The organism is Arthrobacter sp. C152 (genome assembly GCF_054890965.1).
Genome location: NZ_JBTZSU010000018.1, coordinates 1 through 57671, shown reverse-complemented (window position 1 = coordinate 57671; position 57671 = coordinate 1). Strand labels below are relative to the sequence as shown.

At 67.4% G+C, this 57671-nt stretch carries 50 protein-coding genes and 1 tRNA gene (1 of these 51 running past the window's edge); 36 read left to right on the top strand and 15 right to left on the bottom strand.

Features of this window, described 5'->3' with window-relative positions; translation table 11 throughout:
- The 3 genes from ACYSM9_RS13530 to ACYSM9_RS13520 form a co-directional block, all read left to right on the top strand.
- Positions 1-872 carry the 3' portion of a LuxR C-terminal-related transcriptional regulator gene (locus ACYSM9_RS13530; RefSeq protein WP_461857476.1) on the top strand. Its footprint begins 763 nt before the window's first position, so 872 of the gene's 1635 nt are visible here — the last part of the coding sequence; its start codon lies off the left edge, out of view; the stop codon is at positions 870-872.
- A gap of 93 nt (positions 873-965) precedes the next feature.
- Positions 966-1313, top strand: a complete 348-nt coding sequence (locus ACYSM9_RS13525; RefSeq protein WP_461857475.1) for a hypothetical protein — start codon at positions 966-968, stop codon at positions 1311-1313.
- A complete protein-coding gene (locus tag ACYSM9_RS13520; RefSeq protein WP_461857474.1) occupies positions 1310-2437 on the top strand; it encodes a flavin-containing monooxygenase in 1128 nt (375 codons plus the stop codon). The genes ACYSM9_RS13525 and ACYSM9_RS13520 overlap by 4 nt, the downstream gene beginning before the upstream one ends.
- Here the strand turns inward: ACYSM9_RS13520 and ACYSM9_RS13515 are convergent.
- Positions 2406-3374 carry a DUF389 domain-containing protein gene (locus ACYSM9_RS13515; protein ID WP_461857473.1) on the bottom strand — a complete coding sequence of 323 codons (969 nt, stop codon included), beginning with the start codon at positions 3372-3374 and terminating at the stop codon, positions 2406-2408. The two genes, ACYSM9_RS13520 and ACYSM9_RS13515, sit on opposite strands and share 32 nt — an antisense overlap.
- 113 nt (positions 3375-3487) lie before the next feature.
- On the opposite strand from ACYSM9_RS13515, the gene ACYSM9_RS13510 reads away from it, so the two are divergent.
- The 4 genes from ACYSM9_RS13510 (at position 3488) to ACYSM9_RS13495 (ending at position 10778) form a co-directional block, all read left to right on the top strand.
- Complete coding sequence (locus tag ACYSM9_RS13510) at positions 3488-5557, top strand: acyltransferase family protein (RefSeq protein ID WP_461857496.1); 2070 nt, start codon at positions 3488-3490, stop codon at positions 5555-5557.
- A 233-nt stretch (positions 5558-5790) separates the two neighbouring features.
- Positions 5791-7302, top strand: coding sequence for an IMP dehydrogenase (gene guaB / locus ACYSM9_RS13505; protein WP_461857472.1), 1512 nt, complete (start codon positions 5791-5793; stop codon positions 7300-7302).
- 104 nt (positions 7303-7406) lie between these two features.
- Positions 7407-8900 carry an HNH endonuclease signature motif containing protein gene (locus tag ACYSM9_RS13500; RefSeq protein ID WP_461857471.1) on the top strand — a complete coding sequence of 498 codons (1494 nt, stop codon included), beginning with the start codon at positions 7407-7409 and terminating at the stop codon, positions 8898-8900.
- Positions 8901-8918: 18 nt separating this feature from the next.
- Entirely contained in the window at positions 8919-10778 is a 1860-nt protein-coding gene (locus ACYSM9_RS13495) for an ABC transporter ATP-binding protein (RefSeq protein WP_461857470.1), read from the top strand.
- Here ACYSM9_RS13495 and ACYSM9_RS13490 read toward each other — a convergent pair.
- A complete protein-coding gene (locus ACYSM9_RS13490; protein WP_461857469.1) occupies positions 10775-11380 on the bottom strand; it encodes a hypothetical protein in 606 nt (201 codons plus the stop codon). The two genes, ACYSM9_RS13495 and ACYSM9_RS13490, sit on opposite strands and share 4 nt — an antisense overlap.
- Positions 11381-11432: 52 nt before the next feature.
- Here ACYSM9_RS13490 and ACYSM9_RS13485 point away from each other — a divergent pair, with 52 nt between their 5' ends.
- The 7 genes from ACYSM9_RS13485 to ACYSM9_RS13455 all read left to right on the top strand — a co-directional run bounded on the left by ACYSM9_RS13485 (position 11433) and on the right by ACYSM9_RS13455 (position 22458).
- Positions 11433-12569: a GuaB3 family IMP dehydrogenase-related protein gene (locus ACYSM9_RS13485; protein WP_461857468.1), complete on the top strand. Its 1137-nt coding sequence runs from the start codon at positions 11433-11435 to the stop codon at positions 12567-12569.
- Positions 12570-12679: 110 nt separating this feature from the next.
- Positions 12680-14419, top strand: a complete 1740-nt coding sequence (locus ACYSM9_RS13480) for a glycerol-3-phosphate dehydrogenase/oxidase (protein ID WP_461857467.1) — start codon at positions 12680-12682, stop codon at positions 14417-14419.
- A gap of 40 nt (positions 14420-14459) precedes the next feature.
- Complete coding sequence (locus ACYSM9_RS13475) at positions 14460-14948, top strand: PTS sugar transporter subunit IIA (RefSeq protein ID WP_461857466.1); 489 nt, start codon at positions 14460-14462, stop codon at positions 14946-14948.
- Between the two features lie 85 nt (positions 14949-15033).
- The gene (locus ACYSM9_RS13470) at positions 15034-15867 is read left to right on the top strand and encodes an SURF1 family protein (protein ID WP_461857465.1); all 834 of its coding nucleotides are present in this window, start codon (positions 15034-15036) and stop codon (positions 15865-15867) included.
- Positions 15864-16373, top strand: a complete 510-nt coding sequence (locus tag ACYSM9_RS13465; RefSeq protein ID WP_461857464.1) for a DUF3817 domain-containing protein — start codon at positions 15864-15866, stop codon at positions 16371-16373. Before ACYSM9_RS13470 ends, ACYSM9_RS13465 begins: the two co-directional genes overlap by 4 nt.
- 103 nt (positions 16374-16476) lie before the next feature.
- The gene (gene guaA, locus ACYSM9_RS13460; RefSeq protein WP_461857463.1) at positions 16477-18066 is read left to right on the top strand and encodes a glutamine-hydrolyzing GMP synthase; all 1590 of its coding nucleotides are present in this window, start codon (positions 16477-16479) and stop codon (positions 18064-18066) included.
- Positions 18067-18195: 129 nt separating this feature from the next.
- The gene (locus tag ACYSM9_RS13455) at positions 18196-22458 is read left to right on the top strand and encodes an AAA family ATPase (RefSeq protein WP_461857495.1); all 4263 of its coding nucleotides are present in this window, start codon (positions 18196-18198) and stop codon (positions 22456-22458) included.
- A gap of 275 nt (positions 22459-22733) precedes the next feature.
- On the opposite strand, the gene cpaB is transcribed toward ACYSM9_RS13455, so the two are convergent.
- The 3 genes from cpaB to ACYSM9_RS13440 form a co-directional block, all read right to left on the bottom strand.
- Complete coding sequence (cpaB, locus tag ACYSM9_RS13450; protein ID WP_461857462.1) at positions 22734-23468, bottom strand: Flp pilus assembly protein CpaB; 735 nt, start codon at positions 23466-23468, stop codon at positions 22734-22736.
- A 169-nt stretch (positions 23469-23637) separates the two neighbouring features.
- Positions 23638-23907 (bottom strand): FmdB family zinc ribbon protein, encoded by a 270-nt coding sequence (locus ACYSM9_RS13445; protein WP_461857461.1) that lies wholly within the window; start codon positions 23905-23907, stop codon positions 23638-23640.
- Between the two features lie 126 nt (positions 23908-24033).
- On the bottom strand, positions 24034-24654 hold the full coding sequence (locus tag ACYSM9_RS13440) for a 5-formyltetrahydrofolate cyclo-ligase (protein WP_461857460.1): 621 nt from the start codon (positions 24652-24654) through the stop codon (positions 24034-24036).
- Between the two features lie 111 nt (positions 24655-24765).
- Here ACYSM9_RS13440 and galU point away from each other — a divergent pair, with 111 nt between their 5' ends.
- The 5 genes from galU (at position 24766) to ACYSM9_RS13415 (ending at position 27724) form a co-directional block, all read left to right on the top strand.
- On the top strand, positions 24766-25671 hold the full coding sequence (gene galU, locus ACYSM9_RS13435) for a UTP--glucose-1-phosphate uridylyltransferase GalU (RefSeq protein ID WP_461857459.1): 906 nt from the start codon (positions 24766-24768) through the stop codon (positions 25669-25671).
- A gap of 5 nt (positions 25672-25676) precedes the next feature.
- Positions 25677-26297 carry a GNAT family N-acetyltransferase gene (locus ACYSM9_RS13430; RefSeq protein WP_461857458.1) on the top strand — a complete coding sequence of 207 codons (621 nt, stop codon included), beginning with the start codon at positions 25677-25679 and terminating at the stop codon, positions 26295-26297.
- A 105-nt stretch (positions 26298-26402) separates the two neighbouring features.
- Positions 26403-27317 carry a hypothetical protein gene (locus tag ACYSM9_RS13425; protein WP_461857494.1) on the top strand — a complete coding sequence of 305 codons (915 nt, stop codon included), beginning with the start codon at positions 26403-26405 and terminating at the stop codon, positions 27315-27317.
- Between the two features lie 121 nt (positions 27318-27438).
- Positions 27439-27511: transfer RNA gene (locus tag ACYSM9_RS13420), tRNA-Ala, on the top strand.
- A gap of 60 nt (positions 27512-27571) precedes the next feature.
- Entirely contained in the window at positions 27572-27724 is a 153-nt protein-coding gene (locus ACYSM9_RS13415; RefSeq protein WP_018760353.1) for a hypothetical protein, read from the top strand.
- Between the two features lie 341 nt (positions 27725-28065).
- On the opposite strand, the gene corA is transcribed toward ACYSM9_RS13415, so the two are convergent.
- Together corA and ACYSM9_RS13405 are read right to left on the bottom strand one after the other, a co-directional pair.
- On the bottom strand, positions 28066-29061 hold the full coding sequence (gene corA, locus ACYSM9_RS13410) for a magnesium/cobalt transporter CorA (protein WP_461857457.1): 996 nt from the start codon (positions 29059-29061) through the stop codon (positions 28066-28068).
- Positions 29062-29556, bottom strand: a complete 495-nt coding sequence (locus ACYSM9_RS13405; RefSeq protein WP_461857493.1) for an Lrp/AsnC family transcriptional regulator — start codon at positions 29554-29556, stop codon at positions 29062-29064.
- Positions 29557-29725: 169 nt separating this feature from the next.
- On the opposite strand from ACYSM9_RS13405, the gene ACYSM9_RS13400 reads away from it, so the two are divergent.
- Positions 29726-30973: an MFS transporter gene (locus ACYSM9_RS13400; RefSeq protein ID WP_461857456.1), complete on the top strand. Its 1248-nt coding sequence runs from the start codon at positions 29726-29728 to the stop codon at positions 30971-30973.
- 23 nt (positions 30974-30996) lie between these two features.
- Here the strand turns inward: ACYSM9_RS13400 and ACYSM9_RS13395 are convergent, their stop codons facing one another.
- Complete coding sequence (locus ACYSM9_RS13395; RefSeq protein WP_221386558.1) at positions 30997-31500, bottom strand: Lrp/AsnC family transcriptional regulator; 504 nt, start codon at positions 31498-31500, stop codon at positions 30997-30999.
- Between the two features lie 138 nt (positions 31501-31638).
- Positions 31639-32880, bottom strand: a complete 1242-nt coding sequence (locus ACYSM9_RS13390) for an MFS transporter (protein ID WP_461857455.1) — start codon at positions 32878-32880, stop codon at positions 31639-31641.
- Positions 32881-32976: 96 nt separating this feature from the next.
- Here ACYSM9_RS13390 and ACYSM9_RS13385 point away from each other — a divergent pair, with 96 nt between their 5' ends.
- The gene (locus ACYSM9_RS13385; RefSeq protein ID WP_461857454.1) at positions 32977-33960 is read left to right on the top strand and encodes a LysR family transcriptional regulator; all 984 of its coding nucleotides are present in this window, start codon (positions 32977-32979) and stop codon (positions 33958-33960) included.
- 84 nt (positions 33961-34044) lie between these two features.
- Entirely contained in the window at positions 34045-34995 is a 951-nt protein-coding gene (locus ACYSM9_RS13380) for an N-acetylglucosamine kinase (protein ID WP_461857453.1), read from the top strand.
- Between the two features lie 10 nt (positions 34996-35005).
- Here the strand turns inward: ACYSM9_RS13380 and ACYSM9_RS13375 are convergent, their stop codons facing one another.
- A complete protein-coding gene (locus tag ACYSM9_RS13375) occupies positions 35006-36025 on the bottom strand; it encodes a pirin family protein (RefSeq protein ID WP_461857492.1) in 1020 nt (339 codons plus the stop codon).
- A 216-nt stretch (positions 36026-36241) separates the two neighbouring features.
- Here ACYSM9_RS13375 and ACYSM9_RS13370 point away from each other — a divergent pair, with 216 nt between their 5' ends.
- The 6 genes from ACYSM9_RS13370 (at position 36242) to ACYSM9_RS13345 (ending at position 42057) form a co-directional block, all read left to right on the top strand.
- Complete coding sequence (locus ACYSM9_RS13370; protein WP_461857452.1) at positions 36242-37342, top strand: ABC transporter ATP-binding protein; 1101 nt, start codon at positions 36242-36244, stop codon at positions 37340-37342.
- Complete coding sequence (locus ACYSM9_RS13365) at positions 37342-38082, top strand: ABC transporter permease (protein ID WP_461857451.1); 741 nt, start codon at positions 37342-37344, stop codon at positions 38080-38082. The genes ACYSM9_RS13370 and ACYSM9_RS13365 overlap by 1 nt, the downstream gene beginning before the upstream one ends.
- Positions 38079-38825: an ABC transporter permease gene (locus tag ACYSM9_RS13360; protein WP_461857450.1), complete on the top strand. Its 747-nt coding sequence runs from the start codon at positions 38079-38081 to the stop codon at positions 38823-38825. The genes ACYSM9_RS13365 and ACYSM9_RS13360 overlap by 4 nt, the downstream gene beginning before the upstream one ends.
- Complete coding sequence (locus ACYSM9_RS13355; RefSeq protein ID WP_461857449.1) at positions 38822-39784, top strand: ABC transporter substrate-binding protein; 963 nt, start codon at positions 38822-38824, stop codon at positions 39782-39784. Before ACYSM9_RS13360 ends, ACYSM9_RS13355 begins: the two co-directional genes overlap by 4 nt.
- Positions 39785-39930: 146 nt before the next feature.
- Positions 39931-41151, top strand: a complete 1221-nt coding sequence (locus tag ACYSM9_RS13350; RefSeq protein ID WP_461857448.1) for a pyridoxal phosphate-dependent aminotransferase — start codon at positions 39931-39933, stop codon at positions 41149-41151.
- A gap of 51 nt (positions 41152-41202) precedes the next feature.
- On the top strand, positions 41203-42057 hold the full coding sequence (locus ACYSM9_RS13345) for a polyphosphate kinase 2 family protein (RefSeq protein ID WP_461857447.1): 855 nt from the start codon (positions 41203-41205) through the stop codon (positions 42055-42057).
- Between the two features lie 86 nt (positions 42058-42143).
- On the opposite strand, the gene ACYSM9_RS13340 is transcribed toward ACYSM9_RS13345, so the two are convergent.
- Positions 42144-42362, bottom strand: coding sequence for an exodeoxyribonuclease VII small subunit (locus ACYSM9_RS13340; RefSeq protein ID WP_461857446.1), 219 nt, complete (start codon positions 42360-42362; stop codon positions 42144-42146).
- Positions 42359-43693 (bottom strand): exodeoxyribonuclease VII large subunit, encoded by a 1335-nt coding sequence (gene xseA, locus ACYSM9_RS13335; RefSeq protein WP_461857445.1) that lies wholly within the window; start codon positions 43691-43693, stop codon positions 42359-42361. The genes ACYSM9_RS13340 and xseA overlap by 4 nt, the downstream gene beginning before the upstream one ends.
- Before the next feature lie 162 nt (positions 43694-43855).
- Here xseA and ACYSM9_RS13330 point away from each other — a divergent pair, with 162 nt between their 5' ends.
- Both ACYSM9_RS13330 and ACYSM9_RS13325 read left to right on the top strand, forming a co-directional pair.
- Positions 43856-44707, top strand: a complete 852-nt coding sequence (locus ACYSM9_RS13330) for a hypothetical protein (protein ID WP_461857444.1) — start codon at positions 43856-43858, stop codon at positions 44705-44707.
- Between the two features lie 9 nt (positions 44708-44716).
- Positions 44717-45796, top strand: coding sequence for a 4-hydroxy-3-methylbut-2-enyl diphosphate reductase (locus ACYSM9_RS13325; RefSeq protein WP_461857443.1), 1080 nt, complete (start codon positions 44717-44719; stop codon positions 45794-45796).
- A 99-nt stretch (positions 45797-45895) separates the two neighbouring features.
- On the opposite strand, the gene ACYSM9_RS13320 is transcribed toward ACYSM9_RS13325, so the two are convergent.
- Complete coding sequence (locus tag ACYSM9_RS13320; RefSeq protein ID WP_461857442.1) at positions 45896-47137, bottom strand: DNA recombination protein RmuC; 1242 nt, start codon at positions 47135-47137, stop codon at positions 45896-45898.
- A gap of 90 nt (positions 47138-47227) precedes the next feature.
- Between ACYSM9_RS13320 and ychF the strand changes: the two genes are divergently transcribed.
- The gene (gene ychF / locus ACYSM9_RS13315) at positions 47228-48313 is read left to right on the top strand and encodes a redox-regulated ATPase YchF (protein WP_461857441.1); all 1086 of its coding nucleotides are present in this window, start codon (positions 47228-47230) and stop codon (positions 48311-48313) included.
- A 65-nt stretch (positions 48314-48378) separates the two neighbouring features.
- On the opposite strand, the gene ACYSM9_RS13310 is transcribed toward ychF, so the two are convergent.
- Positions 48379-48846, bottom strand: a complete 468-nt coding sequence (locus ACYSM9_RS13310; RefSeq protein WP_461857440.1) for a hypothetical protein — start codon at positions 48844-48846, stop codon at positions 48379-48381.
- Between the two features lie 163 nt (positions 48847-49009).
- Between ACYSM9_RS13310 and ACYSM9_RS13305 the strand changes: the two genes are divergently transcribed.
- From ACYSM9_RS13305 to ACYSM9_RS13285, 5 genes are all read left to right on the top strand, one after another.
- Positions 49010-50770 carry an ABC transporter family substrate-binding protein gene (locus ACYSM9_RS13305; RefSeq protein ID WP_461857439.1) on the top strand — a complete coding sequence of 587 codons (1761 nt, stop codon included), beginning with the start codon at positions 49010-49012 and terminating at the stop codon, positions 50768-50770.
- A gap of 287 nt (positions 50771-51057) precedes the next feature.
- Positions 51058-52746, top strand: coding sequence for a peptide ABC transporter substrate-binding protein (locus tag ACYSM9_RS13300; protein ID WP_461857438.1), 1689 nt, complete (start codon positions 51058-51060; stop codon positions 52744-52746).
- A gap of 123 nt (positions 52747-52869) precedes the next feature.
- A complete protein-coding gene (locus tag ACYSM9_RS13295) occupies positions 52870-53799 on the top strand; it encodes an ABC transporter permease (protein WP_461857437.1) in 930 nt (309 codons plus the stop codon).
- Positions 53789-54733: an ABC transporter permease gene (locus tag ACYSM9_RS13290; protein ID WP_461857436.1), complete on the top strand. Its 945-nt coding sequence runs from the start codon at positions 53789-53791 to the stop codon at positions 54731-54733. Before ACYSM9_RS13295 ends, ACYSM9_RS13290 begins: the two co-directional genes overlap by 11 nt.
- An 11-nt stretch (positions 54734-54744) precedes the next feature.
- Entirely contained in the window at positions 54745-56451 is a 1707-nt protein-coding gene (locus ACYSM9_RS13285) for a dipeptide ABC transporter ATP-binding protein (RefSeq protein WP_461857435.1), read from the top strand.
- Positions 56452-56554: 103 nt separating this feature from the next.
- On the opposite strand, the gene ACYSM9_RS13280 is transcribed toward ACYSM9_RS13285, so the two are convergent.
- Positions 56555-57400 (bottom strand): SGNH/GDSL hydrolase family protein, encoded by an 846-nt coding sequence (locus ACYSM9_RS13280; RefSeq protein WP_461857434.1) that lies wholly within the window; start codon positions 57398-57400, stop codon positions 56555-56557.
- Positions 57401-57671 lie beyond the last annotated feature (271 nt).

Genomic DNA, 57671 nt, shown 5'->3' with positions numbered 1-57671 from the left:
CGTGGTCCGAAGCGCTGGCGGCCGCACGGGCGGCGCAGGAGCGGTCCGCCGGCGGCGACCCCCAGGCACTGTACGGCGGCTACTACCAGCAAGGTGAGGTGCAGCGGCTGACTGGCCAGCTGGAAGAGTCTGAAGCTTCCTACAGGGAGGCGGCCCGCAGCGGCTACGAACCGCAGCCGGGCCTTGCCCTTCTCTGGCTGGCCCGGGGGGAAGCATTGCGGGCGCAGGCCATGATCCGCCGGGCGTCCGCGCTGGCAGACACGGCCACCCGGCGCCATTTGCTGCCCGCCCTGGTGGAGATCGAACTGGCCGTGCCGGATCTTTCCGCCGCCCGCCAGGGTGCAGAGGACCTGGTCCGCTTCGCCGGCGAATGCCCCATGCCCATGGTCCGCGCACTCGCCCGGCACGCAGACGGCGCGGTGAGCCTGGCCGAAGGCGACCCCGCCGGAGCGTCACGTGCCCTGCGGGAGGCCTGGCACCTCTGGCGTGGCCTTGAGGTGCCGTATGAAGCCGCGCGCTGCAGGACGCTCGTTGGGCGGGCATGCCTGGAGCTCGGCGACGAAACATCGGCACGGATGGAATTTGAGGCGGCCCACGCGGAGTTCCTGGAGTTGGGGGCGGCCCCAGCAGCAGCCTGGACGGCTTCCCTTTTGCGCAAAGACGACGGCGGCACCCCCGGGCCCTTGACGCCGCGGGAAATCGACGTGCTCCGGCTCGTCGCGTCCGGCCAAGGAAACCGTGCCATCGCCGCCGCGTTGTTCCTCAGCGAGAAGACGGTGGCCCGGCACATCAGCAACATCTTCCTGAAGCTTGGCCTCACCTCCAGGGCGGCGGCCACCAGGTACGCGTTCGAACAGGGAATCGCGGGCTGACAGGGACTGCACACAATGACCCATCAGCGCCTGCCGGACAGTTGCATAATTTGCCCGACGCGGAGCGTGGGGCAGTCCACCTAGCCTCAAAGCATGAACCTCCCGCTCATCGCCGGCACTGTTTCCTCGGTGCTCTTCGCGCTCGGAATGCTGCCCATGCTGGTCAAGGCGGCGCGCACGCACAACCTGGCGTCGTACAGCCTGGCGAACCTGTTGCTGACAAACGTCGCCAACGCCGTGCATTCCATTTACGTGTTCCAACTGCCGCCAGGTCCCATCTGGGCGCTGCACGTCGCCTACGTCCTGGCGTCCGGGCTGATGCTCGCCTGGTGGTTGCGTTACCGGGTCCCCGGCCCCGCTGCCGCCGGCGGGGGACAGGCCTGGCATCCCGGAGGTTCAGGAACAGAAACCCGACCACGTGGAACAGGAGTACAGCCATGAACAGCAACGGCGTGACCGGCATGCTGGACACGATGATCATCGGAGGGGGCCAGGCCGGCCTCACCCTGGGGCACCACCTGCAGGAGCAGCACCGGAACTTCGTCATCCTCGACGCGAACCCGCGCACGGGCGATGCCTGGCGCCAGCGGTGGGATTCGTTGCGGGTGTTCACCCCCGCAAAGTACGACGGCCTTCCGGGCCAACCGTTCCCGGGGGATCCGCTGTCCTTCCCCACCAAGGATGAGGTGGCGGACTACCTGGAAGACTATGCCGCGAGGAACAGCCTCCCCGTGGTCCACGGCATCCGGGTGGAGCGCCTCTGGCGCGAATCCGGCTGCTTTGTGGCCGTCTCCAATGGCCGCCGCTGGGAGGCTCGGAACGCCGTTGTGGCCACAGGGGTGAGCCAGGTCCCCAGGATTCCCGGTTATGCGGCGGACCTTTCGCCCGCAATAGTCCAGTTCCATTCCGGCGGGTACCGGAATCCCGGGCAGTTGCAGGACGGCCCGGTCCTGGTGGTGGGGCTGGGGAACTCGGGGGCCGAGATCGCCCTCGAAGTGAGCAGGACACATCCCACCACCGTTGCCGGCAAGCCGGCCGGTGAGCTGCCGGTGAAGCACGGCCGGGCCGCTGCACGTTACGCCCTGCCCGTGGTGCGCTTCCTCGGCCTGCACGTACTCACCCTCGGAACCCCCGTGGGACGCAAGGCCGCCCCCGGTTTCAAGGCCCACGCCGCGCCCCTGATCAGGACCAGGACCAAGGACTTGGCCGCAGCGGGCGTGCAACTGGTGCCGCGGGTTGCCGGCGTGGAGGAAGGGAAGCCGGTCCTTGCAGACGGGACGCGGCTCGATCCCGCCAATGTCATCTGGTGCACAGGCTTCCGGGATGACTTCAGCTGGATCGACCCCGCGCTGCTCGACGGCGGCGCGCTGCCACGCCAACACCGCGGCGCCGCCCTCGATACGCCCGGGCTGTTCTTCCTGGGCCAGGAATTCCTCTACGCCGCCGCCTCCGCCACGCTGCCCGGGGCGGGCCGCGACGCACGGTACCTGGCCCGGACGATGCCCCGGCGGGCGCCGGCCGCGGAGGCCCCGGTCAGTCCCGGGTCCGCCGCAGCTGCCGCCTGAGCGTGCGGGCCGTGGACTCCGGCAGCCGTTTGGTGACCACCCGGTAGAAGAGGAGCACCGCGACGGCGGCGGCGACGATGCCCACCAGGTTCAGCAAAAGCTGCAACGCGGAACCCGCTGCCTTCTGGAATTCACCCAGCACCAGGGCTACGGCGACATAACCGGCGGCCGGGACGGTGGTGACCGAGATAAAGACGCCGATCAGGGCCGCGGAACGCCGGCCGATGACCGAGAGCATCCCGGCCGTGCCGGCCAGCACGGCGACGATCAGCGAGTAGGGCCCGGGGTGGTAGATGAATTCGACGGCGGACCCGGTGTCCAGCGCGTTGCGGGGGAAGAGCCCGAGGGGAACCGAGAGCCATGCTGTCAGGGCGGCCAGCAGCATGGCGACCGGGAACCCCACGGCCAGCGCCAGGGCGGCGCGTCGGCCGAGTGCCCACTGCCGCCGCGCCAGCGCCACCGCGAGGGCGGCCAGGGGACCAAACTCGGGGCCCACGGCCATGGCCCCGACGATGGCAATGGGGGAGTCGTTCACGATGCCGATCGCCGCCAGTTGCGTGGCCAGCACCAGGAACGCCAGGTAGGACCAGGTCAGCCTCGAATCCTCGCCCGTTTGCCGGGACACCTCCTCCCAGATCAAAGCGTCAGCACCGTCGCCCGGCGCTGCCAGTTCCGCGTCGTCGGCCCTGCGCGACAGCACCAGTTCAGGCATCGACACGACAATCGAGCCGGCCTCCTGCACTTTCAGGACCTCGAGTTTCTCGAGCAGTTCCTCCACGGACTCCCTGGGGATCTGGACCTCGATCAGGTCACCTTCGGGTACCACCGAGGCGCCGGGAACCAGCGCCACCTCGGCGGTTCCCTCCTGCTCCCGGCAGGTCCGGAGCGTCACTTCCGACAGTTCTTCGGGGACGTAGATGCGCACCTGGACTATCACTCCGGCTCCCTTTCCCTGGTTGGGCCCAGCATAGTTTGATTCGCCTCGCCTGCCGCCCGTGCGTAGGCTTAAGGCTTTGGCCGGGCGGTGTTTGAGGGGTTTAAGTGACGGTTGTGGAAACGCAGGAGGCGCCCGGCGGTGCGCAAAACGCATCCGGCCGCCAGCGAAAACCCACGTTCCGTCCCGAAGTCCAGGGCCTTCGCGCCCTGGCCGTGCTCATGGTGGTTGCCTACCATGTGTGGCTCGGCCGGGTCTCCGGCGGAGTGGACATCTTCCTGCTGATATCCGCCTTCCTGCTCACCCTGTCGTTTGTCCGGAAAGCCGAGTCAGGTGCTCCCTTCCGGCTCCTGGCGCACTGGCTGCACCTGTTCAAGCGCCTGCTGCCCGCCGCCGTCGTCGTCATCCTTGGCGTCCTGGCCGGCACGTGGCTGATCCTGCCCCAGGGCCGCTGGCCCGAGGTCCTCGACCAGGCGTGGGCGTCCCTCCTCTACCGCCAGAATTGGCTCCTTGCCGACGCCGCCGTGGACTACTACGCGCAGGACCACGCCGGCGCCAGCCCGTTGCAGCACTTCTGGTCGCTCTCCATCCAGGGGCAGGTCTTCATCCTCTGGCCGCTGGTCTTCGCGGGCACCGCCGGGTTGCTGGCGGCCCTGCGCCGTGTTCCCGGACTTGGCCGGGTGACCTACCGCGGGTCGCTGGCCCTCGTCTTTGCCGCCATCTTCATTGTCTCCCTGGCGTACTCGGTGCAGCAGACCGCCTCCAACCAGGCCTACGCCTACTTCGACACCAGGGCGCGGCTCTGGGAATTCGCCCTGGGCTCGCTGCTGGCGCTGGCCCTGCCGTACCTCAAACCCGGCAGGGCGGTGCGGATAGCGCTCGGCTGGGCAGGCCTGGTGGCCATGGTCTCCTGCGGGCTGCTGCTGACGGTTGACCGGTCGTTTCCCGGATACGTGGCCCTATGGCCGACGCTGGCTGCCGCCGCCATCATCGTTGCGGGCCGGACCGGGAGCCGGTTCGGCGTGGACCGGATCCTCAGCAGCCGGCCCGCCGTCGCTTTGGGGGACAACTCCTACGCGCTGTACCTCTGGCACTGGCCGGCCCTGGTGCTGGCGCTCGCAGCCACCGGCGTCGAGGCGCCCAACCTCACCCAGGGCCTGGGCATCGTCGCAGCGTCCATCGTGCTCGCCGTCCTCACCACGCGCTTCGTGGAGAAACCGCTGCGCGAATGGCACTGGCCCAAGCTCCGGGCCTGGCGCACCGCCGTCGTCATTGCTGCCTGCGGTGCCGTGCTGGCCGGCCCCGTCGCCGTCTGGCAGACCACGCTCACCGAGGAGGAAAGCGCGACGGCGGCACAGCCCCGCGAGCTCACGCCCGGCGCCCTTGCGCTCACCCCGGAGAACCAAAACTCGCCCGCGCCCAAGGCCCGGACGATTCCGGGTCCGACGGCGCTGGACAACGACTGGGCCGGCATCGATACCCCCTGCACGGGCGCCAATGCCACCAGCGATCCGGTCCTCGAAGGCTGCCGGCAGGAGCTGCCGCAGGAACCGTCGACCAAACGCATTGTGGTGCTGGGCGATTCCCACGCCCAGCAATACCTGGCCGCCCTGGCGCCTGTGGCCGCCGCCCGGGGGTGGGAACTGGTGACACTGCTGATGCCCGCGTGCCGGTTCGGCGCAGAGTCCGAAACGCGGAACGCCGAGTGCAACGCCTACAACCGGGCCAGTGCGGCGTACGTCCTGGAGCACCGGCCGGACGCGGTGTTCACTGTCGCATCCCTGACCCATGAGGAAGCACCCGTCGAGACCGAAGTGCCCGGATACCTCGAAGGCGTCAAGCCTTTCGCGGACGCGGGCATCGAGGTCGTGGGCATCCGGGACAACCCGCGGTTCACGTTCAACATGCCTGAGTGTGCGCAGCGGAACGGGACCGACGCGCCCGCCTGCAACCCCGCTCTGGCTGAGTCCCTGGTGGATCCTTCACCCCTGGAGAATTACCGCGGCAAGCTGCCGGGGCTGCACCTGATGGACATGAGCGACTTCATCTGCGCACACGGCGTTTGCCCGGCGGTGGTGGGAAACGTGTACGTCTACAAGGATGACAACCACCTCACCAGGACCTACGTGGAAACCATGATCCCCATGTTCGAGCAGCGACTGCTGGCCGCCACCGGCTGGAGCTGACCCGCGGAGCCCGGGAGCAGGTGCATCTTTCGTGCGGTTGCTCACATTCCCCGCGCGGAATAGGGGGATCGGCGCTGAGGTTCTAATATTTACTCAATACTTTCTGCCCCCGGAACGCCGCCCCGCGCGGTGGTCCCGCAGGACCGTCTGCACAGGCCAGTTCCGTAATAACGGGCTGGTCATCGGCTGCAACCCCTACCCGTGACCCAGCAACCAAGGTAAGAGGCGCACTCATGACCGAGCCCGAACACAACCCCTTTGGCTTCATCGGCCTGACCTATGACGACGTCCTGCTCCTGCCGGGCCACACCGACGTCATCCCTTCAGACGCTGACACCTCCTCGCGGATCTCCAAGCGCATCACCGTGCAGACGCCGCTGCTGTCCGCCGCCATGGACACCGTCACCGAATCCCGCATGGCCATCGCCATGGCACGCCAGGGTGGCCTCGGCGTCGTGCACCGGAACCTGTCCATCGCCGACCAGGCGGACCAGGTGGACCGGGTCAAGCGCAGCGAATCGGGCATGATCACCAACCCGGTCACCATCCGCCCCGAAGCCACGCTGCGCGAACTCGACGACCTCTGTGCGCAGTACCGCGTCTCCGGCCTGCCCGTGGTGGACGAGGACAACCGCCTGCTGGGCATCGTCACCAACCGCGACACCCGCTTCGTCCCGGAATCCGACTTTCCGCTGCGGCTCGTCAGTGACGTCATGACCAAGATGCCGCTGGTCACCGGGCATGTGGGGATCAGCCGCGAGGAAGCCTCGCACAAGCTGGCCACCAACAAGATCGAGAAGCTGCCCCTCGTCGATGAGCAGGGCCGGCTCAAGGGCCTGATCACCACCAAGGACTTCACCAAGGCAGAGCAGTACCCGTTGGCCACCAAGGATGAGGAAGGCCGGCTGCGTGTTGGTGCCGCCATCGGCTTCTTCGGCGACGGCTGGGAGCGCGCCATGACCCTGGTCGACGCCGGCGTCGACGCCCTGTTCGTGGACACCGCCAACGGCCACTCCCAGGGTGTGCTGGACATGATCCGGCGCCTGAAGTCCGACCCCGTGGCAGCACACGTGGACATCATCGGCGGCCAGGCAGCCACGCGTGAAGGCGCGCAGGCATTGATCGACGCCGGCGCCGACGGCATCAAAGTGGGCGTCGGACCGGGCTCCATCTGCACCACCCGCGTGGTTGCCGGTGTGGGTGTTCCGCAGATCACCGCCATCTACGAATCCGCCAAGGCCGCCATTCCGGCCGGCGTTCCCCTGATCGCCGACGGCGGCCTCCAGTACTCCGGCGACATCGGCAAGGCGCTGGTTGCCGGAGCCGACACCGTCATGCTGGGCTCGCTCCTGGCCGGCTGCGACGAGTCCCCGGGCGAGCTGATCTTCGTCAACGGCAAGCAGTTCAAGTCCTACCGCGGCATGGGCTCTTTGGGCGCCATGCAGTCGCGCGGCAAGAACACGTCCTACTCCAAGGACCGCTACTTCCAGGCCGATGTCTCCGGCGACGACAAGCTGATCCCGGAAGGCATCGAAGGCCGGGTGGCGTACCGCGGCCCGCTGTCCTCGGTGGCCTACCAGCTGGTGGGTGGCCTGCGCCAGACCATGTTCTACACCGGTGCGCCCACCATTCCCGAGCTGAAGGCCCGCGGCAAGTTTGTGCGCATCACCTCGGCCGGCCTGAAGGAATCGCACCCGCACGACATCCAGATGACCGTCGAGGCGCCGAACTACGGCTCGCGGTAACCTCCGGCAGACCATGAAAGGAGGCGGGGATGTCCCCGCCTCCTTTTTGCTGCCTGCTGCCGGCTCCAGGCTTGAATGTCGGTGGGTCGATGGATGATGTTCGTATGGGGATCAGCGGCGGTTCAGTGAGCGGTTCAGGGGCGGTGATGGAGGGTGTTCGTGCCTCTGTTGCTGCCCTTGATGCGCTGTTCCTGGAGGAGGCTGCGCTTGTTTCCGCTGATGGTTCTGCCGCTGGTGCTTCTGGTCACGGTGCTGGGGTGGATGTGTTGCAGCGGCAGTACGAGATCCGGCTGGAACGGCTGGAGCTGCGGTCCCGCCTGGAAGCCCAGCTCAAGGCCGGGCAGGCGCAGGACGCGGCCGAGTGCATCCGGATCCAGCAGGCCATGACCCCGCCGGACGCGTCCGTGCCGGAACGCACCTACGCCGAAATGTCCGCGGTTGAGGAGATCGCGGGGGTCCTCACCATGACCTCCGCGGCAGCCGGGGCGTTCGTGCACCAGGCGCAGCAGGTCTGTTCGCTGCCGCCGGTCATGGACGCTTTGGCTGCCGGGGCGGTGTCGTGGCAACACGCAAAGGTCATCGTCGATGAAACCGAGGGCCTGAGCCCTGCCGGTGCTGCGTCCCTGGTGGCGCACTTCTTCGACCCCGGCGCCCCGAACCCTGCCCGCGGCGCCGCCCCCGGCGCCCTCGTCCCGTCCCGGTTCAGGGCCAAGGCCCGTACCTGGCGCGAACGCCACCACCCCGAATCCATCGAGGAACGCCATGCCAAAGGCGCTGCGGACCGGCGGATGGAATACCGCCCCGACAAAGACGGAATGGCCTGGCTCTCGCTTCGCCTGCCCGGGGATACCGCCTGTGCGATCTGGAACCGGACCACCGCCATTGCCCGCGGCCTCCAGGGCCCGGACGAACCACGCACCATCACCCAACTCCGCCCCGACATCGCCGCCAGCGCGCTCCTCGGCGCCGGAACCACCGGCTCCGGGGATGGCAGTTCCCCGCACCCAGGAACCACGGCCCTCGGCCAGGTCCCCGGCCCAAAGGCGGACGTCCTGGTGATGGTTCCGGTTTTCTCCGCCCTCGGCGTCACCGACGAACCCGCGATTCTCGATGGCTACGGCCCGATCCCGGCCTCCATGGCCCGCAAACTCCTCGCCGACGGGGCCCGTTCGTTCTACCGGGTCCTCGTCGACCCGGCGGACGGGGCGCCGCTGGAGATCGGGCGGAAGAGCTACCGGCTGCCGGAGACCATCAAACGCTGGATCAGGATGCGGGACAGCAAGTGCACCTTCCCCGGCTGCAACAACCGTACCTCCGACAACGACACCGACCACCTCACCTCCTGGCAAGACGGCGGAATCACCGGCGTTTCCAACCTGGGACAACTCTGCCCCAAACATCACCGGCTCAAACACAACACCGGCTGGACACCCACCCCGGCTTCGAAGGATCAGCCACCGGGCTGGACCTCACCCACCGGCCGCCACTACCCAGCCGAACAACACGACCCCGAACCAACCCACTGGCCACCCGGGGCCCTGGCTGCGGAACTAAGCCAGCTCGAAGAAGCACTCCTCAAGCACCTCGCCATGTGCTGACGGCACTAGGCTGATTCCATGTCCCAACCGCGCCATCCGGCGGAACTGACCCCCAAACGCGACCCGCAAAAACGGCTGGCCCTGCGTCCCTATGCCAAGGCCGTGGCCCAGGTCCTGCGGGTCAGTTTCCGCGCCTCCCCGGGGGCCGTGGTCATGAAGGTCCTCGGCTCACTGATCTCGGCCGTGCTGCCGCTGGTCACCACCTTCTTTGCCTCCCTTACCACCACGGCGCTGGCGGCTGCCTACGCAGGCGACGCCGGAGCCGGACGCCTCGCAATCCTCTACGTCATCATCACCGCAGCGCTCGGTTTGTTCTGGGGTGCGTTCAACAGCGTGGACCGCTACATCCAGCAGTTGATGAGCTTCAAGGTGGGCGCCATCGTGGGCGACCAGATGTACGAACGCTTTCTCGCCCTCGAATTCTGGCGCTACGACGACAAAGAAACCGTGGACCTCTACGACCGCGCCAAGAGGTTCTCGGACTCCTACGCCCGGGTCCTGGACCGCATCGCCGCCATCTTCACCCAGCTGGTCTCGGTCATCCTGGCCATCGGCGCTTTGCTGCTGGTCAGCTGGTGGATCGCCGTCATCGTCCTGGTGGCCATCGTCCCGAGTGTCTACCTGCAGTTCAAGCTGTCCCGTGAGCAGATCGCCCACTGGAACACCCAGGTGGATTCGCGCCGGCAGCGCCGGATGATCGAAACCAACCTCCTCCGCCCGCAGCACATTGCCGAGATGAGGCTGTACGGCATCGTCGGCTTCCTCATGGATCTGCGGTCGCGCCTGCGCGACGCGGACGAACGGCGGCGCCTCGATTACCAACGGCGCTACATCCCCAGGCAACTGGCGGCGGATGCGCTGCAGTACGGCGCAGAAGTGGTCTCGCTGATCTGGGTAGTGGGCCAGATCATCGCCCGCGCAGCGCCGGTGGGCCAGTTCCTTTATGTCCAGCAGATCGTCAGCCGCGCCCTGTCCACGGCCAACAACCTGGTGTCCTCCCTCAGCTCCATCGACGAGGACCTTGCCAACCTGAAGGACTATGAGCTGTTCATGGCCATGCCCGTCCACTCGGAGCACGCCCCGCCGCTGCTGGAAGCACCCGGGGAAGTGCAGCTGAAGGACATCCGGTTCACCTACACGGGCAGCGACATCGAGGTCATCCGGGGTATCAGCATGACCATCCGCAAAGGCCAGCACATCGCCATCGTGGGGGAGAACGGCGCCGGAAAGTCCACGCTCATCCGCATCCTCGCCGGCCTCTACCGTCCCGACTCCGGGCAGGTGGTGCTCGACGGCGTCGACCTCGCCGCCGTCGACGTCACCTCCTGGCACCGGCACTTGGCGGTCCTCAGCCAGGAGTTCCTCAAGTACGAGTTCGCCACCGCGGCGGAGAACATCTACTTCGGCGACGTCGAAAACCCGCGTGACGACGGCCGCATCCGGAAAGCGGCCGCCGACGCTGAGGCGCTGGACTTCATCAGCAAACTGCCCAACGGACTGGACAACCACGTGAGCAACTGGATGGAGGATCCCCGCGGGCGGAAGGGAAGCGGCCTGTCCGGCGGCCAATGGCAGCGGCTCGCCATGGCCCGGAACTTCTACCGCGGCGCCTCGTTCATGGTGATGGACGAACCGACGTCAGCCATCGACGCCCTGGCCGAACACCGGATCTTCACCAGGCTCTTCGCGGACCGCAGCAGCACCATCATCGCCATCAGCCACCGGCTCGCCACCATCGAAAAGGCGGACATTGTGTACATGCTGGAAGACGGAAGGATCGTTGAACAGGGCACACACAAGGAGTTGGTGGCCCTGCGCGGCAGGTACTTCCGGATGTTCGAGTCCCAGTTGACTGTCGAGGAACCGACCGGAACCTAGGCTTCCACCACCGTGGTGCGCAGCCGGGCCAGACTGGGTTGCGCCGGGACGCTGCTGAACCCGAACGTCACGGCGGGATGCACGGGCGCCAGGGCGCCGGCGTCCTTCCCGTCCCAGCTGACGACGGCGGAGCCCACCCGGTGCAGGTCGCTCACCCCGTAATACTCCACCCGGCCGCTTCCGGCCGTTCCGTATGTGCGGGCTCCCGGCGCGGCCACCGCTGCCAGCGGGCTGACGGCGGAAAGCCAGCGTGGATGGACTGCGAGTCCGTGCGGCACCACCCGCAGGGCGGACCCCAGCAGAGTCCGCGCTCCGGTGACGGCCCGGATCACCAGGGGGCCGGCGTCGACCGCCAGCGCCCGGTGCCCAAGCGTGGCGGAGAGGTCCACCACCTGCACTTCGTCAAAGCTGTAGGTGGCCGAAATAAAGTCTGCCACCTCGTCGGTGGGTGCCAGCAGCAGCCGGTGCCCCGTGGGCTGCTGCACCATGACGTCGGCGAATGGGCCAAAGGGGGAGTGCCGCCAGATCCCCACCACCGCGCGCAGGCCGGATGCGGTGCCGATGCCGGCAATGTGCCCGTCGAAAATCCATCGCTTGCCCATCAGGACACTGTAGCCAACAGGGACAACGCGGCCGCTGGGATAACCTAGAGCAGTGACTTATGAGATCGAGATCGGCCGTGGCAAGCGTGGGCGTCGTGCCTACTCCCTGGATGACATTGCAATCGTCCCCAACCGTCGCACCCGCGACCCCAAGGACGTCTCCGTCTCCTGGCAGATCGACGCGTACCAGTTCAGCATGCCGGTGATCGCCGCGCCGATGGATTCGGCCATGTCCCCGCAGACAGCCATCGCGCTGGGCCGCCTGGGCGGCCTGGGCGTCCTTGACCTGGAAGGCCTGTGGACCCGGTACGAGGACCCGCAGCCGGTCCTGGACGAGATCGCCGCACTCGAGGACGAGATCAACAGCCCCGCGGTCACCGGCCGCATGCAGGAGCTGTACCAGGCACCCATCCAGCCCGAACTCATCACGTCCCGCCTGGCCGAAATCCGCGAGGCCGGCGTCACGGTGGCCGGGTCGCTCACCCCGCAGCGCACCCAGGAGCACTACAAGACGGTCGTGGCCGCCGGCGTCGACATCTTCGTGATCCGGGGGACCACCGTGTCCGCTGAGCATGTCTCCAAGAACCACGAACCGCTGAACCTCAAGCAGTTCATCTACGAGCTCGACGTCCCCGTCATCGTCGGCGGCGCGGCCGGCTACACCCCGGCCCTGCACCTGATGCGCACCGGCGCGGCCGGCGTCCTGGTCGGCTTCGGCGGGGGCGCCACCACTACCACCCGCCGCGCGCTCGGCATCCACTCGCCCATGGCATCGGCCATTTCCGACGTCGCGGCCGCCCGCCGGGACTACATGGACGAATCAGGCGGACGCTACGTGCACGTGATTGCCGACGGCGGCATGGGCACCTCGGGCGACATCGTCAAGGCCATCGCGATGGGCGCCGACGCCGTCATGCTGGGCAGTGCCCTGGCCCGGGCGGAGGAGGCGCCGGGCAAGGGATGGCACTGGGGCCAGGAAGCCCACCACACCGAATTGCCGCGCGGGGACCGCGCCAACGTCGGTACCGTCGGCCCGCTCGAGGAAGTCCTCTTCGGACCCGGCCACCACACCAACGGCACGTCCAACCTCATCGGTGCGCTGCGCCGCTCCATGGCCACCACCGGCTACTCGGACCTGAAGGAATTCCAGCGGGTCGACGTCGTGGTATCCCCGTACGAAGGAAACTGACGACAAGGCCGGGAGGGGGACCTCCCGGCCTTCCTGCGCAAGGGGCCTGCGAGCAAGTAGTGTGTGATAACTACCGGCACTAGAGGCACTAGAGGCACTGGAGGCGTTCGATGATGAGTGATCCTGCAAACGGCGGGGTCCTGGGCCCCGACGCCAGGGAAGCAGCGATCCAGCGGTTGCGCGCCACCACCGGCCCCGGCCAGGAACTGGACATCCTGATTGTCGGCGGCGGCATTGTCGGCGCCGGCGCAGCACTCGACGCCGTGACCCGTGGCCTCAACGTCGGCATCGTCGAAGCGAGCGACTGGGCTGCCGGCACCTCCTCCCGGTCCTCCAAGCTCATCCACGGAGGCCTGCGGTACCTGGAAATGCTCGACTTCGCCCTGGTCAAGGAGGCGCTGCACGAACGCGGCCTCCTGCTCTCCGAAATCGCCCCGCACCTGGCCCGCCCGGTGCCCTTCCTCTACCCGCTCACCAAGCCTTTCATCGAGCGCCCGTACGTTGGGGCAGGCATCGCGCTGTACGACGCGATGTCCATTTCCGCCGGGCACAGCCGGGGCGTGCCGTTCCACAAACACCTCAGCAAACGCGGCACCCTGCGCGCCGCTCCCAGCCTGAAGGACGATGCCTTCGTCGGATCCATCCGGTACTACGACGGCCAGGTGGACGACGCCAAGTACGTGGCCAACCTGGTCCGCACCTCGGCCTACTACGGCGCGCATGCGGTGAACCGGATGGCCGTGGTGGACTTCCTCCGCGAAGGTGAGCGCGTGGTGGGCGCCAAAGTGGAAAACCGCGAGGACGGCACCACTTTCAAAATCCGCGCCAAGCAGGTCATCAACGCCACCGGTGTCTGGACCGACGAGACCCAGGCCATGGTGACGGAGCGCGGGCAGTTAAAGGTCCGGGCCTCCAAGGGCATCCACCTGGTGGTGCCGCGGGACCGGTTCCAGTCCACGGTGGGGCTGATCCTGCGCACCGAGAAGTCGGTCCTGTTCGTGATCCCGTGGGGCAGGCACTGGATTATCGGCACTACCGACACCGACTGGCACCTGGACAAAGCCCACCCCGCCGCCTCCAGCAAGGACATCGACTACATCCTCGAACACGTCAACCGCGTGCTGAAGCGGCCGCTCACCAGGGAGGACGTCGAGGGGGTGTACGCCGGACTGCGGCCGCTGCTCGCCGGCGAAAACGACTCCACTGCGAAGCTGTCCCGCGAGCACGTGGTGGCGCACCCGGTACCCGGCCTGGTGGTGGTGGCCGGCGGAAAATGGACTACGTACCGTGTCATGGCCAAGGACGCCGTCGACGAGGCCACCCGCACGATGGACGAACGCGTCCCGCCCAGCTGCACCGAAACCATCCCGCTGCTCGGCGCCAGCGGCTTCCGCGCCGCCTGGAACCGCAGGAACCGGACGGCGGAGGAATCCGGCGTCCACGTGGCACGGATCGAGCACCTGCTCAACCGGTACGGGTCCATGACGCCCGAGGTCCTGGCCATCATCAAGGACAACCCGGAACTGGCCGAGCCCATCCCCGGAGCCGACGACTACCTGCAGGCCGAAGCCGTCTACGCCGCCACCCACGAAGGAGCGCGGCACGTCCAGGACGTGCTGACCCGCCGCACCCGGATTTCCATCGAAGCCTGGGACCGTGGCGTGTCCGCGGCGCCCGTTGTCGCTAAACTGATGGGTGACGTCCTTGGCTGGAGTGACGCGCAGCGTGAAAACGAAGTCCGCCACTACATTGCCCGGGTGGAGGCCGAACGCCTCAGCCAGCAACAGCCGGACGACGAATCCGCAGACGCCGCCCGCGTGGGCGTGGAAGACATCGTGCCCTTGCGCTGAGGGGCCGTTGGCCCCTAACTGCTGACCGAAGGGATACGCCTTGGCGGAACCGCTCGACCCGTACGACGCAGACCTCACCACGCCCGAGATGGTGATCCTGGAGATGGAGGCAAAGGATAAGACCGACGCCACCACCCAGCTGGCCGAGCGGCTGTACGCCGCAGGACGGATATCGGACCTCGACGGGTTCCTGGAGAACGTCAACGCACGGGAACACCAGCTGGCCACCGGCCTGCCCGGCGGGGTGGGCCTGCCGCACGCGCGCAGCGAGTTCGTGTCCCGCACGTCCATCGCCGTGGGCATCACCAAGTACGGCCATGCCCTGGACTTCGGCGCCGCCGACGGTCCCGCCACGGTGATCCTGCTCATCGCAACGCCGGCCAGCTCGTTCTCGGACCACCTCGAGGTCCTGGCCACGCTGGCCCGGTCTCTGTCCAAGGAATCCTTCCGCGAGTCGCTGCGCCGTGCCTACGACGCCGAAGTGATCGCCGAACTCATCAACTCCAGCCTGGTCTTCTTCGACCACTAGGCACGCTTCCCCGCAGGAACCTGGTCCCCGCCGGGAGACCTCCGGCGGTTAGTTGTTCTACAGAAGTACGAAGTACGGTTAAGACGTGTGGAAAACAGCCCTTAAACCCCGATGGATCGCAGGCTTCATCTTCGCGATCGCACTCTCCGGGGTCTTCGTGCTGCTGAGCCAGTGGCAGTTCGGGCGCTCCACCCGGCCCGAGGTGCCCGTCAACCCCACCACCGAGCAGGTCCAGCCGCTCACCGCCACCCTGCAGCCCGGGGATTTCTTCCACGGAAGCGTGGCAGACCAAATGGTCACAGCCACGGGAACCTACAGTCCGGACAAGCAGGTCCTGGTCCCGGGCCGGCTCCACGACGGGAAGAGCGGCTACTGGGTGGTGTCCGCGTTCGCCGTCACCGGGGCGCCCGCGCTGACCGGAGCCGCAGCGACGCCCCAGACCTGGATACCCGTGGCGCGCGGGTGGGTGGCCGAACCCGGGGACGCGGCAGCCCCGCCGTCGGGCGTTGTTGAACTGACGGGCCGGCTGCTGCCATCCGAAGCGCCGGTTGCGGGCAAGGCGCCCAGGCCGGGCGAGGCAACCGCTGTGTCCGTGGCCGAACTCATCAACTATTGGGACGTCAGCAGCTACCCGGGATTCGTCTCCGCCACGGCTGAAGCAGTGGACGGTGTGGATGTCAGTGCGTCCGCAGTGCCCGGGAAGCTGCTTCCGCTGGACATCGGACCGCAGCCGCCCGCACAGCATGTCAACTGGCTGAACCTCTTCTACTCCATCGAGTGGGTGGTCTTCGCCGGCTTCGCCCTCTTCATCTGGTGGCGGCTGGTCAAGGACGACTACCACCGGGACCTTGAAGACGCCCTCGACGAAGCCGAAGCTTCCGCCACACCCCAACAGCACCAACAGAAGGTACAGCCATGATTGACCCGAAACCGGCCAACCCGTCCGCACAGGCCGCGGCCGGCAACGCCCCCGCCAAGAAGCGCCGCTTCGGCGGCACCGAGGCCCAGATCCGCTCCGCCCTGAAGTTCTACAGGGTCATGGCCTACCTCACCGGCACCATGCTGCTCCTGCTGTGCGCGGAGCTGGTGGCGCGCTACGGCTTCGGGCAGTACCTGTTCGCCGGCGGCACGAATGCCATCAACGGCCAGCCCTTCGGGTTCGGCTTCGCGGACGCCGAACCGCCGGGGGTGCTGAACGGGGTGAACGTGTCCGTGACCGTCCTCATCGTCCATGGCTGGATGTATGTGGTGTACCTGATCTCCAACTTCCGGCTGTGGTCCCTGATGCGGTGGCCCTTCCTGAAGCTGGTCCTGCTGGCACTGGGCGGTGTGGTGCCGTTCCTGTCCTTCATCGTGGAGAAGAAGTTCCACGCCGAGGCCGAGGCTGAACTGGCCGCCAACCCGCAGGCCCCGCAGCGCTACTGAGGCGCTGCTGACGCCTCCCGCCCCGGGGCCCATGGACGTTCGCTCCGTCACAGGCAGGCGTCCCAAGGTGCGCCGGTGCAACGCCGCAAAGTAGGCTATTACGGTGACTACTCCCACTGCATCCCAGACTTCCCAGAAGCCGGTGCTGGTAGTTGACTACGGTGCCCAGTACGCGCAGCTGATTGCCCGCCGCGTCCGGGAAGCGAATGTGTATTCGGAAGTAGTTCCGCATACCTGGTCCACCGAGCAGCTCCTCGCCAAGAACCCTGCCGCCATCATCCTCTCCGGCGGCCCTTCCAGTGTTTACGCCGACGGCGCCCCTTCCGTCGGTGCCGACCTGTTCGAAGCCGGTGTCCCCGTCTTCGGCATCTGCTACGGCTTCCAAGCCATGGCCAACGCCCTGGGCGGCAAGGTGGACAAGACCGGGCTGCGGGAGTACGGCTCCACCCAGACCACCATCCTCGGCGAGGGCCGTTCAGTGCTGGAGGGCATGCCCCAGCACCAGAACACCTGGATGAGCCACGGCGACTCGGTCCACGAGGCGCCCGAAGGATTCGAGGTGCTGGCCACCACCGCCGGCGCCGAGGTTGCAGCCTTCGCCAACGAGGAAAAGTGCCTCTACGGTGTGCAGTGGCACCCCGAAGTCAAGCACTCGGCCTACGGGCAGCAGGTCCTGGAAAACTTCCTGTTCAAGGGTGCCGGGATCGAACCCAACTGGACCACCGGCAACATCCTCGAAGAGCAGGTTGAGCGGATCCGCCGGCAGATCGGCGACGCCCGTGTCATCTGTGGCCTCTCTGGCGGTGTGGACTCCGCCGTCGCAGCGGCACTCGTCCAGCGCGCCGTGGGCGACCAGCTCACCTGCGTGTTCGTTGACCACGGCCTCCTGCGCGAAGGCGAAGCCGAACAGGTCGAGCGCGACTTCGTCGCCGCCACCGGAGTGAAGCTGTACGTCGCCAATGAGCAAGAACGCTTCCTCTCCGCACTCGCCGGAGTCAGCGACCCCGAGACCAAGCGCAAGATCATCGGCCGCGAGTTCATCCGCGCTTTCGAGGAAGCCGAACTGGCCATCATCGCCGAGGCCGCCGCGCACGGCGAGAAGATCAAGTTCCTGGTCCAGGGCACCCTCTACCCCGACGTCGTCGAATCCGGCGGCGGCGAAGGTGCCGCAAACATCAAGAGCCACCACAACGTTGGCGGACTCCCTGAGGACCTCCAGTTCGAGCTGGTGGAGCCGCTGCGCGCCCTGTTCAAGGACGAAGTCCGTGCCGTGGGCGCCCAGCTTGGCCTGCCGCAGGAAATCGTTGGCCGTCAGCCGTTCCCCGGCCCCGGCCTGGGCATCCGGATCGTCGGTGAAGTCACCAAGGAGCGCCTGGACCTGCTGCGCAAGGCCGACGCGATCGCCCGCGCCGAGCTCACGGCTGCAGGCCTGGACAACGAAGTGTGGCAGATGCCGGTCGTGCTGCTGGCGGATGTCCGCAGCGTCGGCGTGATGGGTGACGGCCGCACTTACGGCCACCCCATCGTGCTCCGCCCCGTGTCCTCCGAAGACGCCATGACCGCGGACTGGTCCCGCCTGCCGTATGACCTCCTGGCCCGGATTTCGAACCGGATCACCAACGAGGTGGACGGCGTCAACCGGGTGGTGCTGGACGTCACCAGCAAGCCGCCGGGAACCATCGAGTGGGAATAGCATCCTCAGTGGCCGGCCTCCGTGAGCGGGGGCCGGCCACTGCTTTTTCCCAGTGAAATCCCCGCAATTTCCCTTGCCCCAGTGTTGCGGTCGCTCAAGTCCGGCATCGAAGCGGCTACTCTCGAATCTATGCCGGTATGGTCCAGGGCGTCACGTGCAAACGCAGAAAAGAAGGCAGAAGTGTCAGTTGGTCAAGGCCACCCGGAAGGCTCGGAAGAGCTTCGTAAATGGCTTTCGGGGCTCAAACCCGTCACCGGCGCGGACACCATGCTGCGCTTCACCAAGACGCCCGAAGGGTCCATCGACCTCACGTCCGCGCACCCGTCGGGCCTGGCCCAGCTCATGGCCGGGCGCCGCACACGCCTGTCCACGCTGATCCGCGACCGCCAGCAGTATGTGGTGGCCGCACGGGCCTCCCGGAACATCCGCTCCAAGATTTTCGAACTCGCCAATGACCGCGGCATTGATGCCGGCTACCTCTCCGCCGGCACCGTGGTGTGGACGTCCGCCGTCGGGGGAAAGCCCCAGCGTGTGTCCGCGCCGGTGATGCTGACCGCCATCTCCCTGACCGTCCGGCCGGGGGAGGACGACTTCGAGCTGCAGCTGACCGAGCAGGCGCACATCAACCCCGCGCTGGTGCGGCACCTGAAGAACATCCATGGGATCGTCTTTGACGTCAACGCGGTCACCCGCCTGGCCTACAGCACCGCCCGGTTCGACCCCCAGCCCGTCCTTGACCGGCTGGCAACCCTGATCCGGCCCATCCACGGCGCGGAGACCCAGCACAACCTGCTGGTGTCCACCTTCGCGGACCTGTCCGGAAACCTGGATGACCCGTGGATCAACGAGTCCAACCCCCTGATCTCGGCGCTGGCAACCGCTGCCGGGGGCGAAGTGGTGGACGTCCAGGAGCCCGACCCGTCCCGGTTCCCGCCACTGGACAGCCGGCACCCCAAGGATGAGCTGCTGCTGCTGGACGCCGACAGGGACCAGCAGTATGTGGTCGACGCCGCCCGCGCCGGTGACTCACTCGTGGTCAGCACCCCGCCCGGCACCGGACAGACCCAGACCGCCATTAACACCATCGGCGCCCTGGTGGACGCCGGCAAGACCGTCCTGGTGGTGGGCGACCGCCGGGCCAGCCTGAACGAAGTCTCCGGCCAGCTCGAGTCCCTGGGCCTTGAATCCATCCTGTTCCAGCTCTCCGGAAACGTCACCGCGCAGCAGTTGAAGGGCCAGCTGGTCCGCGCGATCGTCCGCAACGAAAAGTCGCTGGAACCGCAGCTGGGGAACCTGCACAGCACCCTGACCGAGCACCGGCACGCGCTGATGGACCATGTGGCGTCGCTGCACAACGTGCGGGAGCGGTGGGGCTGCTCGCCGTACCAGGCCATGCAGTCGCTGGCGGAGCTGACGTCCATCCATCCCGCCCCTGCCACCACGGTCAGGCTCAAGCGCAGTGTCCTGGACAGCATCAGGGACCGCGAGGAACTCGCAGCCAGGCTGCGGCGGGCAGCGGAGCTGGGCAGCTTCAGCAAGGCCGCCACGACCAGTCCCTGGCACGGGGCCCGGCTGCTGACCCGCAAGGAAACCGAAGAAGCCCAGGACCTCGTCCGTGCCGTGGCCGAGAGCCTTCCGGTCCTGCGGGACCGGATGAACGCCGTGGCCGAGCACGCGGAGATCCGGCTTGGGGAATCGTTTGCCGAGTGGGGCGAGCAGCTGGAGCTGCTTGTCGCCGTGCGCGGCAGCCTGGACAAGTTCACCCCCGACATCTTCGACCGGCCGGTGACGGACCTGATCTCGGCCACTGCGTCTTCTGCGTGGCGGCGCGAGCGCGGCGTTGAAATGACGTCCATGCAGCGTTCACGGCTGCGCCGGGTGGCCAAGGAATACGTCCGCCCCGGTGTGCACATCGCCGACCTGCACACCTCGCTCGTCCTGGTCCAGGAGCAGCGGGCGCTCTGGGCCGGCTACGCCACCACACAGCGGCACCCGGCTGTCCCGTCCGGCCTTGCCGAGATGAACGCGATGTACCGCGACCTGGACCGCGAGCTCACCCAGCTCGGCGAGGCCCTGCGGCACACCGAGGCGGGCGGCTCGCTGTCCGCAGCCCCGTACGGGCAGCTGATGGAACGCCTGGAACGCCTCGTGGCCGATACCGACACCCTCAAAACCTTGCCGGAGCGCACCCTCCTCGTGGAAAGCATGCGCGAGCACGGGCTCGGTGAACTGCTGGCAGACCTCGCCGAGCGGGAAGTCCCCGAAGGATCCGTCGCCGCCGAACTCGAACTGGCGTGGTGGCAGTCGGCGCTTGAGGCCATGATTAGCGGCGACGACTACCTGGCCATGTCCGACGGCGACGCCCTGCGCCAGCTGGAGGCCGAGTACCGGCTCGCGGACAACGCCCACATTGCCAGCGGTGCGGCCCGCCTGCGCTGGGACCTGGCAGAGCGGTGGCGCGCCGCCATCGCTGAGCATCCGCGCCAGGCCGACCTCCTGCGCAGCCTGCTCAAGGACGGCCGGGTATCGCTGCCGGCGTTGACGGCGCAGGCGCCGGACCTCATCGGCACCCTGGTCCCTGTCTGGTCTGTCAGCCCCTACCTCATGACCGGTCTGCTCCCGGCGGAACAGCATTTCGACGCCGTCGTGATCCTTGATGCCGAGGCCACGTCGTTGCAGGCTGTCCTGCCGTCCATTGCACGGGCGCGGCAGGTCATCGCGTTCGGCGACGCCCGGATCGCCAGCCCGCGGACCTTCACCGTCGGCGTCGAACGCCTGGCGCCGGGGGAGTCCGCCCACCAGCGGGTGGAAAGCGCCTTCAACGCGCTCTCGGCGGTCCTTCCCGTATGGCGGCTCAACGTGGTGTACCGCGCGGTGGACGAGGACCTGGTCCTGCAGCTGAGCAGGGACTTTTACGACGGCGGCCTCCGCCGGCTGCCGGAAGGCCAGGCGGCCACGGGGCTGGACCGCTCCCTGCTGGTGGAGTACCTTCCCGACGGCACCGGGCTTCCCAGCGCCGACCATGAAGGCGTCGAATCGGTGGTGGCCGAAGTGAACCGGGTGGTGGAGCTGGTTTTTGAGCACGCCCGCATGCGTCCGCGGACTTCCCTGGCCGTTGTCACCGCCAGCCTCCGGCATGCTGCCAGAATCGGTGAATCCATCCGGCTGCAGCTGTCCAACCATCCCGGCCTGGCCGGCTTCTTCGGCGCAGGGCCGGAGTCGTTCCGCGTAGTTGACCTGGAACGGGCGCAGGGCCTGGTCCGCGACCACGTGATCTTCTCACCCGGCTTCGGACGCACCCCGCATGGCCGGGCACTGCACAGCTTTGGGCCCCTCTCCGCGGAAGGCGGCAGGGAGAGATTTGCCCTGGCCATGACCCGCGCCAGGCGCTCCATGCATGTCCTGACCTGCTTCCGGCCGGAGGACCTGGACCACACCCGCCTGACACATGGCGCGGTGGACCTCTACGCGCTGCTGAACCGGGAAATTGCCGGCAACACAGACCTGGGCACTCCGGCGTCCCGGGCGGCTGCCAGCGAGCAGGCACTGGGCGCAGATCCGCTGGTGGCGGACCTCGGGGACCGGCTGCGCGCCCGCGGCGCCAGGGTATGGCACCAGTACGACGGCGCCATCGACGTGGTTGCCGCGGCTGATCCCCTAAGCACCATGGGGCAGGATGACGCCGACCTGCCCTGGCCGGTGGCGATCGAGTCTGATGGCACGGAGCAGTACCGCACCATGAGCGTGCGTGAACGGAGCAGGCTCCGCCCGCAGCTACTGGAGCGGCTTGGCTGGCGGTACATGCCGTTGTGGACCATCGAGGTGTTCACCGATCCGTCGGCCTGCGCCGACCGGATTGCGGGGTACCTTGGCCTGGAAAAAGTCGTGCTGCCCGGCCGGGCCGCGACGTCCGGCGGTTTCCTTGACGACGACGTTGACCAGGCGCTCAATGGAATTGATACACCCGCTGCGGGAGTCGCGTACGTGTCCCGCCAGGCGGGAGCCCGCGGAGACCAGGGCCCTGCCGGTGCAAGCGGGCGCAACCACTCGCCGGCTGCCGGCGCGGACGGTAAGGAGGCCGGCCCCATGGCTGAGGAAGAGATCCCACGGGAAACCAAGCCCCGGGAAGCCACGCAACAGGGTGCCAATCCGCTGGAAGTGAATCGACCGGAAGAACCGTCACAGGAAGACATGCAGCAGGAAGACATGACCAACGGAACGGCGGCCTCGGGGGCCGAAAACCCGGCCGGAACCCCGTCCCAGCCCCGGGCCCGTGCCGCCGGCGGCATCCTGCCGGCCAAGGCCGCAGAGGACGACGCCCGCAGCTGGGGAGACCGCGACGATGACCATGATGCCTGGCTGAAGGAGCAGAAGCCTCCGCACTGGGGATGACCGCGACAGCCTCCGCAGTGGGGTAACCCCGACAGCCTCCGTGCCGGGGGGTAACCCCGACAACCGCCACACTCGGGGCGACTGGACGATGACCACGACGCCTGGCTGAAGGAGCAGAGCCCGCCGCCGCTGGGTGTGGGCGCCGGGGCTGTGGGCCGCGGCAGTCACCGCGATGCGGGGCCGCGATATGTCCCAGTGCCGCTGCCGGCCCCTGCCCGCGTGGCCCGGACGCCTGAGTGGCACCGGAATGCCAAGTGGCAGTGGGCTTGCGGCGTCTACGGAGGTCCGACCAGCACGAAGAACAACCGGCCCTGTGTGGACGCTCCTGCGAGGCGGGCCGCTTGCTCGGGGCCGGCGGCAACGACGATCAGTCCATCCGTTTCCGTGGTGCCCAGCCACTGTCCGCTCTGCCCGCCCTTGTTCGAGGTCCACAGGACGGGAACGGCGGAGGCCAGCACCTCCGGTGGTCCCTGCTGGTCGAATCCGTTGGCCGATGTGAGGACAACGTTCACCAGTTGGCCCGGGGCCACCAGTTGGGTGGATGAGGCGTCCGCCATTCTCAGGGGAACGGCCGCCGAGCCCGGCGGGGTTCCCGCCAGGAGCCCCGGGCCCAGCAGTTGGGCGTCAGTCAGGAGCTGCCCTTTGCGCAGCGGCGTGGCCAGCTGTTTACCGGCCGCGGCGCCGGGGTCCTGGAGGAAGCCATCAGCAACTACCCCGGGAGGCACCCGAACGGTGGCCAGGTCTGACGCGGCGAGGGCCGTCCCGGCCGGCAGGTCGCGGGCCGCGGAGAGTGCCGCCACGGTGCTGAGCGGGGCCGGGGTCAGCTGTTGCACCGCTAACGCGGCGGCCGCGCAGAGCAGCAATGCCGCTGCGAGGCGCCGGTTACGGCTTAGCCATGCGGCGAAGCGGACGGTCCGGGGCCTGCTGGGTGGACGCGAACGGCTGGAAGGGCGCGGGCTGCCCGTGCGGCGGGCATTGCCGCGCCGGCCGCGGAAGGGATGAACAGACATGCGCCCACGCTAACGCCGCGCGAACGAGGCCTGACAGGGAGATCTCTGGCTATGTGGATAGCAGCCGCAAGGAACAAAAGTTGGCGGCAGCGCGGTCACCGCAGAAGCTGCGGGTGGACGACAGCGGCCGGCGCTGGAAGGCGCCGGCCGCGGACGAAGTTTGAAGGGGCTAGCTTGCCGCTGCTGCCGGCGCCGGGGCGGGCGCTGCAGCAGGAGCCGCCGAGGCTGCAGCCGGCGCGGGGGAGACGGAGCTGCCCTTGGAATCGCGCGAGTCGGTGCGGTAGAAGCCCGAGCCCTTGAAGACGACGCCGACGCTGTTGAACTTCTTGCGCAGCGTTCCGTCGCATTCGGGGCATGAGGTCAGGCTGCTGTCCGAGAATGACTGGACGATGTCGAAGGCGTGGCCGCAATCCTTGCAGGCGTAAGCATATGTTGGCACTGGTGCTCCTCCTCTTGGGCAAACGAGAGGTCCCGTGCTGCCACTTGGTGAACCATTAGCAGTCGCAGGGCCTGAGTGCTAATTCTAGCATTACCTGCTGCGCGGCGGTGCGTGGTCGTGCCCGGGTCAGGCGCCCCCGCCCAGGGGCTTGAACCCGGAGGGCGTGAGCACGGCCGGAACCGGGCGGTCGAACTCTTCGGCCGGGATCCTGCCCGCGGGCAGCAGTTCCTCGTCGTAGATAACCGCGGCCAGTGGAATATCCTTCCCGGCCGTGGCCAGATGGCCAAGGAACTTGTCGTAGTAGCCGCCGCCCTGCCCGATCCTGTTCCCCGCCAGGTCTACAGCCGTCGCCGGAATGAAGAGTGCCTGGGCCTCTCCCGCCACGTCAGGCCCGTACCGGGGCCCCTCGGGTTCAAGGATGGGTGCGTAGCTGCTGCGGACGAAGCCAACATCCGGAGTCCAGAACACCCAGCTCAATTCCCGGCCCGGTTCGCACACCGGAAGCAGGACCTTGTGGCCGCTGCCGTGAAGGGCGGCGACCAGGGGCAGGGTGGGAGGCTCCTTTCCCACGCCAAGGTAAACGCACACCGTTGCGGGCCGCCCGCCGGTCACAGACCCCGCCCAGGTCTCGCCATGACGTGCCAGCCCGGCGCCCGCGGCTTCGAGTTGCTCATGGGTGAGCGTGGCCCTCCGGCGCCTGTGCGCGGCACGGATGCCGTCCTTGATGGTGTTCGACTCCTGCAGCATGGTGTCCTTCCTGCTCTGCCTGCCGCGGTCGCGGCGTCCGGCGGTCCGCCGCGGGCCTGCCGGGGCTTCGATGGTTACGGAAATGCTTGACGCTGACGTTAGATTAGTCCGGTGACTACCAGTAACCCGAGGGTCCGCAAAGCCGTCATCCCCGCAGCCGGCCTGGGCACCAGGTTCCTGCCCGCCACCAAGGCCATGCCCAAGGAAATGCTTCCCGTTGTGGACAAGCCTGCCATCCAGTACGTGGTGGAGGAAGCCGTCACCGTTGGCCTCAACGACGTCCTGATGATCACCGGGCGCAACAAACGCGCGCTCGAGGACCACTTTGACCGGGTGCCCTCGCTCGAAGCGATGCTGGAGGAAAAGGGCGACACCGCGAAGCTGGAAGCCATCCAGTACGCCAGCAAACTCGGTGATATCCACTATGTCCGGCAGGGCGACCCCCTGGGCCTTGGCCACGCCGTGCTCCGGGCCAAGCAGCACGTGGGGGAGGAAGCCTTCGCTGTCCTGCTGGGCGATGACCTGATCGACCCCCGCGACGAACTCCTCAGCACGATGATCGATGTCCAGGCCAGGACCGGGGGCTCCGTCGTCGCGCTGATCGAAGTGGAGCCTGCGCAGATCAGTGCGTACGGCTGCGCCGACATTGAGGAATTCGACGGCGAGGGCTACGTGCGCGTGAACCGCCTAGTGGAAAAGCCTGCGCCGGAGGAAGCCCCGTCCAACCTCGCCCTGATCGGGCGCTATGTTCTGCACCCCGCCGTCTTCGGCGTCCTCGAAGAAACCGAACCGGGCCGGGGCGGGGAAATCCAGCTGACGGATGCCCTGCAGGAACTGGCATCCGGCGAGGGGGAGGGCTACGGGGTCTACGGCGTGGTGTTCCGTGGCCGCCGCTACGACACCGGCGACAAGCTCAGCTACCTCCAGGCCTGCATCCAGCTCGCCGTCGACAGTGATGACCTCGGCCCCGGCCTGCGGCAGTGGCTGCCCGGCTTCGCCGCCGGCCTGTCCGGGTAACGCCGGTGCGCGCTGGCCCCATCTGGCCCGTTTCCCTGGAATGCGGCGACCTCGTCCTGCGTCCCATCAGGTACCGCGACAAGAAAGAGTGGACCGAGGTGCGGTCGCGGAACAGCGAATGGCTTGCACCCTGGGAGGCCTCCAATCCTGAGCCGGGCGGCGGGCTGCCGGATTACCGGCACATGGTGCGCTCGCTGAATGCGCAGGCTGCACAGGGCACGGCGCTGCCCTTCGTCATCACGGAGTGGACGCCGGGGCACAGGAATCCGGTCATCATAGGCCAGCTGACAGTCTCGTCCATTGTCTGGGGTTCGGCCATGATGGCCACCCTGGGGTACTGGGTGGACAAGGAGCGGGCCGGCCGGGGCATCGCCCCCACCGCCGTCGCACTGGTCACCGACCACTGTTTCCGGAACCTTGGCCTGCACCGGATGGAAATCAACATCCGGCCCGAAAACGGGCCCAGCCTGCGCGTGGTGGAGAAACTGGGCTTCCGGGACGAGGGCTACCGCCCGCGCTTCCTGCATATCAACGGTGAGTGGGCCGATCACCGGTCGTTCGCCCTCACCTCCGAGGAGGTCCCCGAGGGCCTCCTGGCCCGCTGGCTGGCATCGCGTCCTTCATAAATCCAGTGATTTGCCGGCGGCGGCACGACACACCGTGTCTAATGCGGCTTGAGCAGCCACGATGCTCATACGGTTTTGAGTGTGGACTTCCCCCTTAGCAGCTCAGTGATCCTTGTGGTTGCCGTCGTGCTCTGGATTGTTTGGGTTGCCCCTTACGTCCTCAGGAACCGCCGGCACCAGTTCCAGACCGCAGGCGACTTCCCGGTGGACGCCCCGGCCGATGAGAGGCCAGACCAGCCAGCCGGCCTGGTAATGAACATCGCCGCCCAGCAGGAGAAAGCCATGGAACCCAGGAAGAGTGCCGCACCCGCTGCCGGCGCTGCCAGCTCTGCACCCCCGGCCCGGTTCCGTATCCGCTACGGCCGGACTGCGCTTGCGCTGGTTGGCCTGTTGTCGCTGGTGACCCTGTTCATCTCCGGCGTGCTGTTGGCTTTCGGCCTGGGATCGCCCGCCCTTCCCCTGGCGTGCGCCGTGCTGACCCCGGCATCGGTGGCGGTGCTGCGCTGGCTCGCCGTCCGCGACCGCAAGGCGAAGGTGAACGCCGCGTTCCGCTCCGCCATGAGCGCCGCGCCCGCCCGCCGGCCGGAAGCGGCCCAGGCCGCTCCGCCCAAACCTGAGAAGGCACCTGCCCGGCCCGAAAGCCCGCTCTTTGACGCCGAGGCCGGCGAACCCAAAATCAAGCCACTGACCGCCATGGAACTGCGGGAAGCAGCCCTCGCCGTCGCCGTTGCGGCGGGTGACCCAAGCGCCGCGGCTGCCTCGGGCGCCGTTGCAGGCACGACCTGGGAGCCGGTGGAAGTTCCCAAGCCCGTCTACGTGGAGGCCGCGAAGGCCGAGCGTCCCGCTCCCGAACCGCTGGAGCTTCCGGAGGCCCCCAAGGCCGTGGGCAAGCCGTCGTTGAAACAGGGCGCCGCCGGCGTGCCCTCGGCGGAAGCCGTAGCCGCCGCCGAACAGCAGCTCGGCAAGGCGCAGCGGGCCCTGAGCAACCTCGACGACGTCCTGCAGCGCCGCCGAGCCTAGGCTGGCGCAGGGGTGCCGCCGTCCCTGTGGCGCGTCAATTGGCGTTGTGCCGGGAAAATTTGTAGCCTAGGGACACCGGCTCCGCAGCCGCCCGGAAACTTCGCAGGCTGCGGCCAGTTCCGGGGCTATAGCTCAGTTGGTAGAGCGCTTCGTTCGCATCGAAGAGGTCAGGAGTTCGAATCTCCTTAGCTCCACACAGGGAAACGCGCTGCGATGAGCAGGCCATCCCGTTCGCACCGGCCTAGAGTGGCCCCATGGGAATCATCATTGGACTTCTTGTCATCTGGCTCATCCTGTCCATTGTGGGCTTCGTCGTGAAGGGCCTGCTGTGGCTGGCGATCATCGGCCTGGTCCTGTTCGTCGCCACCGGCGTCTGGGGCTGGCTCAAGCGAAGGACCAACGCCTAGCCTGAACAGGCAGCACAGGCTGGCCAAACGCTGCCAAAGGACTCTGTCCACTCCCGGCAAAGACCGTCACGCTTGCTCCATGAGCCGTACAGAACAGGCGGGTGGCCCGGCGCGATCCATACGCCGGAAACGATGTGGATATTCCCAAGTTTCGGCGGGCCGGCGGTATGTCCTGGTTGCGTCGGGAGCCCGGCCACGGGGCAGGCTGCTGGGTTGGTGGGACCATCTGTAGCAGGAACGCGCGAGAACCTCGGCCGTGACGACGAGAGCGGCAGCCCTGGTTTCGCTGCTCGTGCACGCTGCAGGGAATGCCCGGGTAGCCGTGGACTTGGGGCGGCCCCCTAGATCCAGCCCTTCCTCTTGAAGATGGCGTACATGAGCGCGCCCGTTGCCACCATCAGGCCAAGCGCCATGGGATAGCCAAAGGCCCAGTGCAGCTCGGGCATATGGTCGAAGTTCATGCCGTAGATGCCCGCCACGAATGATGGCGCGAAGAGGATCGCCGCCCACGACGAAATCTTCTTGACCTGCTCGTTCTGTTCGGCGCTCGCTTCGTTTTGCCTGTTGGCAGTCAGGGTCCCGTCCAGGGTGAGGGCGTTCTGCAGGAGGTCGCGGAACGAGTCCGCCCGGGAAATCACCCGTTCAACGTGGTCCTCGACGTCCCGCAGGCTGTGCCGCAGCTCGGTTTCCACGCCGTATTTCTCAAACCCCCGCTTCAGCTGGTCCAGCATCTCGGGCAAGGGATGGATGGCCCGCTGGAACTGGATCACTTCACGGGCCAGTTCGTAGATGCGCCGTGAGACGGCGGAATCGCCGCTGAACAGCTGGTCCTCGATTTCGTCGATGTCGTTTTCGAGCCCGGCCACCACCGGCGCATAGTCGTCGACAACCCGGTCCAGCAGGGCGTACAGCACCGCTTCGGGGCCGTGCCTCAGGAGGTCCGGCCGCGCCTCCAGCCGCTGCCGGACCCGCGCCACCCCGGCCGTCTCGGCGTGCCGCACGGTGACCACGAAATTCTTCCCCGTGAAGACGTGCAGTTCGCCGAATTCCACGGTTTCGCTCGCGTCCAGGTAGCGGGCCGGGCGCAGGACGGTGAACAGGTTGTCTTCGTAGCGTTCCAGCTTGGGCCGCTGGTGGGCGGACACGGCGTCCTCCACGGCGAGTCCGTGCAGCCCGAACTCGGCGGCCACCGCGGCCATTTCGTCAGCCGTGGGCCGGTAAAGCCCGATCCAGGCCATCCCGCCGTGCCGGGCCAGGGTCTCAAACGTCTGCTCCAGGCTTTCCGGTTCTGCATGGCGCACGCCGTCGACGTACACGGCATTGTCGATGATGGTCATTCAGGAAATCCTAGCGGCCGGCCCCGTGGCGCCGCTGAGGCCGCTGATGAGCGGCTCGGCCCGGTACGGGATGTGGGTGTGCAGCGCCAGCACCGTCTCGGTGCGGATGACGCCCTTGATCCTGAGGACCTGGCGCAGGGACGCCTGCAGGTTGTGGGTGTCCGTGGCCACCACGCGGCACCAGACATCGCCACGTCCCGAGATTTCATGGACTTCCAGGACCTGCGGGATGAGCCGCAGTGCCGCCACCACGCCATCCAGTTCGCGGTGCGAGACTTCGATGGTCACGAAGGCCACCACGTCATAACCCACGGCCTCAAGGTCAACCTCCTGCCCGCCGGTCCGCAGCACCCCGGCGCGCAGCAGGCGGCGCAGCCGCGTCTGGGCCGTGTTGCGGGCAATGCCCAGCGAGTCGCTGAGCTCGGCAACCTGGATCCTGGGATTCCTGACCAGGGCCAGGAGGATCTTCAGGTCCGTGGGGTCGAGTTTGTTCAAAACCGTCACTCTCCATCATGCGGGCGGCAAAGAATTGATGATTCTGCTCAATTATGCCCCCAATATCCGACAGAACAGGCAGCCGTGCCGCACTCTGGAACCATCACAGGTCCATCCCGCGGCGGGCTCCCACAAGGACAACCCGCCGCGGCCACCCCTAGGCGGCACAATGACGGTCTTCAGCGAACTGCGCATGCGCCCGGCGACGGTTGCACCCACCGGCTGGGATGCGTCCACCACAGCGCGCCTGGTGATGGCCGGTGCCGTCATTTTCATGCTCCTGGTGGGCGCGAATCTGGCCACGCCCCTGTATCCGCTGCTGCAGGCCGGCCTGGGCCTGTCGAGCCTCGGAATCACCGCCGCTTTTGCCAGCTACGTGCTGGCACTGGTGGGAACCCTGCTGCTGGCCGGCCACTGGTCCGACCACATTGGCCGGCGCGCCGCCCTCCTGGTCGCCGTGCTCACCGGCCTGGCCGGCGGCTGGATCTTCTCGCAGGCGCACACCCTGGCCACACTGTGCGCGGGCCGGGCGCTGCAGGGAACCGCGGTTGCCCTCGCGACCGGGGCCAGCGCGGCAGCCCTGCGCGAACTCCTGCCCTCGCGCCCGGAATGGGCATCACGCTTCACGCTGCTGGCATCGTCCGGCGGAGTGGCGGCGGGGCCTGTCATCGGCGGCCTGCTGTCGGAGCTCCCGGGCCCCACCACGGCGCCGTACTACGTCCATTCGGTCCTCCTCGCCGCGTTGCTGGTGCCGCTGTACCTGATCCGCGCCCGCCCGGCGATCATGCTGCCGGCGCCTTCTGCCCGGCCCCTGTACGCACTTGCTCCGCGGCGTCCGTCCGTCTCGCACCAGGCGAGGGGCGCATTCTGGCTCGCATCCGGCGTCGGCTTCCTGAGCTTCGCCGTGTTTGGCTTCTGCCTGTCGCTGGCACCGGGCTACTTCGCCGAGGTCCTGGACACGCAGTCCCGGCCGCTGGTGGGCGTGCTGGCCGGCCTGCCGCTCGGGGCCTCGGCGCTGAGCCAGCTGGTCGCCGTCCGGGAACGCGTCGCGGTGCCTGCCGGCCTCGCGGTCCTGGGCGTGTCCGTCATGCTGCTGGGTGCGGCAGGCGCCTGGCACAGCCCCCTGCTGCTGGTGGCGGCCGCTGTGAGCGCCGGACTGGGGCAGGGGGTGGCCTTCCGCACGGTCTTCAACCAGGTCGCCGCGAAGGTGGAACCGGCGCGGCATGCCCAGATCATCAGTACCGTCTACGTCATCACGTACCTTGGCAGCGCCGTCCCCGTGCTGGGCCTCGGCTGGGCCGGCGGGATGGTCGGGATGGCGGCCGCCGTGCAGGGCTTCGTGCTGGTGTGCGGTTCGGCGGCGCTTGTCCTGTCCGCCGTGACGCTGGCCGGGGGAGTGCGGCGGCGCGCCTCCTAAGGTGAACGCGCCTGCTGGTCCGTTCAGTCCGGGAGCGGCCCGTGGTTGCCCTGGATGTGTTCAAAGACCAGGGTGGTTTCGGTGTGGCCCACCACCGGGTCCGTTGCCAGGTTGTCCAGGACCCAGTCCCGCAGGTCCTCGGTGCTTCCCACCGCGATGTGCAGCAGGTAGTCCACGGAGCCGGAGGTGTGGAACGTCGAGAGCACGGCGGGCAGGTGCGGCACGCGGGCGGTAAAGCGGTCGATCTGGTCGCGGTCGTGGGCGCGGAGGCGCACAGCCACCAGCGCCTGCACCGACCTGCCGATCGCGGACAAACTGAGTTTTGCCTCGTAACCCTGCACGATGCCCCGCTCCGACAGTGCGCGCGTGCGCATCAGGGCGGTGGACGGCGCGATGCCCACCAGTTCGGCGAGCTGCTTGTTGGAGATCCTCGCGTCCGCAACCAGTGCCGCCAGGAGCCGTTCATCGATGGCGTCCAGCGGTTCCAGATGCTGCCCGGGCCGGCCGTTCCTGGCGTTCGTGCTCACTGCGGTTCCTTCCAACGTTCCTCCGTTCATCCTAGACCGCAGAATCAGTTCCATCCGGCGCCGCAGTACCCGTCACGCCGAATTTCCGCGCCTTCGTTCCCGGCCTATGCCAGGAAAAGTTCAGCATCGTCGTCCGCGTCAGTGGGTGGCCGGCTCCGCGCCGGGATGGACGACGGCGACAGTCGCCGCGGTGAGGCAGGCCAGGACCATCACGGCCCCCGCCAGGGCGTTCCAGCCCCAGGCCTGGAAGAGCAGGCCGCCGGCCCACCCGAGCAGGCTCGAGCCCAGGTAGTACGCCAGGTTGTACAGCGATGCGGCCTGCGCCCGGCCGGTGCTGGCGATGGCACCGGTCCAGCCGGACCCGATGCTGTGGGCGGCGAAGAAACCGCCGGTGAAGATCACCAGTCCTGCCAGGATCAGGACCAGGGACGGTGTCAAGGTCAGGGCCAGGCCGGCCATGGCGAGGGCCAGGCCTGCCAGCAGCACGTTCCGCCGCCCGAACCGCACCGTCAGGCCCGCCGCCCAGCGGGACGAGAACGTGCCGGACAAATAGGCGAGGAAGATCAGGCTGATCACTGTTGCCGGGAGGCCGAAGGGTGCGCCGGAGAGCCGGAAGCCGAGGTAGTTGTAGATGGCCACGAAGCCACCCATCATCAGGAAGGCCTGGACGTAGAGCGCCAGGAGCCGGATGCTCCTCACATGCCCCATCAACGTCCGCAGGGCAGAGCGGAGTCCCGCCGCCCGGGCCGGAACGAAACCACGTGCCGGCGGCACCAGGACAAGGAATGCCACGGCCGCGAGGGTTGCAAGGAGGGAAACTGCCAGGGCGGCGGCCCGCCAGCCCCACAGCTCGCCCACCGGACCCGCCACGAGCCGTCCCGCGAGGCCGCCGAGCGTCGTGCCGGCAACATAGCTCCCCGCCGCCAGCGCCGCATGCGCCTTGGTCACCTCCTCGTTGAGGTAGGCGATGGCAATCGCGGGAATCCCGCCCAGCGCCATTCCTTCGAGGAGCCGCAGCGCCAGGAGCACGCCGAAATTCCCGGCCAGCGGAACCAGCAGCCCCAGGACCGTGGCGGCGCAGATGCCCCACATCATGGCCCGGACCCGGCCGATCCTGTCCGCCAGGAAGGACCAGGGGATGACCGTAGCGGCCAGCCCCACGGTGGCCAGGGAGATGGTCAGGGCGGCCTCCGCGGCCGTGATTCCCAGATCCCCGGCCAGCAGCGGAAGGACGGCCTGGGTGGAGTAGAGCTGCGCGAAGGTGGCAACCCCGGCGCAGGACAGGCCGGCCAGGATCCGTCCGTAAGCGCGGGATCCCTTGGCGTGTCCGTTCCAGCGGGGAAGCGCGCTACTGGCCGGGGAGGTTGCATTCTGCCGCATCCGGCAAGCGTAGACCCGCGGCCGTAATGCCTCCAATGCATGTATCGTGCCAAACTGATAGCAATTGCTGATGAATTGTGCCGGAGGGGGAGTGCCGTGGAACCTGACAGGAAACAACTGGCGCAGCTGCTCCCGCTCCTGCCGGTGCTCGCGGAACTTGGCCGCACGGAGCATGTCACAGAGACGGCGGAACTCTTAGGCGTGCCGCAGTCGACCGTGAGCCGGGCGCTGGCGCGGGCCAGCGCCGCCGTCGGAACCGAGCTCGTGGTGCGGGACGGCCGCGGCGTGCGCCTCACCCCGGCTGCCCGCACCCTGCTGCCCTTCATTGGGCAGGCGCTCGCCGAATTCCAGGCAGGACTGGACCTGGTGCGCAACGAATCGGAAGTGGTGCGCGGCAGGATTTCAGTGTCGTTCCAGCACACGTTCGGGGAAGCAACCCTGCCGCTGCTGATCAGCGCCTTCCGGACCCGCCACGCGGGGGCCGAATTCCGGCTCAGCCAGGGTGCACGCAGCGCCTGCCTCGAGGAACTGGCGGCGGGGGAGGCCGACCTGGCGCTGACCGCCCCGGTGGCAACCCCCGGAAGGAACCTGGAGACGGCCCCGCTGTACCGGGAACCGCTCCGGCTGGTGGTGCACCACAGCCATCCCCTGGCGGGGCAGCGGAGGGCGCGGCTGGCGGATCTCCGGGGAGAGCCGTTCGTCGCTCTTGAGCCCGGCTACGGGCTGCGTTCGCTGACCGATGCGCTCTTCCGGGAAGCGGGCTACCGCCCGCGGATCGCCTTCGAAAGCCAGGATTCGCACACCGTCCGTGGCCTGGTCTCCGCGGGTCTCGGCGTCAGCATCCTTCCACCGGGCGGCGACGCTCCCGGCAGGATTGTCCGCCCCGAGACGGGAAATCTGGGCTGGGTGGAAGTGCCGCTGGACTCCGATTTGGCCTTCCGCGTCGTCGGTGTGAGCTGGCGGCGGCGGAAACCGGACAGCGAGCCGGTGGGGGTCCGGCTCTTCCGCGAACTTGTGGCCACCGAGGGGCCGGCGCTGCTGGCCGGCCTGGTCCAGCGGGGGAAGCGGCCGCCCCGGTAGGCGCTCGACGGCGGGACGCACCACAGTGCCCCGGCTTCCGGGAGCCTCGGGGCCACGTACCCTTGTGACGTGGCAAACAGTGACGTGACAAACACGCAGGACTCTTACGCTTCGTCCGCAGCCGGCCAGGACGTCCCCGGTGCCGGCCCGCTGAGCGGCATCACCATCGGCCTGGACATTGGAGGCACCAAAACGCACGGTGTCCGCTTCGAGGACGGCCACGCGGTCGCGGACGAATCGGCCGGCAGCTCCAACGTGCAGAACGTCACCCGGGAGGAGGCGGCGCGCAATCTCGCCGACCTTTTTGCCCGGATCGGCGCCGGCCCCGTGGCACGGGTGTACGCCGGGTCCGGCGGAATCGACACGGACGAGGACGCCGCTGCCCTGGCCGGGCTGATCCAGCCCCTTGTTCCGGGCGCCAAAGTCACCGTTGTCCACGATTCGCGCCTTTTGCTGGCCGCGGGCCGCGCCACCACGGGGGTCGCGGTGATCGCGGGGACGGGTTCTGCCGCCTGGGGCCGGAACGCCGGCGGCGCAGAGGCCAGGGCCGGCGGCTGGGGATACCTCCTCGGGGACGAAGGCAGCGGCTACTGGCTGGGCAGGGAAGCGGTGCGGCACAGCCTGCGCCGGATGAACCAGGGCCTGCCCGCCGACCAGCTCACGGCGGCGCTGCTCAAAGCCTGCGGCATCGACCACCCGAACAAGCTCATCGCACTGTTCCACTCACCGGAAACGGGCCGGCGCTTCTGGGCGCAGCAGGCCCGGCACGTGGTGCAGGCCGCGGCCGCCGGACACGCGGACAGCACGGCGCTCCTCGAACAGGCCGGCCAGGACCTTGCCGCGCTGGCGGCCCAGGTGCTGGGCCAGCTGGACCTGGACGGTCCGGTGATCCTGGGCGGCGGACTGGGCATGAACGTCGCGCCCCTGCAGGAGTCCTTCCGCCGGCACCTGGCCAAGGCAGGGATCACGGAGGTCCGGGTCCTGGACCAGGAACCGGTGTTCGGCGTGCTGGAACTGGTGGCGGAGCCCGCCTAGTCCACGTGGGTCAGTCCACTGCCCGCTTCCTGGGCGTCAGCCGGACCCCGGGAAGCGGAGGCGCCGGGATGCGGCCTGCTTCAGCACCCGCATCGGGTCCGTGGCCCTTCACCAGGCCGTAGCGGGCAGCAGCCGTTTCGGCGTCGGACAGGCCGGCCTGGGCTTCCCACTCGTCCCGGGCCTGCTCCACTTCCTCGTGCGTGCGGCCCACGAAGTTCCACCACATCAGCAGTTCCTCACCGAACGGCTCGCCGCCGATCAGCAGGAACCGGGTGCCGGGCAGCGCCTGCACCCGCAGTTCACTGCGCCCGGTGCCCAGGTAGCCCAGCGGTCCGGCGGGCAGCTCCTGCCCGTCCACCGCCAGGCCGCCGTCGAGCACCAGGATGCCGTGCTCAAAGCCAGGGTCCAGCGGCAGGACGGCGGCACCCCCGCAGGAGACCTCGGCGCCCACGATCGGCGAGAACATGGTGGCCGGGGACTCAGCACCGGCAAAGCTGCCCACCATGACCGTCGCGGTGAAACCCTGGCCGGTGGCCACCGGCAACTCCCGGTGCTGTTCGAAGGCAGGCGCCCGGTGCCGGTGCTGGTCGGGCAGGGCCACCCAGAGCTGGAGGCCGCGCTGCACCGGCAGCTCGTCCCCGGCGGGCGGGAGCACAGCGAACTCGGAGTGCGAAACACCGTGCCCCGCTGTCATGATGTTCAGTTCACCGGGCCGAACCACGACGTCGCTGCCCACGCTGTCCCGGTGCCGGATGTGTCCCGCCAGCGGCCACGTCACCGTCTGCAGCCCGATGTGCGGATGGGGCAGGACGGACATTGCCGTCCGGTCCGGCCCGAAGCTGTCCAGGAAACACCAAGCGCCGATGGTCGGAAGGCCACGCTGCGGCAACGTACGCTTCACGTTCATCGCCCGCACGCCGCCCAGCGGCACTTCCCGTTCCGGCCACAGCTGGAGGCACGGCCCCGGGTTCGCGCCGGCGGGGGCCGGCGGACAGACTTCCTGCTGGGGAAAAACTTCCAAGTTGGTCACAGACCCACTGTAGGCCCGCGCGTGGCCTTCCGGTGCGGTGCCGTCCCATCCGCCGCGGACGGGGCTCCGAATGGTCACAGTAGGGATTCCTTTGCCCGGATTGGCCCCGCATCTGGTGAAGGCGGGCGCCGTTTGGGTTACCGTAACTAACAGCGTGCTGATGACAATGTCGCGGTGCCGAGAAGGCCCGTCCAACAGAACAGGTAAGTCCGCACCATGGACCAGGCGATGATCGAGTTCCAGAGCGTTACCAAGCAGTACCCGGGCGGACAACCGGCCGTGGACGGGCTGACAATGTCCATCGCCAAGGGCGCGGTCACCGTGTTCGTGGGGCCCTCGGGCTGCGGCAAGACCACATCGCTGCGCATGATCAACCGGATGGTCGAGCCAACGTCCGGAACCATCACCGTGAACGGCAAGGACGTCACCTCCGTCCCCGCTGCCGAGCTCCGGCGCTCCATGGGGTACGTGATGCAGTCCGCCGGGCTGCTGCCGCACCGCTCGGTGCTGGACAACATCGCCACCGTGCCCCGGCTCAACGGCGTCTCCAAGGCGCAGGCGCGGAAACGGGCGGAAGAGCTCCTGGACGTGGTGGGCCTGGCGCGTGCGCTCGGCAAGCGCTACCCCTCGCAGCTTTCGGGCGGCCAGCAGCAGCGCGTCGGCGTGGCCCGCGCGCTCGCCGCAGATCCGCCGGTACTCCTCATGGATGAGCCCTTCAGCGCGGTAGACCCCGTCGTCCGGGACGAGCTCCAGCAGGAGCTGCTGCGCCTCCAGCAGGACCTGGCCAAAACCATCGTTTTCGTGACGCACGATATCGACGAGGCCATCACCCTCGGCGACAAGGTGGCGGTCTTCGCCACAGGCGGGAAGCTGGCACAGTACGCCACGCCGGAAGAAATCCTGCGGGCTCCGGCCAACAACTTCGTGGCCTCCTTCGTGGGCAGGGACCGCGGTTTCCGCCACCTGGGCTTCACGGCGTCCGACGGCGTGACCCTCAATCCGGTGCCCACGATCATCCGCGGTGCCACGGGCTACGAGTCGGATCCGTCCGCCGCGGGCGGCTGGCAGCTGGTGGTCGACGCCGAGAAGCGTCCGCTGGGCTGGTCCGCACCCGGCACGGAGACGGAGCTTGTTCCCGGCGGATCCCTGTTCCATCCCGGTGAAAGCCTGCGCCGGGCCCTGGACGCCGCCTTGTCCTCCCCGTCCGGCCTGGGCGTTGCCGTGGATTCCGACGGCCGGGTACTGGGCGCCATCCGCGGCGGCGAGGTGCTTGCGCTCATCGAGGAAGCGCGCCAGTTGCGGCAGGCTGCGCTCTGATGGAGTGGTTCCTGGCGAACATCAGCATGGTCCTGGTCCGCGGCGGCCAGCACCTGGTCCTGGCGCTCGTCCCGATGGCCCTGGGCCTGCTGATCTCCATTCCACTGGCGCAGCTGGCCCGGCAGAACACTGCACTCCGTTCGGTGGTGCTGACTGTTTCGTCGCTGCTGTACACCATCCCCTCGCTGGCGCTGTTCATCATTCTTCCCACCATCCTGGGCACCCGCATCCTGGACCCGCTCAACGTCGTGGTGGCGCTCACCATCTACGCCGTCGCGCTGCTTGTCCGGGCCGCGCTCGATGCCTTCGACTCCGTGGACGCGGACGTGAGCCAGGCCGCGCAGGCCATGGGGTTCAAGCCGTTGGCGCGGTTCCTGCAGGTTGACCTGCCATTGTCGCTGCCGGTGCTGTTCGCCGGCCTGCGGGTGGTGTCGGTCAGCAATATCTCGCTGGTCAGCGTTGCCGCCCTGCTGGGCGTGGGCAACCTGGGCATGCTGTTCACCGACGGCCTGCAGCGGGACTTCGTCACCGAGGTGGTGGTGGGGATTGTGGCAATCCTGGTCCTTGCCCTGCTGATGGACGCGGTGCTCGTCCTGCTCGAGCGGCTCCTCACCCCCTGGGAACGGGCCGGGAAACGGCAGCGCCCGGCAGCGGAGGGCGCCAGTGATGGCGGGGCCGGCGACGCCGGGCCCGCGGCCCGCTCCCTGGCCGGGCCCCGGACGGCAGGCGGAAACGCATGAGCAACGTCTTCACGGACACCTTCGCCTGGCTGGGGGATCCGGAGCATTGGTCCGGTTCCATGGGCATTCCCGTCCGGCTGGCCGAACACCTCCAGTACACCGGCCTGGTGGTGCTGATCGCCGCCGCCATCGCCGTTCCGGCCGGGCTGTTCGTCGGCCATACCGGAAAGGGAAGAGTCGCCGTCGTCGCCCTGGCCGGTGCCTTGCGCGCCCTGCCTACCCTTGGCCTGCTGACGCTGTTCGTGCTCCTGGCCGGCATCGGGCTCATGCCCCCGGTCTGGGCGCTGGTCATCCTGACGGTGCCGCCCCTTCTCGCCGGAACGTATGCCGGGATCTCCAGCGTTGACCGGAACGTGGTGGACGCCGCGCGCGCCATGGGCATGACCGAACTGCAGGTCCTGTTCAAGGCTGAACTGCCCAATGCGCTGACGGTGATGTACGGCGGCTTCCGGACCGCCGTCCTGCAGGTGATCGCCACCGTTTCCGTGGTCGCCTACATCAACCTCGGCGGCCTGGGCCGTTATCTGTTCGACGGCCTTGTCCTGAGCGACTTCCCCCAGATGCTGGGAGGCTCCCTCCTGATCGCCGTGCTGGCGATCGCCGTGGACCTCGTCCTGTCCCTGTTCCAGAGGCTGTTCCTGACACCAGGGGCCTCACAGCAGTCCCACCGCAGCCAGGAGGCTGCGGTCGATCTCACAGACCCCGTGGTTGCGGAGACTGTCGTACAAGGAGGTAAGTCATGAAAGATCAGCGTCCCCAGCGCCTTGGCAGGCGCGCGTTCAGCGGCCTCGCCGCAGGACTTGGTGTGGCAATGGCGCTGTCCGCCTGCGGTGGTTCGTCGAATCCGCTGAGCAATACACCGGCACCCAGCGGCGGCGCTTCGGGCGAGGCGACGTCCCTGGTGGTGGGCTCCGCCGACTTCCCGGAGAGCCAGATCATCGCCGAACTGTATGCCGGCGCCCTTAACGCGAACGGCATCACTGCCACCACCAAGCCCAACATCGGCTCCCGCGAGGTGTACTTCAAGGCCGTGCAGGACGGCTCCGTGGACGTGGTTCCGGACTACAGCGGCAACCTGCTGCTCTACGTCAACAAGGAAGCCACCGAGGTATCCGCCGGAGACATCATCAAGGCCCTGCCCGGCAAGCTGCCAGACGGGCTCGCCGTGCTGGATGCGTCCAAGGCGGAGGACAAGGACGCCATGGTGGTCACCAAGGCCACGGCCGAGAAATACCAGCTGAAGTCCATCGAGGACCTCGCCAAGGTCTGCAGTGATATCACCGTCGGCGCCCCGGCGACGTTCGCGGAGCGCGCCTACGGGCTGCCCGGACTGAAGAAGAACTACAACTGCGTGCCGAAGAAGCTCGAGCCCTTCAGCGACGGCGGCGGACCCGTGACGCTCAAGGCCCTGCTGGAAGACAAGGTGCAGGTGGCCGACATCTACACCACGACTCCTTCCATCGCGGACAACGACCTCGTGGTGCTCGATGACCCGAAGAACAATTTCATCGCCCAGCAGGTCCTGCCGCTGTACAACAAGGCGAAAGTCACGGACAAGGCGAAGCAGGCGCTCAACTCGGTCTCGAGTGCCCTCACCACGGACGACCTGATCAACCTGAACCGGGCCGTCAGCGGCAGCCAGAAACAGGACGCCAAGACCGCAGCCACGGCGTGGCTGAAGGACAAGGGGATCGTCAAGTAGGAGCGCCGGTTCCCCGCCCGCCAGGGCGGGGACAGGCAGGGTGATGACGACGGCGGCTGCCGGACCGTGGAATGTCCGGCAGCCGCCGTCGTCCGTGTGGCGGAGGTCTCAACGGGGATGCATCCTTCCTGTGGCATATTTGAGGGATGGCAGAATTCCGGCAGTCCACCAAGCTCAACAACGTCCTGTATGACATTCGTGGACCGATCCTGCAGGCCGCCCAGCAGATGGAGGCGGAGGGTCACCGGATCCTGAAACTGAACATCGGCAACCCGGCACCCTTTGGGTTCGAAGCGCCGGACGCCATCCTGGTGGACATGATCCGCCACCTGCCCCACGCGCAGGGCTACAGCGATTCGCGCGGCATCTTCTCCGCCCGCACGGCCGTCTCGCAGTACTACCAGACCCGCGGCATCCAGAACATCCACGTCGACGACATCTACCTGGGCAACGGCGTCAGCGAACTGATCACCATGTCCCTGATGGCGCTGCTGGACGACGGCGATGAGGTCCTCATCCCCACCCCGGACTACCCGCTGTGGACCGCGTCCGTGGCGCTGGCCGGTGGCAGGCCGGTCCACTACCTGTGCGACGAGGAATCGGGCTGGCAGCCCGACCTTGAGGACATGGAAGCCAAGATCACCCCGCGCACCAAGGGGATCGTGGTGATCAACCCAAACAACCCCACCGGCGCCGTCTACCCCGAAGCGACGCTGAAGCGCATCGTGGCGCTGGCGGAGAAGCATGGCCTGGTGATCTTCGCCGACGAGATCTACGAGAAGATCCTGTACGAGGATGCCGTCCACGTGAACCTGGCCGGGCTCACCGGCGACGATGTCCTGTGCCTGACCTTCAGTGGACTGTCCAAGGCCTACCGGGTCTGCGGCTACCGCGCCGGCTGGATGGCGATCTCCGGGCCCAAGAAGGACGCCGCCGACTACCTTGAGGGCATCAACCTCCTGGCCAACATGCGCCTGTGCGCCAACGTCCCCGCCCAGCACGCCATCCAGACTGCGCTGGGCGGCTACCAGAGCATCAACGACCTGATCCTCCCGGGCGGCCGCCTCCTGGAGCAACGGAACAAGGCGTACGACATGCTCAACGCCATCCCCGGCGTCAGCACCCAGCAGGCACGCGGCGCCCTTTACCTCTTCCCGAGGCTGGACCCCGAGGTCTACCACATCCGTGACGACGAGAAGTTTGTCCTGGACCTCCTTCGCGAGCAGAAGATCCTGGTGTCCCACGGCCGGGCCTTCAACTGGGTGCGCCCCGACCATTTCCGCATGGTCACGCTGCCCAACGTCAAGGACATCGAGGAAGCCATCGGCCGGATGGGGGACTTCCTCAGCAGGTACCAGGGGAACTAGCCTGTGGTCACGGGCGCACCGCGTCCGTGACCCTCCCGTGGAAGGACCCCCATGGCCGCCATTGTCGGTTTCGACCAGCATCCCTCCGAAACACTGCGCGTCAAGAAGGGATTTTCCCTGGCCGCAGTGGACCCTGACGCCACGCCGGGCTACAGCGGCAACAAGGCTGACGGTGAAGCGTTGCTGGCGGAGCTGGACGGCAAGCTCACGGAAATGCAGGAGAAGCTCTTCGCGGAGTCCAGGTTCGGCGGGAAGAAGCGGATCCTCCTGGTCCTGCAGGCGATGGACACCGCGGGCAAGGGCGGAATCGTCAACCACGTCATGGCCACCATGGACCCCCAAGGCGTCCAGTTCAAGGCGTTCAAGGCACCCACGGAGCAGGAGAGATCCTACGATTTCCTCTGGCGCATCGAGAAGGAGGTGCCAGCAGCCGGAATGATCGGTATTTTCGACCGCTCCCACTACGAGGACGTGCTGATCCACCGCGTCCACAACTGGGCAACACCGGACGAAATCAGCCGGCGCTACCGGGCCATCAACGAATTTGAGGCGCGCCAGGCCGACGCCGGAACCAAAATTGTCAAGGTGATGCTCAACATCAGCAGGGATGAGCAAAAGTCCCGGCTGCTGGCCCGCCTGGACAACCCCGCCAAGCACTGGAAGTACAGCAGCGGTGACTTGAAGGAACGGGCCTTCTGGGACGACTACATGGCGGCCTACCAGGCTGCCTTCGACCAAACCAGCACGGCCGCGGCCCCCTGGTACGTGGTCCCGGCCAACAAGAAGTGGTTTGCCCGGATCGCCGTACAGCAACTGGTCATGACGGCGCTGACCGATCTTCGCCTCGAGTGGCCCAAGGCCGAGTTCGATGTTGACATCGAACGGGAACTGGTGGCCCGGTCCTGAGCCTGCGTTCCACCCCGGGCGCGGCTTTCACCCCGGCGCGGTTTTCACCCGGGCGCGGGCCCGCGACCCGTGGCCGGGCCGCGGCCTTAGAGCGGCTGGTCGCGGGCGGCAGCCAGCCGCTTCCGTGCGCCTTCCAGCCACTCCTCGCAGCGTGCGGCCAGAGCCTCGCCACGCTCCCACAGTGCCAGGGATTCCTCCAGGCTCGCCCCGCCTGCCTCCAGCCGGCCCACCACGGCGATGAGCTGCTCGCGGGCCTCCTCGTAGCTGAGGGCCGCGACGTCGGACCCGGGCTTGTTGTCTGTCATGCGTTCTCTTCCACTTCCTGCTGATGGTCTGGGTTTCCTGGGCGCAGCTCACCGGTGGAGGTGGCACCGAAGCGGCCTTCCGCCACACGGATTGAGAGTCCAGCCCCGGCCGGGGCTTCGGCCGGGCGGCGGACCACGGCGTGCCCGGCCTCGGCAATCCGGGCGGCCTGGTCGCCGGCCAGTTCGACGACGGCGTACCCCCGGTCGAGGGTCTTTTGCGGGGAGAGCGCGCGGACCTGGGCTTTCAAGTGCTCAAGCTGGTCAGCGGCCCGCACCACGGTTGAGCTCACGGCGGCGGAGGAGCGGCGCAGCAGCCGCTCGATTTCCTCGGCCCTGACGGTCACCAGTCCCTCGGGCGCGGCCAGGACGGGCCTGGAATGCAGCGACGCCAGCCGGTCCGATTCGCGGTCCACGAGCCGTTCCATGCAGCGGCGCAGCTGCTCGCGTGCCTGCCGCACACCGGCAAGTTCCTCGGAGACTTCCGGGACGATCCGTTTGGCGGCGTCCGTGGGAGTGGAGGCGCGCAGGTCCGCGACGTCGTCCAGCAGCGGCCGGTCCGCCTCATGCCCGATGGCGCTCACCACCGGGGTGGCGGCTGCGGCAACGGCCCGGACCAGGTCTTCGCTGTTGAACGGCAGAAGGTCTTCCAGGGCGCCGCCGCCGCGGGCGATGACAATGACGTCCACCTCGGGCCGTGCGTCCAGTTCGCGCAGCGCACGCACAACCTGGGCTACCGCCGTATTGCCCTGGACCGCCACTTCACGGATTTCAAATTCAACCGCCGGCCACCTCAGGGCAGCGTTGCGCAGGATGTCCTTCTTGGCATCCGAGTCGCGGCCGGTAATCAGGCCGATCCGGTGCGGAAGCAGTGGCAACGGCTTCTTGCGGGAATCCGCGAACAGGCCTTCCGCGGCAAGGGCCTGGCGCAGCCGCTCGATCCGGGCCAGGAGGTCGCCCAGCCCGACGGGCCGAATATCGCGCACCAGCATGTTGAGCCGGCCCGTCTTCAGCCAGAATTCAGGTTTCAGCAGCGCAACCACGCGCGATCCCCGCTCCAGCGGAAGGTTCTGGCGTTCCAGCACCTTGGTCCACACCGATGCCGGCAAGGACACCTCCGCGTCGACGTCCCGAAGGGTGAGGTAGGCGTTGCTGCCCCGGCGGTTCATTTCGATGACCTGGCCCTCCACCCACGCTGAAGGGGTCCGGTCGATATGCGCCTTCAGTTTCTGGGACAGCAACTGCAGCGGCCAGGGGTTGTCGGGGCTGGTCTCCGCCGCTGTGGCCGGCAGCGTGGTCGGCGGGGTACCGGGAAGGGACGCCTGCTCAGACATGCGGCTGCCCTTGCTGGGCTGGTACTGCGGGCATGGGGTCCTTCGACTGTTGTGGGCGGTCAATCAACCTTATCCATAAGGTGTAGCACCGGGGGCTGACAGCAGCCGCCCACTAAGCCTGCCTAGGATGGTTTTACCGCCATCAACCCCAAAGGACCTGCTGTGCGCACTTTTGTTTCCGCCATCGCCACCGTGCTTGGCCTCCTCCTGGCAGCCGTGGCAGTACCCGCCGTCTGGGTGGACCGGACCATCGTCCAGGAGGACGGCTTTGTCCGGCTCGCCGCACCCCTGGGCAGGGACTCCGACTTCCAGAAGAAACTGGCCTCGGCCGCGGTGGGGACCATCGATACCGGGGCGGTCCCGGGTTTCCTGTCCGGCCTGGTCGAGCCCATGCTGGAGAAGGCGGCGGAGTCCCTGACCGGGCTGCCCGGCTATCCTGCAGCCTGGGAGGAAACGCTGCGAAGGAGCCACCGCCTGAGCTTTCCGGGCCAGGCCGCGGAGGCTGCCGGAGGCGCCGGCGCCTCGACGCTGACCCTCGACGTGGCACCCCTGGTTGCCCTCGGCTCCGGGGAGATTTCCCGTGCCACCGGCCTGCCCCTCGATCCGCCGGCGCAAACGCTGATCAACGTGGGCCAGCCCGCGCAGCGGCAATGGGCCGAGCAGCTGGCCACCTACGCGCCCATGGGCTACATCCTGGCCGTTGGTGCCGCCGTCGCGTTCCTGCTGGCGCTCGTTGCGGCACGCCGCCGCTGGACCGTGTTCATGGCCACGGGAGTGGGGGCGTTGGCTGTGGCAGCCCTCTGGGCGCTCGGTTCGCAACTCGGCACCGGGCGGGCAGCCGCCACGGATACCGGCAACGCGGTGGCCAACATGTTCCGGGACGAATTCGTGGCCGCGGCTGCCGCGGACTTCCAGGCCTGGACCGCCGCGGCCGCCATCAGCGGCGGGGTCCTGGTGGCAGTGGGCATTGTGACGTTGTTCGCAGGCCGGAGACGGCCGCGGACGAGCCGGTAGCATGGAGCAATGACCTCCTCGGCTGTACCCCTTTCGATGCCCACCATTCCCCGCAGGCGCCGCTCGCCCGAGGACGTGGCCGCCGCAGCCCCCGTCAGCGGAGCCAAGAAAGTCCTGCTCGCCGCACCCCGCGGATACTGCGCGGGAGTGGACCGGGCTGTGATCGCCGTCGAAAAGGCGCTGGAACACTACGGGCCGCCGGTCTATGTCCGGAAGCAGATCGTGCACAACGTCCACGTTGTCAGCTCGCTTGAGGAAAAAGGGGCCATCTTCGTTGACGAAACGGACGAGGTCCCGGAGGGCGCCCTGGTGATCTTCTCCGCGCACGGCGTGTCACCGGCCGTGGTGGAATCCGCGGAAAGCCGCGGGCTGCGCACCATTGACGCCACCTGCCCGCTGGTCACCAAGGTGCACAAGGAAGCCGTCCGCTTCGCCAAGGACGATTTCGATATCCTCCTGATCGGCCACGACGGCCATGAGGAAGTCGAAGGAACCTCCGGCGAGGCTCCCGAACACATCCAGATCATCAACGGCCCGCACGAAGTGGACAAGGTCACCGTCCGTGACCCGGAAAAGGTCATCTGGCTCTCGCAGACCACCCTCAGCGTGGACGAAACCATGGAGACCGTGCGGCTGCTGAAGGAACGGTTCCCCACCCTGCAGGACCCGCCCAGCGACGACATCTGCTACGCCACCACCAACCGCCAGGTGGCAATCAAGAAAATCGCGCCCCAGGCAGACCTCGTCATCGTGGTGGGTTCGGCCAACTCCTCGAACTCCGTGCGCCTCGTGGAAGTCGCCCTCGAGTACGGTGCCAAAGCCTCCTACCGCGTCGACTTCGCGAACGAGGTGGACGAGTCCTGGTTCGAGGGCGTAGCCACCGTCGGAGTCACCTCGGGGGCTTCCGTTCCCGAGGTCCTGGTGCAGGATGTGCTGCGGCTGCTTGCCGACTACGGGTACGGCGCCGTGGAGGAGGTCGTCACCGCCGAGGAAGACCTGCTCTTCTCCCTGCCCAAGGAGCTGCGCGCAAGCCTGAAGCAGGCCGGCGATGTCAGCCGTGCCCTGGGCGGCCGCAGGCCCCGCAGCTGATCCGGCCGCGCTCCCGCCGCGCTGTGCGTAATACACGGGTGGGCCCGGCAGCTGGAAGCTGCCGGGCCCACCCCTGTAGTGGTCCCGTTTCGGGTGTCCTCAGGCGGCTTCCTCACCGCCCTGGAGTTCCGGGGCCGCCACCGCACGCGGCGTCACCTCCACGACCGGAGGCGTCACCAATCCTGAGTCCTCCAGCGTATTGAGTTTCCGGGCCGTGGGCAGGACGCGTGCTTCCAGCGTGCCCACCATGGCGTTGTAGCGGTCCACGGAAGTCTTCAGGGAGGATCCCAGCTTGCTGACGTTCTCGCCCAGTGTTCCCATCCGGTCATACAGCTGCCGGGCAAGCTCGAACAGTTCCCTGGCACTGTCGGTCAGCACATCCTGGCGCCAGGTGAAGGCGACGGATTTCAGTACCGCCAGGAGGGTGCCCGGCGACGCCAGGACCACGTTCCGGGACAGGGCGTGGTCAAGGAGCCCCGCATCCGCCTCCAATGCGGCGGCCAGGATGGATTCGGCGGGGATAAAGCACACCACCAGCTCGGGGGAGTTGCCGGGGATGTCCCAGTACTTCTTGCTGCCCAGCGAGTCCACATGGGACCTCAGGGCCTTGGCGTGCGCGGCCAACAGCGACTGCTGGGTGCGGCGGTCCTGGGCGGACAGCGGTCCAGGCCGTCCCGGCGCCTCCGGCCGGGATGTGGCACCCGCAGCCCCCAGGTCCTGGGCTTCCAGGTAGGAGGCCAGGGGCACCTTGGCGTCGACCACGATCTGCTTCTCGCCGGGAAGCTGGACCACCAGGTCGGGGCGGACGGAGGAGTCGCCTCCTGCGCTGTGCACCTGCTCGACGAAATCCACGTGCCGAAGCATCCCGGAGGCCTCCACCACGCGCCGAAGCTGCACCTCGCCCCACTGGCCCCTTGCGCTGTTGGACCGCAGCGCCGACTCCAGGGCGTGCGTGGACCTGATCAGCTGTTCATCGGAGAGCCGGGCTTCCTGCAGCTGCTGCGCGAGCTGGCCGTACTGCTCCACCCGGTCACGTTCCAGCAGCGCCACCTGCTGCTGGACCGCGGAGAGCTTCTCCGCCACGGGCGCCAGGGCGCGCAGCACGCTGCCGTCGTGGGACCGTGCCTCACCCAGCTCACGGTTCTGCACCGCCAAAAGCCGCCGCTCGGCGTCGGCCGCTGCCAACTGCGCATTCACCTCGGACAGCCGGGACGAGACCTCGTCGAAGTCAGCCTCCAGCGCATGCGAGTTCCGGCGCAGCCGGAAGTAGGTGGCCGCGGCACCGGCGAGTGCACCGAGCAGCAGCATGAAAAGGGCCAGAATCAAGGCAAAAGCATCCATGCCTTCACTGTTGCATGGGCCTCTGACAATCACCGGCAGTGACATTCGCAGGTACTGCTCCCGGGAGCCCGGCAGGTAGAATGAATCCTCGTGGCTCTTACTATTGGCATCGTCGGACTGCCCAACGTCGGCAAATCAACCCTCTTCAACGCGCTCACCCGCAACCAGGTGCTGGCCGCGAACTACCCGTTCGCCACCATCGAACCCAACGTTGGCGTCGTGAACCTCCCGGACCCGCGGCTTGAGAAGCTCGCCGGGATCTTCGGCTCGCAGCGTGTCCTGCCCGCGGCCGTCTCCTTCGTGGACATCGCGGGCATCGTGAAGGGCGCTTCCGAGGGCGAAGGGCTGGGCAACCAGTTCCTGGCCAACATCCGGGAGGCTGAAGCCATCGCCGAAGTCGTGCGCGTCTTCGATGACCCCGACGTCGTCCACGTGGACGGCAAGGTGGACCCTCGCTCCGACATGGAGACCATCAACACCGAGCTCATCCTCGCCGACCTGCAGACCATCGAAAAGGCCATTCCCCGGATCGAAAAAGAGGTCAAGATCAAGAAGCGCGAGGCCGCTGAACTCGCCGCCGTCAAGGCCGCGCAGGCAGTGCTGGAGCGCGGCGACACGATCTTCTCAGCCATCAAGAGCGACAAGCTGGAGATGGAGCACCTCAAGGAACTGGGCCTGCTCACGGCCAAGCCCTTCATCTACGTGTTCAATGCCGACGAAGCGATCCTGGGCAGCCCGGAAAAGCAGGAGGAACTGCGTGCCCTCGTGGCACCTGCAGACTGCATATTCCTCGACGCCAAACTCGAAGCCGACCTCGTGGAACTCGACGAGGAGGAAGCCCGGGAGATGCTGGAAATGAACGGCCAGGACGAATCCGGCCTGGACCAGCTGGCCCGCGTCGGCTTCCACACCCTCGGGCTGCAGACCTACCTCACCGCCGGGCCGAAGGAAGCGCGCGCCTGGACGATCAAGCAGGGGGATACCGCGCCGCAGGCAGCGGGGGTCATCCACTCCGACTTCCAGCGCGGATTCATCAAGGCCGAAGTTGTCTCCTTCGACGACCTCATCGATGCCGGTTCCATGGCCGAAGCCAAGTCCCGCGGCAAGGTCCGGATCGAAGGCAAGGAATACGTCATGGCCGACGGCGACGTGGTGGAGTTCCGCTTCAACGTCTAGGCAGTACCCGGCCGGGGATTTCCGGGGCATGGAGATGGCAGCCATACATCATGGCTGCCATCTGCTTACCCCGCCGGGGTGTCCCTCGCCAGGAAGATCAGCGCAGGTATTCCGGCGCATACTGCCGGGATCAGCAGCAGCAGGCCGTAGCCCGGAAGCACGGCGGACCCGGCGGCCAGCGCGATATTTGCCGCCAGGGCGGTCGTGATCCCGATATGCACGGACCGGCGCTTATCCCGTGGGTTGAAGAAACAGAAGGCACTGAGGCTGGCGGTGGCAACTGCGCAAGCAGCAACCGTGACGGCGATGATCCCGGCCGCGGGTCCGGGGGAATCCTTGAGGCGGTCAATGAGGGCCACCGGGACTGCGAGCATCCAGCCGCCGAGGAGAAATGCCAGGACGCAGCCGGCCAGCCGCCTCTTCGGCACCGGCTCCAGGGGGTTCAACTGTTCTGACGGCAGGTCCGCCTGCTGGACGTGGCGATGGGCTGCAGGTGGTGGTGGCTGTGACGGCCGTGCAGTGTTTTCAAGCATTTGTTCCCCCGAATGCCGTTGCTTGACGTTCATCCACCCTACATCCCGGCCGGCAGGGGGGATCCGATTCGGTGACGGGGCGGCAGCAGCAAGTATCCTGAGTTTGTAGGGCGCGTTCTTGCAGCCCGGTCCCCTCCGGAGAGGGAAAACACAAGGAGGCGGCATGCCGGTCCGGCGTCTGATGCAGTTGATCGTGGCCGCCCTCGCGGCTGCCCTGGTCCTGTCGGGATGCTCGGGCGGCAGTGCCCCATCCGTCGTGGTGGGGGAGGCCAAACGTGGCGGCAGCGTCACCGTCGCGGAGGTTAACGCCTTTTCCTCCTTCAACCCCTACAGCGCCAGCGGCAACACCGACATCAACTCTAAGATCAGTGCCGCCACCCACTCCGGCTTCTTCTTCCTCGACGACAGCTCGAAGGTGGTGCGCAACGATAAGTTCGGGCATTACGAGAAGGTCTCCGACCAGCCGCTCAAGGTGAAGTACACGGTCAACGACGGCGTCAAGTGGTCCGACGGCGCACCGATCGGGGCTGCCGACCTCCTGCTGAGCTGGGCGGCCGGTTCGGGCTATTTCGACGACGTCGATCCCGCCGCCGGCACCGGAACCAAATACTTTTCGGTGGCGTCCGACACCAGTGGCCTGGGCGGCACCGTGTTCCCCGAAATCGGGGGAGACGGCCGCTCGATCACCATCGAATATGCGGCACCCTACGCGGACTGGGAGGTGGCGTTCGACGTCGGAATGCCTGCCCACGTCGTCGCGGCCAAGGCGGGGCTGAATGACGAGCAAGACCTGGTCAAACTGTTTAAGGACACGCCCCGCGGCAACCCGAAAAAACCGGTGACCCGCCCGGAGTTGAAGAAGGTCAGCGACTTCTGGAACACCGGGTTCGACGCCAAGACCATCCCCGACGACCCGGCGATCTACCTGTCCAGCGGCCCCTACATTGTCCGCGACATCGTCCCGGGAGTCTCGATGAAACTGGTCCGGAACCGGGACTACGTGTGGGGGCAGGAGCCCTGGCTGGACGAGATCAACGCGCGCTTTACCGGGGGAGTCCCGGCCGCGGTGGCTGCACTGCGCAACGGCACGGCGGACATCATTTCGCCGCAGCCCTCGGCTGCGAACGACGACCTGCTCACCGCCCTGGCCGGGCAGGGTATCACCGTGGAGCGTTACAAGCAGGCCGGCTATGACCATCTGGACCTCAACTATTCGGGCCCTTTCGCTGACAAGGACGTCCGTGAAGCCTTCCTGAAGACCGTGCCGCGGCAGGAGATCGTGGACGCCGTCGTGGGAGGCCAGGTTCCCGATGCCAAACCGCTGGACTCGCATGTGTTCCTGCCCGGGCAGCCCAAATACGACGAGACGGTCAGGAACAACGGGTCCGCAGACTACGCGAAGGTCGATATTGACGCCGCCCGGAAGCTCCTGAGGGGTGCCACTCCCACCATCCGGGTCCTCTACAACCGCGACAATCCCAACCGCGCCAAGGCCTTTTCCCTGCTCCGCGATTCGGCGGCGCTGGCTGGATTCCAGGTAGTCGACGGCGGCCAGGCCAGCGCGGACTGGGCGGCATCGCAGACCCGCGGCGGCTACGATGCCGTCATCTCCGGATGGATCGGGACAGCCGCGGGCGTCAGCCGGATTCCGCAAATCTTCCGTACCGGTGCCGGCAGCAACTTCACCGGCTTTTCCAACGCCGACGCGGACAAGATCATGGAGCAGCTCGCCACCACCACCGACCTGGGCAAGCAGGACGAGCTGCTGGCGGACATCGACAAGCGCGTGTGGGAAGACGCCTACGGGCTGCCGCTGTACCAGACCCTGGGAACCACTGCCTTCAGCTCCCGGGTGGGCGGCGTCAAGACGAGCCCGGGCCCGCTCGGCCTCTGGTGGAACGTCTGGGACTGGCGGCTCGCCTGACCCGCTGAACCCTGCCGATTGTGCCGGGTGCCGGCTTTTGCGGGAACGTTCACGGAGCCGATTCGCCGTTCCGCTTACCGGCGAGTAGCATGTGACGTGCATAACTTCCATCCGGCAGCCAGGGTCTCCGAACGTGCCGGTCACGGTTTGGCAACGGAGTACCAGTATCTGGACTTCGTGCGGTTAGGCTACTCGTATATGTAGGCCACGTCACAGTGCATTACTGCGTCTGACCTGCGGGGAAGCACCAATTCCCGTTACATCTCCCACAACTCATAGGAGGCGGAATGCGTTTGACGCGCACTTCCAAAGCACTGGGCATCGTGGCGGCCGCCACGCTTGCCCTGACCGGGTGCGGCGCCGGCGGCGGCGGCAGCACCGACGGGGCCAGCACCGCAGCCGGCGACCCGAACAAGGTCATCACCGCCTACAGCAACGAACCACAAAATCCGTTGCTGCCGGCAAACACCAATGAGGTCTACGGCGGCCGCGTCGTAAACCTGCTTTTCGAAGGCCTCCGCAGCTACGACGCGAACGGCAAGGCGGTCAACGCCCTGGCCGAATCCATCGACTCATCCGACGCCCAGAACTGGACCATCAAGGTCAAACAGGGCCAGAAGTTCACCAACGGTGAAGCAATCACCGCCAAGACCTTCGTGGATTCCTGGAACTTCGCCGCCAACTCCAAGAACCTGCAGAACAACGGATTCTTCTTCGAATCCATCGCAGGCTACGACGACGTTTCGGCCGTTACCAAGTCAACGGACGCCAGTGGCAAGTCCACCAGCACCCCGGCACCGAAGGCGGACACCATGTCCGGCCTGGCCGCCACCGACGATTCCACCATCACCGTCAAGCTGGCCCAGCCCGAGGCCGACTGGTCCCTGCGCCTGGGCTACTCCGCCTTCTATCCGCTGCCTTCCGCAGCCCTGGCGGACCCCAAGACCTACGGTGAAAACCCTGTCGGCAACGGACCCTATAAGTTCGAAAAGCAGGGTTCCTGGGTCCACGACCAGTCCATCTCGCTGGTCAAGAACGCCGACTACAATGGCACCCGCCCAGCCAAGAACGGCGGCGTGACCTTCAAGTTCTACACGGATCCGGGCCCCGCATACACCGACCTGCAGTCCGACAACCTGGACATCACCGACGTCCTGCCGTCCAACGCTCTGAAGACCTACGTCAACGACTTCCCGGACCGCAACGCCACCAAGCCGGTAGCCACCGACTCCACCCTGAACATCCCCGGCTACAACCCGAACTTCCAGGGTGAAGCCGGCAAGCTGCGCCGCCAGGCACTTTCCTACGCCATCAACCGCGAAGAGATCGCCAAGGTGGTCTTCAACGGCACCCGCACCCCGGCCAAGGCCTACGCCCCGCCGGTCATCGACGGCTTCAAGGAAGGCATCAAGGGCAGCGAAGTGCTGAAGTTCGACGCCGCAAAGGCCAAGGACCTGTGGGCACAGGCTGAGAAGATCCAGCCGTACGACAACTCCAAGCCGCTCCAGATTGCCTCCAACACCGACGGCGGCAACAAGGAATGGATCGACGCCGTAGCCAATGGCTTCAAGAACAACCTCGGCATCCAGGCTGAAATCCAGCCGTTCGCCAAGTTCGCCGAAGTCCTGAACCTGCGCAAGTCCCAGCAGCTGCCCGGCCTGACCCGCGCCGGCTGGCAGGGTGACTACCCGTCGCTCTACAACTTCCTGGGACCGGTGTGGGCCACCGGAGCATCCTCCAACTACGAGAAGTACTCGAACCCCGAGTTCGACAAGCTCCTCAAGGAGGGCCTGGCCGCCAAGAGCACCGACGAGGCCAACGCCAAGTTCAACCAGGCGCAGGAAATCCTGTTCCAGGACCTTCCCGGACTGCCGCTGTGGGACCAGGCACGCCCGATCGTGTGGAGCAACAACGTCGTGAAGGCCGAAACCGGCTGGAACGGTGAAATCCTCTACTACGGCATCACCGCAAAGTAGTCCCAGATCTAACTTGCCAACAGGCTGATGGGGGTTCGGTTACCGCCGGGCCCCCATTGGCTTGCAACGGCAGGAAGGCACCAATGAACCCGTTTTATTCCCTTCCGGAAAGCAGGTGATCCTGTGGTCCGGTTTATCCTGCGCCGACTGCTCCAGGTGATCCCTGTCTTCATCGGCACCACGCTTCTGGTCTACTACATGGTGTTCGCCCTGCCGGGCGATCCCATCGCGGCGCTGTTCGGCGACCGCCAGCCACCGCAGGCTGTGATCGACACCCTGCGCAGCCAGTACAACCTGGACCAGCCGTTCTGGGTCCAGTACGGCCTGTTCCTCAAGAACCTGTTCACCTTTAACCTTGGCAACGACTTCACCGGTCAGCCCATCGCGGCAAGCCTGGCCCGGGTCTTCCCGGTGACGGCGATGCTCGCCATCGAGGCGCTGGCCATCCAGGCCATCTTCGGCGTGCTGTTCGGTGTCTTCGCCGGACTGCGCCGCGGCGGCTGGTTCGATTCCACCGTCCTGGTGGCGTCGCTGGTGGTCATCGCCGTGCCCACCTTCGTCCTGGGCTTCGTCTTCCAGCTCGTCTTCGGCGTGCAGCTCGGCTGGGCCAAACCCACGGTGGGCGCGAACGCCAACTGGGTCACGCTGCTGCTTCCGGCCGTGGTCCTGGGGCTGGTGTCGTTCGCCTACGTGTTGCGCCTTACCCGTGCATCGGTCAGCGAAAACATGAACGCCGACTACGTGCGTACGGCCACGGCCAAGGGCCTGTCCCGGCCCCGCGTGGTGCTGGCGCACATCCTGCGCAACTCGCTGATCCCGGTAGTGACCTACCTTGGCGCCAACCTTGGCAGCCTCATGGGTGGTGCCATCGTTACTGAAGGCATCTTCAATGTCCCCGGCGTCGGCAACAAGCTCTACCAGGCTGTCCTCCGCAGCGAAGGACCCACCATCGTCTCCATCGTCAGCGTGCTGGTGCTGGTGTTCGTGGTGGCCAACCTGCTCGTCGACCTCCTGTACGCCTGGCTTGACCCGAGGATCCGCTATGACCAGTAACAACAGCCACTTCGTGGCCCCCATCGATGAGACGCCGCTGCAGGCGACGGACGCGGTCAAAACCGACCAGGCCCCGCTCAGCCTGTGGGCCGACGCCTGGCGCAAGCTCCGCCGTCGTCCGCTGTTCATCATCTCGACCATCCTCATCCTGATGCTGATTGTCATCGCACTGTTCCCGGGGCTGTTCTCCTCGGTGCCGCCGAATGAGAACTGCGAGCTTGCCAACTCCGAGGGCGGTCCCACCGCCGGGCACCCGTTCGGGTTCACCTTCCAGGGCTGCGACGTCTACTCCCGCGTCATCCACGGCACCCAGGCCTCACTGTCGGTCGGCGTGCTCTCCGTGCTGTGCGTCCTGGTGATCGGCGTGACCATCGGTGCCCTCGCGGGGTATTACGGCGGCTGGATCGATGCCGTCCTCGCCCGGCTCGGTGACATCTTCTTCGCCCTCCCGCTCGTCCTTGGTGCGCTGGTGATCACCCAGCTGCCCCTGTTCCGCGAAAACAAGAGCGTGTGGACTGTGGTGTTCGTCATCTCGCTCTTGGCATGGCCGCAAATGGCCCGCATCACGCGCGGTGCAGTGATCGAAGTGCGCAACGCCGACTTCGTGACGGCGGCGCGTGCACTGGGTGTCTCCAAGTTCGGCGCACTGCTCCGCCATGTGCTCCCGAACGCCCTGGCTCCCATCATCGTGCTGGCCACGCTGGAACTGGGCGTGTTCATCGTTGCCGAAGCCACGCTGTCCTTCCTCGGCATCGGCCTGCCCCAGAGCATCATGTCGTGGGGCAACGACATCGCCGGCGCGCAGGCATCCATCAGGACCCGGCCGGAAATCATGCTCTACCCGGCCGCGGCCCTGTCGATCACCGTGCTGAGCTTCATCATGCTGGGTGATGCCGTGCGCGACGCCCTTGACCCGAAGAGCCGACAGCGATGAGAGATAAAGAGATGACAACTCCAGACGTCCGCATCGATGAGGCCGGGACCACCGGCGTACGGCCGCTGCTTGAAATCCGCGACCTCGCGATCACCTTCAAGACCGGCGGCGGCGAGGTCCAGGCTGTGCGCGACGCGCACCTGACCATCATGCCCGGCGAGACCGTGGCCATCGTGGGGGAGTCGGGCTCCGGCAAGTCGACCACCGCGCTGGCGGCCATCGGCCTGCTGCCCAACAACGGCAGGGTCTCCGGCGGCCAGATCCTGCTGGACGGCGAGGACATTGCGCATGCCAGCGAGCAGCGCATGATCGAACTGCGCGGAAACACCATTGGCATGGTTCCCCAGGACCCCATGTCCAACCTGAACCCCGTGTGGAAGATCGGCTACCAGGTCCGGGAAACGCTGCGCGCGAACGGCCGGCCCAGCGGTCCGGACGACATCGCCAAGGTGCTGTCCCAGGCAGGGCTCCCCGACTCGAAGCGGCGCGCCAACCAGTACCCGCACGAGTTCTCCGGCGGCATGCGGCAGCGTGCCCTGATCGCCATCGGCCTGTCCTGCCAGCCGCGCCTGCTCATCGCGGACGAGCCCACCTCGGCCCTGGACGTGACCGTGCAGCGGCAGATCCTGGACCACCTGGACACCATGACCACGGAACTGGGCACGTCCGTGCTGCTCATCACCCACGACCTGGGGCTGGCAGCCGAACGCGCCGACAAGGTCGTGGTCATGTACCAGGGCCGCGTCGTCGAGGCGGGCCCGTCACTGGAACTGCTGCGCAACCCGCAGCACCCGTACACCAAGCGGCTCGTCGAGTCCGCGCCCTCACTGGCCAGCCGCCGCATCCAGGTGGCCAAGGAACAGGGCGTGGAGGCAGCGGACCTCCTGGCACCCGCCGCGGAAACGGTAAAACGGGACAGCTTCCTGCAGATCCAGGACCTGCGGAAGGTGTACAAGCTCCGCTCCGGCCTGGGCAAGGCAACGGACTTCGCCGCCGTTGACGGCGTGAGCTTCGACGTCCGCCGCGGGACCACGACGGCGATCGTGGGGGAGTCGGGTTCCGGCAAGTCCACGGTGGCCAAGATGGTCCTCCAGTTGGAGAAGCCGACGGAAGGCAGGATCCTGTTCGACGGCGTCGACACCTCTGCCCTGAAGCCGGCAGAACTGTTCAAGTTCCGCAGGCGGGTCCAGCCGATTTTCCAGGACCCGTACGGTTCGCTGGATCCGATGTACAACATCTACCGCACCATCGAAGAGCCGCTGCGGGTCCATAGGATTGGTGACCAGGCGAGCCGGGAGAAGAAGGTCAGGACGTTGCTGGACCAGGTGGCGCTGCCCCAGTCCGCCATGCAGCGGTACCCGAACGAGCTCTCCGGCGGGCAGCGGCAGCGTGTTGCCATCGCCCGTGCGCTGGCGCTGGACCCCGAGGTGATCATCTGTGACGAGGCCGTCTCCGCGCTGGACGTGCTGGTCCAGGCCCAGGTCCTGAACCTGCTGGCCGACCTGCAGGGCAACCTCGGGCTGACGTACCTCTTCATCACCCACGACCTTGCCGTGGTCCGCCAAATCGCCGACCATGTCTGCGTGATGGAAAAGGGGCGCCTGGTGGAGACCGGTTCCACGGATGAGGTCTTCGAGTCGCCGAAGCAGGACTACACCAAGGCCCTGCTCAACGCCATCCCGGGTGCGAAGCTGATGCTTCCGCCTGAGGTCGCGTAGCGGACCAATGAACAAAACGGCTGGAGCCGGGACCCGGGCGGTCCCGGCTCCAGCCGTTTCTGCGTGTTCCCAGCCACTCCGCTTTCTTAGTCCTGCCGCTTCCTCAGTCCTGCAGCGCGCCGCTGGCACCCGGAACCGCGGCGAGGGGAGCCTGGTCCGGTGCCGTCGCCGACTTACGCTCCAGCCCCAGTTCGCGGAGCCTGCGCTCCAGCAGGCCGCCCAGCGCCCGGCGGCCGGCGGTGTTCATATGGACCGAGTCAGCCAGGTCCTTCGCCAGGCCGTACCGGGTCAGCCAGTCGCCCACCGGCACGAACGGCAGGCCATGCACTGCCGCCACGGAGCCGAGCAGGGCGTCGACCTCGCTGCGGCGCCCCCCGCCGTCGTCCTTTCCGCGGGCCAGCGTGCCGATCATCGCCACACGCGTTTCGGGGTAGCGGCCCTGCAGTTCGGCGATGAGCCGCTCCGCGTTGCCGGCAATCCGGGCGTCCGTTGCCCCGCTCGCGGCGTCATTGCCGCCGCCTTCGACCACAATCAGCGCCGGAGTGCCTGAGGGAAGCAGCCAGTCGCCGCGCTCCAGGGCATCGATGTAATTTCCCGTGGCGCCATTGGCAGCAACATACCCGGTGCCGCCCCGGCCGCAGAAGTACACGTTGTATCCCGCGGCGGCGAGGCCGAGACGGGGCCAGCCGTCCGCCGGTTCGGACTGGGAATCGCCGATCAACAGGACGGTCCTGCCGATGTCGGGCACGACGGCCTCGAGCCTGCCGTTGGCGGCATTCCGGACCGTGGAGGTTGCGCCTACCCCTGGCAATCCCGATGCCGCCGGCTTTGCGGCGGAGCCGGGCATGGCATTAGCCGGCAGGGCGTTGGCAGACAGCGCGGAAATCGGGGAGGGGTCGCCGCATCCGGTGAGTCCGGCAACGCCGGCCAGGCCCACAAGGGCGGCCATCACAAGGCCTGCGGCCCTGGCCCGGGCGGGGCGCGTGCGGTCCGTTGCTGGCGGCATCCTTGTCTCCGGCGGTAGTGGTCTACGTCACAGTAATCATGCCACGGTACATGGTTCGCCCGTGAATTTAGTCACAGTTCAGCTGGCCGGAGTCGCGACAGCCGGGGACGGCCGCCCGGGGGTCCGTGAAGGATTTAGGCCAATAAATGACGCACCGGCTAGCGGTTCAGGGTCGCTGTCGCGCCGTGGTGGGAGAAAGTTGTTCCGGGCTTAC

What these genes read in the sequence shown, in the direction of transcription:
- ACYSM9_RS13345 (WP_461857447.1), top strand. Translation starts at nt 41,203, where the DNA reads ATGGCCGCCATTGTCGGTTTCGACCAGCATCCCTCCGAAACACTGCGC.
- ACYSM9_RS13365 (WP_461857451.1), top strand. Translation starts at nt 37,342, where the DNA reads ATGGAGTGGTTCCTGGCGAACATCAGCATGGTCCTGGTCCGCGGCGGC.
- ACYSM9_RS13455 (WP_461857495.1), top strand. Translation starts at nt 18,196, where the DNA reads ATGCCGGTATGGTCCAGGGCGTCACGTGCAAACGCAGAAAAGAAGGCA.
- ACYSM9_RS13280 (WP_461857434.1), bottom strand. Translation starts at nt 57,400, where the DNA reads ATGGCCGCCCTTGTGGGCCTGGCCGGCGTTGCCGGACTCACCGGATGC.
- ACYSM9_RS13415 (WP_018760353.1), top strand. Translation starts at nt 27,572, where the DNA reads ATGGGAATCATCATTGGACTTCTTGTCATCTGGCTCATCCTGTCCATT.
- corA (WP_461857457.1), bottom strand. Translation starts at nt 29,061, where the DNA reads ATGACCATCATCGACAATGCCGTGTACGTCGACGGCGTGCGCCATGCA.
- ACYSM9_RS13355 (WP_461857449.1), top strand. Translation starts at nt 38,822, where the DNA reads ATGAAAGATCAGCGTCCCCAGCGCCTTGGCAGGCGCGCGTTCAGCGGC.
- ACYSM9_RS13320 (WP_461857442.1), bottom strand. Translation starts at nt 47,137, where the DNA reads ATGGATGCTTTTGCCTTGATTCTGGCCCTTTTCATGCTGCTGCTCGGT.
- ACYSM9_RS13500 (WP_461857471.1), top strand. Translation starts at nt 7,407, where the DNA reads ATGGGGATCAGCGGCGGTTCAGTGAGCGGTTCAGGGGCGGTGATGGAG.
- ACYSM9_RS13495 (WP_461857470.1), top strand. Translation starts at nt 8,919, where the DNA reads ATGTCCCAACCGCGCCATCCGGCGGAACTGACCCCCAAACGCGACCCG.
- ACYSM9_RS13520 (WP_461857474.1), top strand. Translation starts at nt 1,310, where the DNA reads ATGAACAGCAACGGCGTGACCGGCATGCTGGACACGATGATCATCGGA.
- ACYSM9_RS13480 (WP_461857467.1), top strand. Translation starts at nt 12,680, where the DNA reads ATGATGAGTGATCCTGCAAACGGCGGGGTCCTGGGCCCCGACGCCAGG.
- ACYSM9_RS13360 (WP_461857450.1), top strand. Translation starts at nt 38,079, where the DNA reads ATGAGCAACGTCTTCACGGACACCTTCGCCTGGCTGGGGGATCCGGAG.
- ACYSM9_RS13490 (WP_461857469.1), bottom strand. Translation starts at nt 11,380, where the DNA reads ATGGGCAAGCGATGGATTTTCGACGGGCACATTGCCGGCATCGGCACC.
- ACYSM9_RS13285 (WP_461857435.1), top strand. Translation starts at nt 54,745, where the DNA reads ATGACAACTCCAGACGTCCGCATCGATGAGGCCGGGACCACCGGCGTA.
- ACYSM9_RS13465 (WP_461857464.1), top strand. Translation starts at nt 15,864, where the DNA reads ATGATTGACCCGAAACCGGCCAACCCGTCCGCACAGGCCGCGGCCGGC.
- ACYSM9_RS13290 (WP_461857436.1), top strand. Translation starts at nt 53,789, where the DNA reads ATGACCAGTAACAACAGCCACTTCGTGGCCCCCATCGATGAGACGCCG.
- ACYSM9_RS13300 (WP_461857438.1), top strand. Translation starts at nt 51,058, where the DNA reads ATGCGTTTGACGCGCACTTCCAAAGCACTGGGCATCGTGGCGGCCGCC.
- ACYSM9_RS13400 (WP_461857456.1), top strand. Translation starts at nt 29,726, where the DNA reads ATGACGGTCTTCAGCGAACTGCGCATGCGCCCGGCGACGGTTGCACCC.
- cpaB (WP_461857462.1), bottom strand. Translation starts at nt 23,468, where the DNA reads ATGTCTGTTCATCCCTTCCGCGGCCGGCGCGGCAATGCCCGCCGCACG.
- guaB (WP_461857472.1), top strand. Translation starts at nt 5,791, where the DNA reads ATGACCGAGCCCGAACACAACCCCTTTGGCTTCATCGGCCTGACCTAT.
- xseA (WP_461857445.1), bottom strand. Translation starts at nt 43,693, where the DNA reads ATGTCTGAGCAGGCGTCCCTTCCCGGTACCCCGCCGACCACGCTGCCG.
- ACYSM9_RS13525 (WP_461857475.1), top strand. Translation starts at nt 966, where the DNA reads ATGAACCTCCCGCTCATCGCCGGCACTGTTTCCTCGGTGCTCTTCGCG.
- ACYSM9_RS13390 (WP_461857455.1), bottom strand. Translation starts at nt 32,880, where the DNA reads ATGCGGCAGAATGCAACCTCCCCGGCCAGTAGCGCGCTTCCCCGCTGG.
- ACYSM9_RS13325 (WP_461857443.1), top strand. Translation starts at nt 44,717, where the DNA reads ATGACCTCCTCGGCTGTACCCCTTTCGATGCCCACCATTCCCCGCAGG.
- ACYSM9_RS13305 (WP_461857439.1), top strand. Translation starts at nt 49,010, where the DNA reads ATGCCGGTCCGGCGTCTGATGCAGTTGATCGTGGCCGCCCTCGCGGCT.
- ACYSM9_RS13370 (WP_461857452.1), top strand. Translation starts at nt 36,242, where the DNA reads ATGGACCAGGCGATGATCGAGTTCCAGAGCGTTACCAAGCAGTACCCG.
- ACYSM9_RS13350 (WP_461857448.1), top strand. Translation starts at nt 39,931, where the DNA reads ATGGCAGAATTCCGGCAGTCCACCAAGCTCAACAACGTCCTGTATGAC.
- ACYSM9_RS13310 (WP_461857440.1), bottom strand. Translation starts at nt 48,846, where the DNA reads ATGCTTGAAAACACTGCACGGCCGTCACAGCCACCACCACCTGCAGCC.
- ACYSM9_RS13440 (WP_461857460.1), bottom strand. Translation starts at nt 24,654, where the DNA reads ATGCTGCAGGAGTCGAACACCATCAAGGACGGCATCCGTGCCGCGCAC.
- ACYSM9_RS13340 (WP_461857446.1), bottom strand. Translation starts at nt 42,362, where the DNA reads ATGACAGACAACAAGCCCGGGTCCGACGTCGCGGCCCTCAGCTACGAG.